We start from the raw sequence: 56,088 nt of genomic DNA on the forward strand, positions 1-56,088 counted from the left end.
CGCCGCCCCGATGTGCAGCGCGCCCGCGCCGGCGTTGACAGCGCTTTGGCGCAGTGGCGTGGCGCTGAGGCCGCGCGTTATCCCCGCCTGAGCCTGAATCTGGGCGTGGGCACCGGCGGCATGCAATGGACCGACTGGCTGGAACGCCCCTTGGGCACGCTGTCGGCCAATCTGATCGTGCCGCTGGTGGACTGGCGCCGCCTGGACCTGCAAGGCGCCCAGGCCCGCAACGAGGTGGAAAACGCCGCCTTGTCCTTGCGCGACACCTTGCACAAGGCCTTGGTCGAGATCGAGCAATTGGCCGCCGAGCGCCGCGAACTGCGCGCCCAGGCCCTCGCCAACCAGGCCCGCTTGAATGAGGCGCAGCAAACCGAAAAGCTGGCCGCGCTGCGCTACGAGGTGGGCGCCATCGCCCGCGCCGACTGGCTGCAAGCCCGCAACGCCCGCCTGGCCGCTGAGCAAGAGGCGATACAGCTGCGCCTGCGCCAGTGGCTCAATCAAGCGGCGCTGCACAAGGCGCTGGCCAGCGCTTGATCATTCAGGTCGGCATCAAAGCGCCCGATCCCAGGGCGCTTGGTCGCCAGCAAAGCGCGCCGCCAGAAAATCCACCAAGAGCCGCAGCGCCAGCGGCTGGTGCTGGCGCGAAAGGTAGATGGCGTGAATGCCGAAGAGCTCGGGTTCATGGTCGGGCAGCAGGCGCAGCAGGCGACCGGTGCGCAAGTCGTCGCCCAGGTAATAGGTCGGCAGCATGCCGATGCCCGCGCCGGCCAGCACGGCCTGGCGCAGCACCGCCGTCTCATTGGTGTGAAAGCGCCATTCCACCGGCACGGTGAAGCTCTGCGCGCCCTGCGTCAACCGGTACTGCCGGCCGATGCCAAAGGCGTGAGCGATGCATTGATGCTGGCGCAAGTCTTCCGCGGTGCGCGGCGCCGGGTGCCGCTCCAGATAGGCCGGTGAGGCGCACAAAACCGAGCGGCAGCGGGCCAGCGGCCGGGCAATCATGGCCGGGTCCAGGGTGTTGGTGATGCGCACCGCCAGATCGACCCGCTCGGCCACCAGATCGGTGGCTTTGTCGCCCACCGACAGCGCAATTTCCACCTGCGGGTATTGGCGCTGAAAGTCCACCAGCGCGGCGGTCAGCTGCGACTCGGCGAATGAAGCGGCGGTGGTGACGCGCAGCAAGCCAGCCGGCTCGCGATTGCGCTCGGCCGCGATGTGGCGGGCGTCTTCGGCCAAGTCCAGCAATTGCCGACAGGCCGGCAGCGCCTGCAGGCCCGCATCGGTGAGGCTGACTTTGCGGGTGGTGCGATGCAGCAGCCGCGCCTCAAACCAGTCTTCCACCGCCGCCAGATAGCGGCTGACCATGGCGGTAGACATGTCCAGATGCTCGGCAGCCTGCGTCAGGCTGCCGCGATCGGCCACCTCCACAAACACACGCACGGCGGTGAGTCGGTCCAATCTAGCCTCCTATTCCGTCGCCTTATTCCATCGATTAACGCAACAAAACGTTAACCAAAGCGGACTTTATCAATGTTTACGCAAAACCTACAGTTCATCCCATCGACAGGCCAGCACAAGCAGCCGTCGCTCAAATCAACCCACCGGAGCCTCTCACCATGTTCAAGTTCAACACTTCTCTTCGCTTTGTTTTCTCTGCCCTGACGCTGGGCGTCGTCGCTGCCGGCCCGGCGGCCGCCAACCCCACGACCACCGCCGCCCCATTGACCGTCAAGGTCTACAACGCCGAGGCGCAGAGCTTCCACGTCAATGCGGTGGTGGTCAGCGGCAAGACCGAAGCCATCGTCATCGACAGCGGCTTCACCCGCGCCGACGCGCTGCGCGTGGCCGCCCATGTGCTGGACAGCGGCAAGACGCTGAAAGCCATCTTCATCAGCAACGCCGACCCGGACTTCTACTTCGGCGCCGAAGTGCTGAAGGCCCAGTTCCCGCAAGCCCAGGTGCTCGCCACCCCCGCGGTGCGCGACAAGATCCAGGCCAAGCTGGCCGGCAAAGTGGCCTTCTGGAGCCCCAAGATGGGCGCCAACGCACCGCAAAAGCCGCTGCTGCCGGACGCCCTGCAAGGCAATAGCCTGAGCGTCGATGGTGAGGCCATCGAGGTGCGCGGCACCAGCGGTGAACTGGCGCACCGCCCCTATGTGTGGATTCCGTCCGTCAAGACCATCGCCGGCAATATCGCCATCTTCGGCAATCTGCATGTGTGGACCGCCGACACGCAAAAAGCCAGCGAGCGCAAGGCCTGGTTCGCCCAGCTGGATGAGATCGAAGCGCTGAAGCCCAGCACCGTCATCCCCGGCCATATGGCGGCCGGCACCGCGCTCGACGTCAGCGCCATCCGCTACACCCGCGAGTACCTGCAGCGCTTCGACCTCGAAGCCGCCAAGGCCAAGAACGGCGCCGAGCTGATCGAAGCGATGAAGAAAGCCTACCCGCAAGCAGGCTTGGGCATCGCACTGGACATCGGCGCCAAGGTCAACAAGGGTGAGATGCAGTGGTAAGTCGCGTTGGCCGCTGACCATCTGAGGATGGGGAGAACTGCAAGCTCTCCCCATCCTCGGGCACAGAGAGCCGGTCGGCCAAACCCGCAGCCTCAGCGGCTAGGCGCAGCTCGGCCCGCGTGACTGGGCAGTGGCTCAAGGCCTCCAGATGGTTGGCCACCACTGCGCCTCTCGCCAGGCGACAAAAAGCCAGCACCTCGGCCACATCCATGATCAGCTCCTGGCCCCAATCGAAGCGAGCACCGCCGGCCGGGATCACCGAGACATCCGGCTGATGCTCACGCACAAAGTCCTGCACCGCAGGCGTCAGCACCGTGTCGCCGGCCAAGTACACCGAGGGCTCGCCCGGCAACTCGATGAAATAGCCCACGCCATGCTCCATCAACAAGCGCACCGCCCCTTTGCCATGGGTGCAGCGCACGGTGCGAATCTGGCCGCCCAGAAAGGGCTGCGGCCGATGATGATCTTGCCTCAGGGGCTGCACATTCAGCCCGCGGCTGCGCAGATGCTCGGCGTCATGCAGCGTGCAGATCACCGGCGTTTGATGCTGCCGCAGCCAGGCCTTGCCGGCGCGGTCCAAGTGGTCGAAGTGACCTTTCTGGCAATGCGTGATCAAAGCGTGGCTAACTTCTTTTAACAGCGCATCCATTAGCCCCGGCAAGTCGCAGGTCGGGTTGCGCTCTCGCACTCCATCCAGCAGGCGCAAAGGCGGCAAGGCATGGCGCGGCGCCAACATCGGATCCACCAAGATGCAATGCTCACCGAGCTGAATCTTCAGCGTGGCGCTGCGCAGTTGGGTAATCTTCATTCGCTTCGTCCTTCATCCGTGGGGCCTGTGCGTCATTGGAGCGACTTCAGCCCTAAACTGCGAGTGTCTGAAAACCCGCCAATCGGGCGTTTTCAGACAAACTCAGTCCTATCCACCGATACCCCACCAATGCCCGACTTCACCCTGCTCGTGCTCCCCGGCAGCTACGCCAGCAGCGTGGCGGCCACGCTGGACATGCTGCGCGCTGCGGCCAGCCTGGCGCCGCGGCTGCGACTGGCGCCGCCCACCTGGCGTGTGCTCTCGCCCGACGGTGGGCCGGTGGACTTGGGCTCGGGGCTTTGGGTGGACAGCACGCCGCTGCCGCAGCGCCTGCGCCGCGATCCCGGCACCTGGGTGCTACCGGGCCTGGGCACCGAAGATGTCGAGACCTTGATGGCCGCGCTGCAGCAACCCCAAGCGCAGCGCTTGATCCAGGCCTTGAGCACCCATGCGGCGCTTGAGGGGCGCATCGCCGCCTCTTGCTCGGCCGTTTTCATGCTGCAGGCGGCCGGGCTTTTGGCGGGTCGGCAAGTCACCACCTCCTGGTGGCTGGCGCCGCAGCTGCAGCAGTTGGAGCCTCGCTGCAGAGTGGATGCCGACCGCATGATCTGCACCGACGGCCCGCTGTGCACCGCCGGTGCGGCTTTTGCGCAGGTGGACTTGATGCTGCACCTCTTTCGCCAGCAGTTCGGCGTGCCGCTGGCAGAGGCCGTTAGCCGCGTCTTGCTGATCAACGGCCGCGAGGCCCAGGCCCCCTTTATGGTGCCGGCCCTGTTGGCCAGCGGCGACGCCTTGGTCGGCCAGCTGCTGCGCCGCATTGAAGCAGGCTTGCCGCAAATACCCAGCGTGGCGGCGCTGGCGCAGCAGCTGGGCCTGTCGACTCGCACCTTGTCGCGCCGGGTGCATCAGGCCACCGGCAAAAGCACCCTGGCCCTGATTCACAGCGTGCGCCTGCAGCGGGCGCGCCTGCTGATCGAATCCAGCACCCTGAGCATCGAAGAAGTGGCCGCCCAAGTGGGCTATGAAGACGCCACCGCGCTGCGCCGGCTGATGCGCAAGCTGCAAGGGCAGGCGCCCAGCCAACTGCGCAAGAGAAGCAGCCTGGTTTAAGGACGAAGGCTGAAGGAGAGCGCCCAGCGCCCGGCAAGGAGGATGATGGGAGAATTCGCGCTCCTCGTGATTAGCGCCATTTCAGCTCCATGTGCGGCGCCGCCGCGACGTCAGCCCCCACTCTTTGCTCAGACCCATGCTGCAACAACTCTCGACATTCACTCAAGAAGCCTCCGCCATCGGCCCCGTGGTGCTGATCGTGATGGACGGCTACGGCATCTCAAAGACCGGCGCCGGCAGCGCCATCGCGGCGGCCAACAAGCCAACGCTGGACCGACTGGTGGCCCAGTACCCCAATATTCAGCTGCGCGCCCATGGCACCGCCGTGGGCATGCCCTCGGACGACGATATGGGCAACTCCGAGGTGGGACATAACGCCTTGGGCGCTGGCCAGGTCTATTCGCAGGGCGCGGCCCTGGTGGCCAACTCCATCGCCTCAAGCGAGCTTTGGCAAGGCCAGGCTTGGCAAGAAATCGTGTCAGCGGCCAAGGCCGGCAATCAGCGTATTCACTTCCTGGGCCTCTTGTCTGATGGCAATGTGCACAGCCATATCGACCACCTGAAGGCCATGGTGCTGCGCGCCAAGCAAGAAGGCATCAAGACCGTGCGGGTGCATGCCTTGATCGACGGTCGCGATGTGCCCGAGACCAGCGCGCTGGACTATGTCGTGCCCTTCGAGGCCTTTTTGGCCGAGCTGAGCACCGACGGATTCGATGCCCGCATCGCCTCCGGCGGCGGCCGCCAATCCATCACCATGGACCGTTATGACGCCAACTGGCCGATGGTGGAACGCGGTTGGAAGACCCATGTGCTGGGCCAAGGCGCGCAGTTCGCCAACGGCACCGCCGCCATCCAGGGCCTGCGCGAAAAGCACCCCGGCGTGATCGACCAAGACCTGCCCGAGTTCGTCATCGCCGAGAACGGCCAGGCCATTGGCACCATTGAAGACGGCGACGCCGTGGTGCTCTTTAACTTCCGCGGCGACCGCGCGATTGAAGCCACCCGTGCCTTTGAAGAAGGCAGTGCTTTTGACAAGTTCGATCGCCAGCGCGTGCCCAAGGTCACCTTCGCCGGCATGCTGCAATACGACGGCGACCTGAAGCTGCCCGCGCGCTTCCTGGTGGCGCCGCCGGCCATCAAGAACACCTCGGGCGAGTGGTTCAGCAAGATGGGCATCCAGCAGTTCGCCTGCTCAGAGACTCAGAAGTTCGGCCATGTCACCTACTTCTGGAACGGCAACCGCTCCAGCAAGTTTGAGGGTGAGACTTACCTCGAAGTGCCCAGCGATGTGGTGCCTTTTGAGCAGCGCCCCTGGATGAAGGCGGCCGAGATCACCGACGCCATGGTCGCCGCGCTGGAAAGCGGCAAGTACAAGGTGCTGCGCTGCAATTTCGCCAACGGCGATATGGTCGGCCACACCGGCAATCTGCGCGCCGCCACCATAGCGATCGAAGCAGTCGACCTAGCCCTGGGTCGCTTGATGAAGGCAGTGGACGCCGCCGGCGGCGTGGCCCTGATCACCGCCGACCACGGCAATGCCGACGAGATGGTCGAGCTGGACAAGAAAACCGGCCAGCCCTCGCTGAACAAAGACGGCAGCTTCAAAGCCAAGACCGCCCACACGCTCAACCCCGTGCCGCTGATCCTGTACCAAAACATCCCAGGCCTGAAGCTGGGCCTGAAGCAAACGCCAACGGCCGGCTTGTCCAATATCGCGGCGACCACGGCGAACCTGTTGGGCTTCGACAAGCATGCGGATTGGGATGAGAGTTTGTTGACCGTCGCCCAATAAGACGGCCGCACGGGCCATCCTGCAGCGCCAGCAGCAGGATGCGCCTAAGCCTAGGCTTGGTTCGCGCTCTCCAGTCGCGCTTGCAAGAGGTCGCCAAACAGGCGCACCCGGGCCGGGACAAATCGAGACACGGTCAGCAGATAGATTTCAGCGTCGGGCACGGCCCATTCAGGCAAGACCCGCACCAGCTGCCCGCGCCTCAAGGCCTCACGGCTCATCAAGTGATCCAGCACGCCAATGCCTGCGCCACGCAGAACCAGGGCCTGGACCATGGTCACGCTGCCGGCCGCAAAGCGGCTGCGTACCTCCACCTCCACGCTGGACCCAGGCCTTGGTGCGGACGCGCTCACCGGCCGGAGCCGCCAGCGCTTGTTCGCCTCGCCGGCTTTCAAAGCCACGCCCATATGCTGCGCCAGTTCCTCCGGTGAGCGCGGCTGCCCGGCCATGGCCAGGTAGTCCGGCGAAGCGTAAAGCCCGCGCCCCAAAGCCCCCAAACGCCGCGCCACCAGCGAGGAGTCCGACAAGCGACCAATGCGCACGGCGGCATCGAGGGCCTCGCTGTACAGATCCACCACCCGCGGGGTGAGGTCGAGTTCCACGGACAAGCCTTCATGTTGGCGGGTGTACGCCTCCAACACCTCCGGCAGATAGAAGGCAGCAAAGTCCGGCGAACAACTCAGGCGCAAGGTCCCCGTCGCCCACTCGCTGCCCTGTCGAATCTGCTCATGGGCCACTTGCGCTGCTTCCACCAAGGGCACACAGCGGGCGTAGTAGGCCGCGCCGCTTTCCGTCATTTCCACCCGACGGGTCGTGCGACTCAGCAGTGACAAGCCCAACGAGCGCTCCAGCGTCGAGATGCGCCGAGACAGGGTGGAGGCGGGCATGTCCAAAGCCGCAGCAGCGGCCGTGAAACTGCGCTTGCGCACCACTTCGACAAACAGCGCCATATCGCGCAAGAGATCCAAAGCCCGCCCCTTTATTGCATGGATGGAATAGTGTTCGCCATTTTCACTATTTTTCTTTGATTCATGCATCAATAAGCTGAGATCCATGTTCAACAGCCCCTTCGGAGTCAGCCCATGACCAGCGCCCATCGACGTCAATTCATCACCACCGCCGCCTTGAGCAGCGGGCTCGGCCTGGCTGCCGCCAGCGCCAGCGCCAGCACTACCGCCTCCACCAGCCCTTCACGCAAATCACCCAACGCCGCCCCTATGCCCAAGACCGTAGATCACCGCAGCTTCAAAACCGACAACACCGCTCTCATCCTGGTGGACCATCAAGTGGGCACCATTGGCTGGGCCGGCGAATTGGCTCACGAGGCCGAGCGCGAGCAGCTGAAAATGTGGGTGCGGGTGATGGCGCGCTTTGCCAAGTCAGCCGGCATGCCGGTGGTGTTGACTAGCAGCTTGGAGACCGAGGCCCAAGGCCCCTTGCTGCCCGAGTTCAAAAGCATCTTGCCCAAGGAGTACGAGCAACGCATTCAACGCACGGGCGTGATCAATGCTTGGGAAGACCCAGCCTTTGCAAAGGCTGTGCGCGCCACCGGCAAGAAGAATCTGCTGATGGCCGGCCTGACCACTGATGTCTGCTTGGTGCCGCCGGCCTTGTCGGCTGCCGAAGAGGGCTTCAATGTGGTGGCCTTGCTCGACATCTCTGCCGCTTGCACCAAGATGGCCGGCCAAAACAGCCGCGAAATCTTGCAGCGCCACGGCATCGACATCATGAGCGTCACGCCCATGATCACCAGCATGCTGGGCAACTACAAGAACCCGGCCTCGGCAGGCTTCTTCGAAGCCTTTGGCGCGGAAGGCGTGTACCAAGCCTTTGCCAAGGGCAATCTGCGTTGATCTATCGCGAGGCGGCCAGCCGCTGCGGCCCCGCGCTCCCTTTGACGTTTAAAACGTGGACCCCATGTCAAAACTGAAAACCCTCCTGCACCGCGCCACGGGCCATGCCATGGGGCCCATCCAACGTTTGATTGATCCTGGCGCCTTGGGCGAGAAGCTCAAGCCCTTCATCTTTTTGGATTTCTTCAACGCCGTCATCGAACCCGGCTTCGGCTTTGGCATGCATCCGCATTCCGGCATTGCCACGCTGACCTGGCAACCGGACACAGATGTGGCCTATGAGGACACGACCGGCCAGAAGGGCGTGTTGAAAGCCGGCGGGCTGGAATGGATGAACTCGGGCGGCGGCGCTTGGCATCAGGGCCATCTGATGGGCAGCGGCCCGGCGAAAGGCCTTCAGCTCTGGGTGGCGATGCCGCCGGGCATTGAGGATGGCCCGGCCACCGGCCACTATGTGCCGCCCGAAGCCGTGCCGCGCTTGCCCATTGCAGGCGGCCATGTGCAGGTGCTGTTGGGCGAGTTCTCAGAAGCCGGCGTCAGAGCGGCGAGCCCGATCCCGTCTCATCAGGCGATGAACTACGGGGTGCTGACCCTGGAGACCGGGGCTTCATGGAACTACCACCCGCCCGAGGATCACGACGTGGCCTGGGCTTTTGTGTTCGATGGCCAGGCACGGGTGCAAGGCCAAGACGGGAAGGGCCAGTTGCTGGTTCTGGACGGGCCAGGTGACATCCAGGTGCAGGCCTTGGGGCCGGGTGCGCGGGTGCTGATCGGCACCGCCGTTCGCCACCCTCATCCGCTGGTCATGGGCCCCAGCTCCGTGCACACGAACGCCGCATCGCTTCAGGCTGGGCACAGACGCATCCGCGACATTGCGCAAGCGTTGGGGTTCAAGCGGTAGAGCCTGCTCACTTGGGCACCTACACTTCGGCCCCGGGCCACAGGCGTTCCGCCCATGTTGTGGCGGAGGCATCAAATCCCTCGGCATTGGCCAGCACGACCAGCGCGATGCCGTCTTCAGGGCAGCGCAGCGCCAGCGAAGAGAAGGCGGCGAAGCCGCCGCCGTGAAACAAGAGCTGCCGCTGATCTTTGCGCAGGATCTCGGTGCCGAAGCGGTAGGGCTCACCGGCTGAGGCGAAGCGCAGGTCGTCTGCAATGCACAGAGCGAGCAGCGAATGGCGGCCTTGGCGGCGCCAATCGTCCAACAAGCAAGCCTCGGCGCGCAGCAGATCGTCCAGCGTCGACCACATGCCGCCATCGCCCCAACTGGCCAGGTTCACCGGCAGTTCGCGCCAACCACCGGTCGCGCTGCTGGCACTGGTTTGGTAGCTGCGAGCACGGCGCGGCAAGACGCGATGGGGGTCGTTCTCAAAACCGGTGTCGTGCAGTTGCCAAGGCTCAAAGAGGCGCTGCCGCGCGATCTCGTCCAGCGGCAAGCCGGCATCGCGCTCCAAGCAATCGGCCAAGAGCACGTAGTTGCTATTGCTGTAATCAAAGCGGCTGCCCGGCTCGAAGTCCCCGTCTTCGGTCTTGCGGATCAACTCCAAAGCCTGGGCCTGGGTGACGAGGTCGTTGTCGTCATGCCCGAGTTGCATCTGCCAGAGGTAGAGATAGTCATCGACACCGCTGGTGTGGCGCAGCAAGTGGCCAAGACGCACAGGATGCTCGTAGCTGGCGAGCGCAGGCAGCAGCGCACGCATATCGGCGTCCAGCGCGATCCGGCCAGCCGCAACCGCCTGCATCACCAACGCCCCGACCCAAAACTTGGACTCCGATGCGAGGTAGAAGCGGGTGTCGCCTGCGAGCGGCTGCGGCCACTCCAAATGCGCCAAGCCGTGATGCGCGGTACGGACGGTTTGGCCTTCTATCGAAAGGCCGATACAAAAGCCGGGGCCTAAGGGATCGTGCTGTTCACGCAGCGTGGCGATGGCGGCGTCGAAGCGATCAAGGAGAAGTGGGGCATCAAGACTCATGGCGGCAGCATACGGGCTTGGGCCACTAGCTTGGGCAGGGCGAAGCGGAAGTCGATGCGGCAACAGCATGCATGTCACTCTTGGGTCTCAGCCTCACGCTGTGAGTTGCCAACGGCTACGTCATCCGCTCCCGAGCAGGAGCCTGTCATTCAAACCCGCAGAGCGAGTAGATGCGAAGTGCCCGGAGTGGACTGTTGGCTTTATGCGTGAGGCACGGCCCCGGTGGGCCGACTGCCTTGCGCTGCTCGCAACTTGGGGCCGGCTCCGAACTCGCTTCGCTCTAACAAGTGCCGCCAAGTCAGTAGTCGAAGCGCGCTGCGCGCGCCTGACCCGCTCCGCTACGCCCTCGGCCGGGCACAAATCGCCCGTCGGCGGGCCGGGCCACCTTCGGGTTTGTGTTTCGCCATCGACGAGAACGCCAAGCGCCTTCCATACAAGAGCACTGCCGCCCGGGCACTTGCCGGGCGATTTGTGAGGGGCCGAGCAGCACAGCAGCTTGGGACGCGCGCGCAGCGCACTTCAACTACTGACTTGGCGCAGCATGTTTGAACGAAACGAGCGCAGCGAGTGGAGAGAGTTCTGCGCCGGTCCCAAGCTGCGAGCAGCGCAGTGTAGTCGGCACGCAGCGCCGATCCCCGAGCCATGAGCCTGGCGGCTGTCCGGGCGGCAGTGCCCACCAAGCCAAACCCAAGGGCAACTCTGTGCCGAAGCCGCGATCAGCAACACGCCCGATGGCCAAAAAAACTTTGCTGCCTTGTCAACCAGGCTGAAACCGCCTGCGTTGTCACTGCAAACGGAGCGGGATTGTTGGAATCTCCCCGTCGTAGTAACCGAGGCCAGAAACAGCCATGAAAACGCAGCAGCATTCTTCCGAACCCCAGCCCCGTCGCATGCCTTGCCCCGAGTGGCAGGCCGACAACAAGGGTCGTAAGCACGAAGCTTTTGAAGCCGGCAACTTCGGCAGCGACCGCCGCAGCGTGGCCCGCGCCATCCGCTTCGACCGCAAGCGTTGAGAATTTGCACCGTCATGGTGCAAAAACCTAGGGCCGCTGGCGCGACACACTAGCTCGCCAGCGGTGCCAATAGCAAATCCAGGTCTTGGGCCGTGAATTTGCTGGCATCGGCAGCATCACTGCCCAACACCCCTTCCGCCAGCGCCAGTTTGCGCGCTTGCAACTCCAGCATCCGTTCCTCGATGCTGCCGGCCACCACCAGTTTGTAGACAAACACCGGTTTGTCCTGGCCGATGCGGTGCGCCCGCGCGCTGGCTTGAGCCTCCACGGCCGGGTTCCACCAGGGGTCGACATGGATCACCGTGTCGGCCGCCGTCAGGTTCAGCCCCACCCCGCCTGCCTTCAGGCTGATCAGCATCAAGGGCAGCTCTTGCGCTTGGAAACGCCGCACGATCTCGGCCCGCGTCGCCACCGGCGTGGCGCCGCTGAGTGTCAGCCAGGGCAGACCCAGACGCTGCAACTCATCCTCGATCAGCCCCAGCATCTCGGTGAACTGCGAAAACACCAGCACCCGCCGCCCCTCGGCGAGCAGCTCGGGCAGCATCTCGCGCAACAGTTCCAGCTTGGCGCGCTCCATTTCGGGCGGCAGATCCATGCCTTTCAGCAAGCCGGGGTCGCAGCAGACTTGCCGCAGCTTCAGCAAGGCGTCCAAGACCGAGACCTGCGCCCCGCCAAAGCCACGCCGTTCCAGCACGCGGCGCACCTGCTTGTCGGCCGCCACCCGCACGCTTTCGTACAAATCGCGTTGCTGACCATAGAGCTGAACTCGTCGGGTCACGGTGCTGAGCGCCGGCAACTCGGTCGCCACCTCCTCCTTGCGCCGCCGCAGGATGAAGGGCCGCACCCGCTGCTGCAGCAGTTGCGCCCTCAGCGTTTCACCGTTTTCTTCGATGGGCTTGCGCCAGAGCCGGGCAAAGCTGCGTGCGTCGCCCAAAAAACCGGGCATCAAGAAGTCGAACTGCGCCCACAACTCGCCCAGATGGTTCTCCAGCGGCGTGCCGGTCAGGCAGAGGCGATGGCGGGCATGCAACTTGCGCACCGCGGCGGCGGCGCGGCTGCCGGCGTTCTTGACCGTTTGCGCTTCGTCCAGGATCAAAAGATGCCAAGGCTGCGCCGTCAAGACGGCGGCATCGCGCCAAAGCAAGGGGTAGGTGCTCAGCACCAGGTCGTAGTCGGCCAAGTGCGAAAAATGCTGCGCGCGCTCCTGCCCTTGCAGCAGCAAGACGCGTAGGTCCGGCGCAATGCGCTGGGCCTCGGCCTGCCAGTTGAACAGCAGCGAGGTGGGCAAGACTGCCAGCGCCGGTCGGTCGAGCCGGCCGGCTTGTTTTTCCAGCAGCAGGTGGGCCAAGGCCTGCGCGGTTTTGCCCAGGCCCATATCGTCGGCCAAGATGCCGGCCAGGCCCTGCTCGCGCAGGTATTGCAGCCAAGCCAACCCCCCCAGCTGATAGGGCCGCAGCGTTAGGCCCAGTGCTGCGGGCTGCGCTTGCGCTCGCGGTGAGCCGGCGGCGCGCAGACGCTGGGCCATCAGGCGCAGATCGGCGTCGCCATGGATTTGCCAGCCGGCGCGAGCGTCCAGTCCATCGAGTCGACAGACATCCCAGTCACTCAACGGCAGCGGACCCTCGCGGCGCTTGGGGTCGCTCAGCAGATCGACCATGGCCGCCACGATGGGCTTGAGCGTGGCCGCCGGGGCTTCGATGCGGCGCCCGCCGGGTGCGTGCAGCAGGATGATGGCCGCGTCGTCGATGGCGGCGATGGCCTCTGCGTCCAGCCAGCGGCCATCGCGGCGCAGCAGATCGGCAATCATGGGCGCCAAGTCCAGCGACTCACCCTCGATCTCCACGCCCAGCGTCAAAAGCCAAGAGCCTTCGCGCGCCGGCAGGCTCAGGCGCTGAATCTGGATGCGCCAGGCTTCGGCTGCCACCGGGCGGTGGGCAAAGCCCGCTTGCGCCACCACCGCCCAGCCCTGAGCTTCCAGCTCCGGCACGCGCTGCAGCCAGAACTCGGCAAAGAAGTCTTCTTGCAAGAGCGTCCAGGGCGGCTCCAGCCCGGCGGCCAGATGAGGCGCTCGCCATTGCAGTAAATCCGGGTCCAGCGGCAACAGGCCCGAACTCCAAAGCTGATCGCGCGCTTCGGCCTCGGCGGGCAGGTTGCGGGCCAGCAGGCGAGAACCCAGCGCTTGCGTCAAGGGCGGGCGACTGTTCAAAAGCGTGCGTGGCGCCGGCGTGCTCCAGCAAATGCCGCTGCCATCGGCATAGGTCCAGTCGACCAGGGCGATGGTGACGGCATCGCCGCGCGGACCCAGCTTGCCGCCGGGGACCAAACCCAGCAGGCCGTCGCCTCGGCTCAGGGTGCGCAGTGTCAAGCGCGGGCGAAAACGCAAGGCTTCGCCCTGCGGCGCTGGGGCTGGTGCGGGTTTGGGTAGAGCTGCGGGCGGTGGCGCGGCGTCATCCAGCAAGAGGTCCATCAGCTTGGCGGCATCGGCCTCGGGCAGGCGCGGCAGCGCCTTCAACTCCTCGCGTCCGGCTTTGCGGCGCAAGGCCTCGACCCAGCGCTGCAGGGTATGGGCGCGCAGCGGTGCATCGGCCTCGGTCTGCAGCTTGAGCATGACGGCGGCGGCATGCTCGCAAAAGCGCCGGGTGGGGCAGCTGCACAGCGCGCTGTAGTGCGGCTGGCCGTCGCTGCCGGTCATGCCTTGCAAAGCCAATTCAAAAAGCTGTTCGCTATTGCCCTGCACCCGAGCGCTGGCGCCATGGGTGTCTGCCTGCAGGTCTTGGATGCGGGCTTGCAGCAGGCGGCCGCGCTGCAGGCGGTGCTTGTCGAACAGGCGGGCCAAGGTCTCCTCGGTGGGAGGCCAGATCCTTGGCGCAGCGGGCGGTGCAGGGGCGGCAGACATGGCCGGCATTGTCTGTCCTGGGCACTGCCTCGCCAGCGCTTCGGCGCTTTGCTGGCAGACTGCGAGGCATGAGACTTGTGGCGATCGGGCGTTGGGCCTTGTTTTTTCTTTTGGGTGTGATGCTGGCACTGGGGCTGTGCGTCGCCTTGAGCTTGCAGCGCACGCCTTTGCTCGCGATGGCGGCCGACTTGCTTCCGGCCGATGTGCAACAGGCCAAGGACTTTGTACGCCGCAATGATCCGCGCAAGCGGGACGAGGGTGTGCAACGGGTTTTGAGCGTCGGTCAAAAGGATCTGAATCTCTTGATTGGCCAGGCCGCGCGCGTCTATGGGCGGGGTGCGGCACGCATGCAGCTGCAGCCTGGCCAAGCCCTCTTGCTGGCCAGTTGGTCCCTGCCGCGCCTGGGCCTGTGGCTCAATGTGGAGGCGGAGTTGCTCGAAGCGCCGGGCCTGCCCGTTTTCAAACGCCTGCGGGTTGGCCATTTGCCTGTGCCGGCCTGGCTGGCGAATCGGGTCTTGAGGTATGGGCTGGAGCGGATGCCGGCCAGCCCCGAACTGCAACTGCCGCTCGAACTGGTGGAGCACATCGGTTTTGGTGCTGAGCTGATGCATGTCCGTTATCGCTGGCAAGAAGACAGCATGGCGCGGGTGTTGTCATCGCTTTGGCCGGCCGCTGAGCAGCAGCGGGCTCAGGCCTATCAAGATCATTTGGCGCGTTGGGTGCAAACCTTGCCGCCGGGGCAGCCGGTGTCCTTGGCGACGGTGATGCCGGCGATGTTCATGCTGGCACAACAGCGCAGCGCCGGTCTGGGCACCCAGGCGGCGGCCGAGAACCGGGCGGCCGTGCTGACCTTGGCGCTTTATGGTGTCGGCGAAAGCTGGGCTCGCTTGATGCCTGTGGCTCAGACCTGGGTCCGCCCGGCGCCGCTGCAGCTGACTTTGAACGGGCGAGAAGACTTCGCCTTGCATTTCTTGATCTCCGCAGCCTTGGCCATGGAAGGCGGCGGGCCCTTCGCAGATGCGATTGGCGTTTACAAGGAGCTGTCGGATTCGCGCGGCGGCAGCGGCTTCAGCTTCAACGATATTGCGGCCGACCGAGCGGGCACCCGCTTTGGCTTGTTCGCCGAACAGGCGCCAGAGCGCTTGCAAGCCCTGATGAGTCAAGGCCAGCCGGAATCGGCTTTCATGCCGAACGTGGCCGATCTGCCGGAGTTCTTGAGCGAGCGCGAATTCCTGAAGCGCTATGGCGGTCTTGAGGGGTCAGCGTATCGGCAAATGATGTTGAACATTGAAGCCCGGCTGGATGCCTTGGCATTGGGCAACTGAAGCCACCTACCCCCTGAATGCGTGTGGTTTTGACGGCTTGAGCCCCCCGACACCGGGGCCCCTGCGTGATTCATTCGGCTCATGCCTCGCAGAAAATCGGGTGCATACTCCCTCTCGACAGGACGTCGCCCTCTCATGATCAGCACTCGACGCGCTTGGGCCCTGTGTTCCGGCATCTTGCTTTACTTGGTCGCTTGGTCTTTAGCTTGGCTATTGGCCGAACTGCGCTTGCCCACTGAGCTGTTTCCGCATGCGCTGGTCAGCCGCGGCAGCACCCAGGCGATCCTTATCGAAGCAGGGCTGATCGCCTTGTTGCTGCTGGCGCTGGCCTTGTGTTGGAGCTATCTCACGGTGCGTTCGCCCAAGCGGGGGCGTCGCCCGACGGTGGCTTGGTTTCTGAGCGGGCTTGCTGCCGCTTGGTTTGTCGGTTTGATCTGGGGTGTGTTCAATTTGTCGGGGCGCGAGAGTTCGGTCGAGCTGCCCTTGCCGGTGCTGCTGTTCTCGGCCAATGAGCCGCCGCTGTGGGGTTTGTTCAATATGCTGGCCGTGTTGCTGGGTGTGCGGCTGGCCGCCGTCTGGGCGGCAGCTCACTACCGCAAGCTGGGTGGCGGGACGGCTGGTGGTGCGAGTCGCCGTGCCATGATGCGGTCCCATGAGCCCCGTCTTGAACAGTCCCCAGATAGCGAAGACAGCGACTGGGCCGACACGCGCCCGGTGCCTGAGCTGCGAACGCCCGCTCAGGGCCTGCATCTGCCGATGGGTCAGACCGGTCGATAACCGGGTCGAGCTGCTGGTGCTGCAGCATCCGCTGGAGCAGCATCACAGCAAGGGCACGGCGCGGCTTTTGCAACTCTCCATGACGCATTGCCAAGTTTGGGTGGGCGAGCAGTTCGAGCCCGCCTTGCTGGCCCAAGCCTTGGCTGCGCCGGGGATTGGCGGGGCGACCTGTTTGCTTTATCCGCCGGATGCGCAAGCAGAAGAACCGCCAGCTTTGGCGGCGCATCTTGAAGCCGACAGCCCGCGCTGCAGCCGTTTGGTCGTGCTGGACGCCACCTGGCGCAAGAGCCGCAAGATGCTGCATCTGAACCCGGCCTTGCTTCAGCTGCCACGGCTCTCGCTCAACCCGACCGGGCCTTCCCGCTATGCCATCCGAAAGGCACATCAGCCGGATCAGCTGTCGACGCTGGAGGCCGCCGTGATGGCCTTGCAACAGTTGGAGGGGCACTCCCCGCAACTGGATGCACTGCTCACCGGCTTCGAGGGCTTTGTGGCTCAGCAAGCGCTGAAATCTGGGGCCTGCTGAGCGCTTCAGCCTCAGCCTTGGGTGGCCAAGGCTCGCGCAATGCGGTGGCGCGCCACCGTGGTCTTGGGCACCTTGAAGGGGAACCAAGTGCGCACATCTTCTTCCAGGCCGATGCCATGCATGTAGTTGTAGATGGCTTTCTTCAAGGCCAGGCCGAGTCGGTCATGGTCGACCCCTGTCGGGTCGATAAAGCCCACATCGTTCTTGGCAAAGCTGACCGGCGGCAGCGGCCGCAGCGTCACGCCATAGGCCTCGGGCTCACGCCCCACCGGTGAATGCACGGTGCAGGCGAAGCGGTGGAAAAAGCCGCTCTGGATGCAGCCCTGCTCGAACAGCTGGCGCACGTACTCGAGCGCGTCGACGGTGTCTTGCACCGTCTGGGTCGGGAAGCCGTACATCAGGTAGGCATGCACCAAAATGCCCGAGTCGGTGAAGGCCTTGGTGACGCGCGCCACCTGCTCGACCGACACGCCCTTCTTCATCAGATTCAGCAAACGATCGGAGGCGACTTCCAAGCCGCCGGAGATGGCGATGCAGCCGCTGTCGGCCAGCTGCTGGCAGAGATCGGGGCTGAAGGACTTCTCAAAGCGGATATTGCCCCACCAGCTGATGCTGGTCTGGCGCGCCTGCAACTCGGCGGCCAGCGCCTTCAAGGCCTTGGGCGGCGCGGCTTCGTCGACGAAGTGAAAGCCGGTCTGGCCGGTTTCGGCCACGATGGCTTCGATGCGGTCCACCAGTGTGGCCGCGGAGGCTCCCTCATACCGGGAGATGTAGTCCAGCGAGACATCGCAGAAGCTGCACTTCTTCCAGTAACAGCCATGCGCCACGGTCAGCTTGTTCCAGCGCCCGTCCGACCAAAGCCGGTTCATCGGGTTCAGCATGTCCAGCAGCGACAGATAGCGATCCAGGGGCAGACCGTCCCAGGTCGGGGTGCCCACCTCGGCAAAGGCAATGTCAGGCTCGACGAAGTTGATGTAGCGCACCTGGCCTTCTTCGCGCACAAAAGTGCGCACCAGGCGCTGGCGGGAGCGCTTGCCCTGCAGGTGTTCCAGCAGCGCCAAGAGCGGGCGCTCGCCGGCATCCAAGGTCAGATAGTCAAAGTAGTCGAACACACGCGGCTCGCTCAGCTCGCGCAACTCGGTGTTGACGAAGCCGCCGCCCAGGGCGATGACGATGTCGGGGTGCGCCGCCTTGACCGCTTGAGCGATGCGGAAGGCTGCATAGACGGCACCGGGGAATGGCACCGACACCAGCAAGAGCCGCGGTTGATGCTTGGCCACCGCTGCCAAGGTCAGCTCACGCAGGGTTTCATCGACCAGATTCAGCGGCGCCGCCAGCGCCTCGGCCAGCGGTTCAAAAGTCGGCTGGCTGGTGGACAAAGACTCGGCGTAGCGCACGAACTCGAAACGAGGGTCGACGGCGTCGCGCAGCACATCGGCCAAATCGTTCAGGTACAACGTGGCGAGGTGACGAGCCCGGTCTTGCAGACCCAAAGCGCCAAAAGCCCAAGCCAGCGGGTCGCCGCCGTCCTCGTCGATATAGACATCGAGCGACTCAAAGCGCTTGCCCTCGGGCAGGAAGTTGCGGCCGCAGATGCGCTGCGCCAGCGTGGAGTCGCCCCCCTGCAAAAACGTGATGACCGGCTTGATGGTGGCCAAGTAGCGCTCGTACAAGGCCTCGAAGTTCTGCACCTGGGCCGAGCGCTTTTGGGGTGCTTGGGCTTCGATGCGAGCATGCAGGGCTTGCAGGCCTTCGCGGCTGAACAGGCGCAGCATCAAGGCCAGGGCCAGGTCTTCTTGGACCGCGTCCACCCCGCGTGAGCGCAAAAAGCCGGTGATATAGGCCGTGGACGGATAGGGCGTGTTGAGCTGCGTCATCGGAGGGATGACAGACAGCACGCGGAAAGCGGGAGTTTGGGGAGACATGTGCGGCGCCTGGATGGGCTTGCATTTTGCCAGCGCGCGCCGCTTTCAGTCCTGCGTCGGCGTCAAGGGCTTTCGCTGAGCGTGCACTGCAGGCTGTTGTTGTTTGGGCAGGGGCCGCGCCAGCGCAGCTGGGTGGCGGTGGCCGGTGGCAAGGGCGCGTTCAGAGTTTGTGCCCCGGCCGAGGGAATCGTGAAGTTGGCCAAGCTGGTCCAGCTGCCCGTTGGGCCGGTGCGGAATTCCAAGGAGTAATTGCTATTGGGGCGCAGGGACCGAGTCTTGATCAGGTATTGGCTGCCTTCCAGCGTGAAGCTCGCGCTGTCTTTGAAGGGCTGGGCCAAGGGCTCCCCGACAAAGAGGCCCTGGCCCGGCCATTGCACCGACTTCCAATAGGCCTCGATGACGCTGTCGCCGCGGTAGTAATGCTCGATCAAGACACTGGCTCTTGAGAACTTCTGCTGATAGTTACAGGGCTCCTCGACGGTGCCGTAACTCGCGGTCGCACCGGCGTCCAGCCAGTCGGTAATCGGCATCTGCCCCCCGCCCGTGGGCAGCATGCCACCGAAGGAGGTCAGGTGATCCGCGACGGCGCCGGGCACGAAGCTATTGCTGCTCAAGCTCGGCACCACGGCCTTGCCGGTGAAATAAAACAGCACATCGGTCTTGCCGACGATGGCGTCGCTGGCAGCACCGGCCGAATTGTCGATGGCGTTCAGTTGCAGCCGCCCGGCCCAACTGGCGGGCAAGCCGGTGTAATCCACATAGCGGACGCTGCGGGCAGCGTCGCTGGTGCGCAGCAAATAGCCGCTGCCACTGGGTTGACTGCCGTCGGCGCGCACGCCGCGGTCAATCAGGCTGCGTGCCGCTTCCAGGCTGCGTGCGCCCAACATCATGGACGGGCGGAATTTGTGGTCCACCCAAGGCTTGTTCGATTCGGTGTCGTAATAGGGCGAAGAACTGGTGCTCGCACAACCACCGCAGTACTTGGCGTCATAGCCAAAGGCCAGAGCGCTGGTGATGCTCATGGTGCAGGTGCCGACCACGCGGGCCGGTGAATTCCAGGTCAGCAAGGTGGCCTGCACGCCGGCCGGCAGTTTGGCGTCCACCTCGGCCTTCAGGGCGATGAAGTCGCTGGCGGCGATGGTTTCGGCGCTGGTGTTGAGCTTGACGCGAATGATGTTGGCGGCCGGCACGCCACGCGCGGCTTGGTAGTAGGCGGCCGTCGCTTCCGACAGGGCGTCTCCATCGGCCACGATGATGCCCAGGTCTTGCGCGCTCAGACCTGCGCGCGGCAGGCTCAAGCCGAAGGTGCTGCTGGCGCTGCCCACCGGGGTTGGCGTGGGTGCTGGTGCACTCGCGTTGCCACCACCTCCGCCGCCACAGCCGCCCAAAACGGCAAGCAGACTCAGGCTTCCCAGGACTTGCCAGACCGGGCGGTTCAACTGTTGGCTCAGCCAGCGCATCGATGTCTTCATGACCAGGATTGTTCCCTGCGCGCCGTTCCGGCAAAGCGCAAGATAGCCGACGAGGTCTGCTCTTTTCACATTCACGTCACAGTGGCCGCAGGACTTGCTGAGCCGCAAACGCGCCTTGCTCTTCATGATTTCGTTGAGGAAGTTGGCGAAAACCCAACATTTCTCACGCGGCCTCAGCGGAGAAAAAGACCCGAAATGATGCATTTTTCCGCTCTTGCGGAGTTGCAGACCAATCGAAGCCGGATTCATCATTTCAAAGGCAATTCAAGATGTGAGCGCAAGCAAACATCCCCTGCCCGGTGCATTGACGCAGTGATAACCCCAAGTGTGTGCACTCGGCCCAAGGTCTACATTCGCCAGCACTCGATGTATCTGTTGCGCGCTTTGCGAGCACAGATACTTGGGCGGCGTGAGGAGACAAACTCAGCCAAGCAGCGCGAAGAAGAAAGTGACACTGTCACAATGAACGGGCACTCAAGTGATTTGAGTGCCCGTTTTTTTTGCAGCCTCGATTGGGGCTGAGCCAGAAGCGCTGGCTGAGAAGCTGCCTTTTCGTTCTCTTTGTGATGGCCTCGCCGCATGCTTGAAATCCTGACCGTCGCCCTGGCCTCCCTCATGGCGGGCTTTATTGATGCCGTGGTCGGCGGCGGCGGTCTGATCTTGGTCCCGGCTTTGTTCGGCGTTTTTCCGCAAGCCGCTCCGGCGACTTTGTTTGGCACCAACAAGGGGGCTTCGATCTGGGGCACGGCTTGGGCGAGTGGTCAATACGCCCGACGCGTCTCTCTCAACTGGTGGGCACTGTTGCCGGCTGCGGGGGTTGCCTTGCTGGGCAGCTTTGCTGGAGCCTGGACGGTGACTTTGGTCAGTGCTGAATTCCTGCGCAAAGCCTTGCCCTTGATCTTGCTGCTGGTCTTGGTCTACACCTTGTTGCGCAAAGATATGGGCCGCCATCATGCGCCGCGATTCAGCGGGAGGGCCGAAACCTTGGTAGCCGCAGCGATTGGTTTGGTGATTGGCTTTTACGACGGCTTCTTTGGACCCGGGACGGGGAGCTTTTTTGTTTTTCTGTTCGTGCGCTTGCTGGGCTACGATTTTCTGCATGCCTCGGCGACCTCCAAGCTGATGAATACCGCCACCAATGCCGCAGCGCTCACTTTGTTTGCCTTCAAGGGGCATGTGTGGTGGCATCTGGCCGCGGTGATGGCCGTCACCAATGTGCTGGGGAGCTTGGTCGGAACGCGGGTGGCTTTGGCCCGAGGCGCGGGTTTCGTGCGCGGGATGTTCATCGTGGTGGTCAGTGCCTTGATCCTCAAGACAGCCTGGGATGCCTTTCTGCGTTGAAGTCTTCAGCTTGGGGGGGGCGCCAGCGCTGTTTGTGAGGCAAGCTTGCCCTAAGATCAGCTTTGTTCTTGGAGGCCGACCACCATGCCCGTTGATCCGACGCTGCGCTCACTCGATATTGAAATCCCGACCCAGCCTGAAGTGCTGGTCAAGCTTTCGCTGCTGATGGCGGAAGAAGATATTGATCTCTTGGCCATGTCGTCCCTGGTGGAGACTGATATGGCGCTGGCCGCAGCGGTCATGAAGGCGGTCAACTCTTCTCTTTATGGTTTGCGGGGCCGTGTTCAAACCGTGCATCAGGCGCTGACCTATTTGGGCATGCGTGAGGTGGCGGCCATCACGTTCGAGATGGGCTTGCGCGCTGCGTTCCCGGCTGCGACCGAACTGGAGCCGGTGTGGAAGCGTGCCTCTGAGCGTGGCTTGCTGATGGGCCGCATGGGGCAGATGCTGGGTGTCGATCCCTGGGCCGCACACTCGGCAGGCTTGTTTGAAGAATGCGGCAAAGCGGTCTTGTATCGTCATGCGCCGGCGCATTACCCCGCCATGTTGCGTGCCGCGGCCAGCGATGTGGAGTTGGTTCAGTTGGAGCACACAGCCTTTGGTGTGAGTCATGATGCGCTGGGTTCCGCCTTGTGCGAGAGCTGGGGTTTGGCACCGGCGGCCGTGGCCAGCGTGCGTCATCACGTTGAAGTCCAAGCGGGCTTGCAGATGCCCGAGAGTCTGCAGCGTCGAGGGGTGAGTGCGATTTCGACCATTGCCTGGGCCCTGTTGACTTGCCCAGAGCAACTGGATGAGGTGGCGCGTGAAATCGCGCCCCAGGCCTCACTCGATGAGGCTTTGGTCTTGCGCGCCGCGCGGCGCGTCAGCGATCAAATGAAGCAAGCGCAAGAGCACGATCGGGGATGAGCGGGAGCTTGACCTTGTGCCGCCCCGGCATCAGAAGGTCGGCCCTCAAGCCCGCTCGACAACACCACTGGAAGCAGCCAGGCTGAGACGGTCTCGTCCCGTGTGTTTGGCGATGTATAGCGCTTCGTCAGCGGCTTGCATCAAGGCTTGTGGGCTCAGGTAGGGGTGTGTCGGGCTGAAAGCGGCCAAGCCGATACTGACCGTCAAGAACTGAGTGTTCACGCCGCCTTCGTGTTTGATTTGTAGATCACGCAAGTCCTCTCGCAGCTGCTCCAGCAGGTTCTGCGTTGAGCCCAGGCCGAAGCCGGGCAAGAGGGTGACGAATTCCTCCCCTCCCAGGCGTGCGACCAGGTCGGTGTCGCGTTTGAATCGTTCGTTCAAAAGCTGGGCGAATCGCTGCAGGACGGCATCACCTGCAGCGGCACCATAGCGTTCGTTGAAGTTCTTGAAGTGGTCGAGATCCAGGACGGCCAGGGCCAACTGGCCACGCTGGCGCTGGGCGCGTTTGAACTCGCGTCGCAGCGCCTCATCAAATTCGCGGCGGTTGGCCAGCCCGGTCAAGGTATCGATCCGACTGAGTCGGCCCAACTCCTGGCTTTTCTGCGCCAAGGATTGCTCCGCCAACTTCAAGGATTGCTGTTGGCGCTCCAACTCAAGTCGCATCTGCTCGGCGTGGCGCCGTTCTTCTTGCAACTGCTGCCAAAGGCTTTGCTGCGCCCTGGAGATCGAATGGGTGATACGAGCCAATTCGCTGGCATGGCTCAACTCGGGTTCGGGCGGTGGCAAGGTGGGGTCAAAGTCATCGGCGTGCTGGGCCAAGCGGCGCAACGGCCGCAGCAGCATGCGATCCAGTATCAGCATCAAGACCACGCTGAGCAGCAAGACAAGCGTCAGGTCTCGAATCAAGAGCGCAGGGAGCTGGGTTCGCCAATCCAGCTGAGTCGCTTGCAGCACTGGTCTTGAATTCTCTGCGGGTGCTGCAGAGTGCGGCGGCGGCGTTGCCGAGTTCAAAGCAAAACCCACCGGGCTGACTGCAGTGGCAGATGAAGTTCCGGCCGCAGGCGCCAGGCTTTCTTGGTACTGCTGCATTTGATGGCGCAGCAGCAGCACATCCGTCAGGATCACTAAAACCGCGCTGACCAGCATCACGACCAGTGTCGTGCGCAGCCGAACCGAACCCAGTCGTGCACTGGCCGGGGCTATCGCAGGCGCTGTTTTTTCGTGGCGGGGGCTCAAGGGCAATGCTCTGACAAAGGACGCTTGCGAGACCCGCGGTGGCGGGTCTCAGAAAGCGGGGGGGTCGTCAGGTATTGTGCCCGCGCAGGGCAGCGAATGGTGCGCTGCAACACCAGGGTATTCCCAAGGCCAAGGCCGGGAGTGAGCGGAAAAATCGCTGCTGATTGGCGCTTGGGCCGCGCTGGCCCGGCCGCAAGAACGCCAACGAGTGAGGGCTGGACTGACCTCAGGGCTGCCGAGAACTCCTTCGGGATACGGCTTCAGCTATGCACGAACTGCATCTGTGTGCCAGCCAATTCGATCACATCGCCATCTTTGAGTGCGATGGATTCACCGGTGAGTGGCACGCCATTGACCGTCGGGCGCGCCGCACCTTCCACATGGGCAAACACATAACCGCTGGGTCGTTTGGTGATGGAGGCCACTTGCACACCGGGCTTGCCGACAGTGGTGACGACCTTGGTCAGGCTGACTTCGCGACCTGCGGCGGCCCCGGTCAAAACCTTGATGGCGGCCGGCAGCGACGCCGCAGCGGGCGGTAAGGCTCCGAAGTTCGAGGGCAGACCAAATCCGCTATTGGTGGCCGTGGCGCTGCCCGGCTTGAGAATCATGGTCTTTTCGTAGTCGCCGTTGTCTTCGAGCAAGAACTTGATCTTGTACTTGCCGATCTCGACGATGTCGTTGTTCGTCAACAGCTGCTTCTTGATCGCCTTGCCGTTGATATAGGTGCCATTGGTCGAGTTGAGGTCTTCAATGAAGACATCGGCACCGACCATCTGCAGCACGGCATGCTCGCCGCTGACGGCCAAGTTGTCGATCACGATGTCGTTGTACGGCCGGCGCCCGAGCGTGGTCTTGTCCTTGGTGATCTGGACATCTTTGATTACCACGCCATCGAGCGAAACCACCAGTTTGCCCATGCTTTGACCTCGGTCTGTGTTGTCTTATCGCTAGCATCAGGGGCCATACTCCCGCCCCCACATGTTGTTCGTTCCCTGCCGCCCGGCGGGTGCCTGATTTTGGACTATGCCGTTCAGCGTCGTCCAAAAGGCCACCAAGCCCGACCCTCGGGCTTCACGCGTCCCTCAGCCCGCGCGAGCACCAACGCAATATTATCGCGGCCGCCCATCTCATTGGCGCCATCAATCAAGGCCTGGGCGGCTTCTGACAAAGAAGGGTGGTTAATCAACAACTGGCAGATGGCGGCGTCGTCCAGCATATCGGACAGCCCATCCGAGCAGAACAGATAGAGGTCGCCCGGCTGCACCTCATGCAAATGCAATTCCAGCATGACCGCGTCTTCGACACCAACGGCCCGCGTCACTAGATTCTTGTTGCTCGATATCTGCGCTTCTTCGGGCGTCAGCAGACCGGCGTCCAGTTGTTCTTGCAGCAAGGAATGGTCGCGCGTGATCTGGGTTAGTTGCCCGGCCCGCAAACGGTAGGCGCGTGAATCACCCACATGGCCCATCAGCAAGCCTTCTTCGCGGAACACGCCCAGTACCAGGGTCGTCCCCATGCCGGCGTAACGCGGGTTGGTGTTGGCGGCGTTGAAGATGGCGCGGTTGGCGTTGTCGACGCAAATGTCCATCGCTCGGCGAACATCGCTGGCGCTGGCGGATGCCCCCGATTCCTTCAGCCAGCGGCCCAACTCGGCACGGATGAAGCTGGTGAGCATTTGGCTGGCCACTTCACCGGCGTTGTAGCCGCCCATGCCGTCGGCGAGCACGGCCAAGCTCACGCCTTCATCCAAGGCCACCGAGTCTTCGTTGTTGTCGCGTGCACGGCCGACATCGGTGGCGCAGAAAAACTCCAGGGTCATGGCTTTGTCTTCGGTTGCTCGTCGGCAGGATTCTGCCCTGCTTCCGGCAGGTGCAAGCGGACAGTTTGCGCGAAAGAGTCCGCGGAACTGGCGACTGCATGGCGCTGTGGCGCATGCTGGATGCCCGGGGCTTCATTGGTGTTGCTGGATGCAGCGTCCAGGTCCGGCAGTTTCAACACGGCCTCCAAGTCTTGCGCCATCTGCTCTCCATTGGCATAGCGCAATTCGGGGCGCTTCTCCAAGGCCAGTGCCAACACCAGGGCCAGCGCCTCGGGCAAGTCGGCTTGGTAGTGTCGAATATCCGGTGGCGTGGCGTTGGCAATCAAGTACATCAACTTGGCCATGGAATCCGACTGGTGGGGCAATTGCCCTGTCAGCAGTTGATAGATCAGCGCACCGAGCGAGTAGAGGTCGCTGCGTCCGTCGACCTTCAGTCCTGCCAACTGTTCCGGGGACATAAAGGAGGGGGTCCCCAGAACCAAGCCAGTTCTTGTGCGGCTACCGTCAGCAATGCGGGCAATGCCGAAGTCCATCACCTTGACGCTGTTGCTGGCGCGATCGAGCATCACATTGGCGGGCTTGATGTCGCGATGGACCACCCCTTGGCGGTGCGCATAGTCGAGCGCACGGGCCAAGCGAACGCCCAGGCTGACCACTTCCCTTGCGGGCAGCAATTGGCCGACACGAGTGAAGTGGCTGAGGTCCTGACCCTGCACATACTCCATCGCGATCCAGGCATCTTCACCCGCTTCGCCAGCATCCAGAATCTGCAAAATGTCGGGATGCTGCAGATGCCCGGCGGCCCGTGCCTCGCGCATGAAGCGCTGGCGCACGTCGATCAAATCTTCGGCGGCAAACTCGCGTTGCAAGGCCAAGCGTTTGATGGCGACCATTCGGCCACTGCTGCGTTCGCGCGCCAGATGGACCACGGCCATCGCACCGCGCCCCAGTTCTTGAAGCAGTTCGTAACCCTGTAGACCCAGGGCAGCGGGCGCCGCCTGCACCGATTCTGAGGGCGTCTCACTGGGACTGGCTTTACCGAAAACGCGCCGCCAAAATCCGCTCATGTCTGCGCCTTAGCTCTGGTTCGCCTGGCGCGAGGCCAGCACTTTGCCGAGCGCCAAGACCAAGAGGGCCCCCGCTACGCCGCAGCCGTAATGGAGCATGGGGATGACGGTGTTCACACCGGGTTTGTCGCCCGCTTGTGTGGGCACCCAATCGGCCAATGCCGGGTCGCCGACCATCATGGTGCCAGCGATCCAGCCCAACAGCATGGCGCCCAGGGTGATCACGGCAGGAAAGCGATCCATCAGCTTGATGACCAATTGGCTGCCCCAGACGATGATGGGAATGGAGACCAGCAGGCCGAAAATGACCAAGGGCATTTGATGGTCACCGCCTGCGCCTTGGGCTGCGCCGGCGATGGCAATGACATTGTCCAGACTCATGACGAAATCGGCCACGATGACGGTCTTCACGGCCGCCCAGAGTTTGTCGCTGGCTTGAATACTGCTGTGCTCATCTTCAGATTCGGGTACCAGCAGCTTGATGCCGACCCAGACCAGCAGCAAGCCGCCGACGATCTTCAGGTAAGGAATTTGCAGCAGTGTCAGGGCGAAGAAGATCAACACCACGCGCAGCACGATGGCGCCTGCGGTACCCCAAATGATGCCTTTGGTGCGTTGGGCCGGAGGGAGCTTGCGGCAGGCCAAGGCGATGACAACGGCGTTGTCGCCCCCCAGCAGGATGTCGATCATGATGATCTGACCGACGGCCAACCAAAATTCGGGACTGAGCAAGGTGTCCATGGTGTTTCTTTTCTTGTTTTGCCGGCGCTCGTGCGACTGTCGGCAGGACTGACGCCCGACTATAGCGAAGCACTCGCAGGGGCAGAGGGTGCATGAAAAAAGGGGCTCGCGCCCCTTTGTTCTTGCAAAACGAATGGTGTTCCAGTCTCGCTGCAGACCTGTTCAGATCCGATGCGTGAAATTACGCATTCGCGTGGCCACCGAGACGAGCTCAAGCGGCCGATTCGAAATTACAGCAAGCCCTTGAGCAACTTGGCCATTTCCGAAGGATTGCGGGTGATGGTGAAACCGCACTCTTCCATGATGGCGAGCTTGGCATCGGCCGTGTCGGCGCCACCGGCGATCAGCGCACCAGCGTGGCCCATGCGCTTGCCGGGAGGGGCAGTCACGCCGGCGATGAAGCCAACCACTGGCTTCTTCATGTTCAGCTTGCACCAGCGAGCGGCTTCGGCTTCGTCCGGTCCACCGATTTCACCGATCATGATGACGGCGTCGGTGTCCGGGTCGTCGTTGAAGGCTTGCATCACGTCGATGTGCTTCAGACCGTTGATCGGGTCGCCACCGATACCGACGGCGCTGGACTGGCCCAGACCGATTTCGGTCAGCTGAGCCACCGCTTCATAAGTCAGCGTGCCGGAGCGCGAAACCACGCCGATGCGGCCCTTGCGGTGGATGTGGCCGGGCATGATGCCGATCTTGATTTCTTCGGGCGTGATCAGGCCGGGACAGTTGGGGCCCAGCAGCAGCGTCTTCTTGCCGCCAGCCGCTTCCTTGGCCTTCATCTTGTTGCGGATTTCCAGCATGTCACGGACGGGGATGCCTTCCGTGATGCAGATGGCCAGGTCCAGATCGGCTTCGACAGCTTCCCAGATGGCAGCAGCGGCGCCAGCGGGCGGCACATAGATCACCGACACGGTCGCGCCGGTCTGGTGAGCGGCTTCCTTGACGGTGGCGTAGATTGGGATGTCCGAGAACTTCTCGCCCGCCTTCTTGGGGTTCACGCCTGCGACGAAGGCGTTCTTGCCGTTCGCGTAAGCCTGGCAGCCCAGGGTGTGGAACTGACCGGTCTTGCCGGTGATGCCCTGGGTGATGACCTTGGTGTCTTTGTTGATGTAGATCGACATGATTTCTTTCCTTGCGGGGCTTTAGGCAGACTCAGGCAACAGCGGCAACGATCTTCGTCGCGGCTTCGGCCATGGTGTCGGCGGCGATGATGGGCAGGCCAGAGTCGGCCAGCATCTTCTTGCCCAGCTCTTCGTTGGTGCCCTTCATGCGCACGACCAGCGGCACGGACAGATTCACGGCCTTGCAAGCGGTGATCACGCCTTCGGCGATGGTGTCGCACTTCATGATGCCGCCGAAGATGTTGACCAGAATGCCCTTCACTTCAGGGTTCTTCAACATGATCTTGAAGGCTTCGGTGACCTTCTCGGCAGTGGCGCCACCGCCCACGTCCAGGAAGTTGGCCGGCTCGCCGCCGAACAGCTTGATGGTGTCCATGGTCGACATGGCCAAGCCAGCGCCGTTCACCAGGCAGCCGATATTGCCGTCCAGGCTGATGTAGGCCAGATCGAACTTGGAGGCTTCCACTTCGGCCGGATCTTCTTCGTCCAGATCGCGGTAGGCCACGATTTCAGGATGACGGAACAGCGCGTTGGAGTCGAAGTTGAACTTGGCGTCCAGAGCAATCAGATTGCCCTTGGAGTCGCAGTTCAGCGGGTTGATTTCCACCAGCGAAGCGTCGGTGTCCATGTAGCACTTGTAGAGCTTCTGGAACAGGTCAACCGCTTGGTCCACCGAGTGGCCGGACAGGCCGATGCCGCTGGCGATCTTCTTGGCTTGCTCGACAGTCAGGCCGACCAGCGGGTCGATCATCTCGGTCAGGATCTTCTCGGGGGTGGAGTGAGCCACTTCCTCGATGTCCATGCCGCCTTCGCTGGAAGCGATGAAGGCCACCTTCTGCGTGCCACGGTCAGTCACCAGCGACACATACAGTTCGTTCTTGATGTCGGCGCCTTCTTCGATGTAGAGGCGACGCACCTTCTGGCCGACCGGGCCGGTTTGGTGCGTGACGAGTTGCATGCCCAGGATCTGCTCGGACAGGCTCTTCACCTCGTCCAGGCTCTTGCCGAGCTTGACGCCGCCGCCCTTGCCACGGCCACCGGCGTGGATCTGTGCCTTCACGACCCAGACCGGGCCGCCCAGCTTCTGTGCAGCTTCAACAGCTTCTTGCACGGTAAAGGCCGGGATGCCGCGGGGCACCGGCACTCCGAATTGGCGCAGGATTTCCTTGCCCTGGTACTCGTGAATCTTCATAAGGGTCTCGCTTTTGGAAAGGTCAGGAAGAGGAGGCAGGCATTGCAGGCACAGCGGCCGCCGAAGCGGTCCCGGGCTTGCGATACCAGCGAGGGTAATGGGTTTGAACGGTGGCGCCGTCGCTGCGCAGAGCGTGGCAGCGATCAATTTGGAAAGGCGCGTGACCTTCTGCGCTGCCTTCTTGCGTATCAATCACGGTGCCAGCAAAAGCCTGGATCACGGCGGAAGGCAAGACTTGGCACAGCTCGGTCAGGTGGGTGCAGCCCTGGGTGCCGGCGAGGCGATCTTTGACGCCCAGGCGAAAGCCCTTCATCAAATTCAGGCCCACCAAACGTGAGTAGACATCGCCATGTTGCTCGCAAGACCCTGGGTAGGGCATCCATTCGGTGACGGACGTGGCGGCTTGGATTGTCAGTTGCTGATCAATTGCAAGGTGCAGTCGCATCGCGTGGATGGGTTCACCGGCCAAGCGGGTTCCACCGGCCACCGACATATCGGTGGTTTTGGTATCCGTCAGTTCTGCCTCGACCTCGTACAGGCCGTCATCACGTGCAAAAACCTGCACGTCAATGGCGCGGCGATGCATCAAACGGCGCTCGGCTGAGGGGATGGATAGGGGCATGTCAAGAAAACGGCGTTCACACAAAACGATGCCTGCGGCCGGAAAAAGCCTGCAGGCAGTCGTTTGCGCAGGGCGCCAATGTAGCATGTCGCGCTGTTTACAGGCTTTCACGAAACTGTCGGGCCGCTCTAGGCAAGGATCGGCTTGGCAGCAACGCCGCCTATTCTTCGCGGGCGTTCAACAGCTTCCTTATAGTTTCGGAACTGAAGCCTCGGGCGAGCAAGAACCGCATCTGCTTGGCCTTCAAGGCCAAGTCCTGGGCGACTTGGCCGCCGAACTTTCTTTGCCAAATGGCTTTGGCGCGCTCAAACTCGCCGTCCTTCAGTTCAGCTTGTTTCTCTGCACTCAGACTGAGTCCGTGTTGCGCCAGCTCTTGTTTGATGCGCAGATTCCCGTAGCGAGCGGCGCGGGCATGAACCCGCGACTCTACGAAACGGGCTTCACTCAGATAGTCTTGAGCTTGTAGCCAATCGAGCAAGGCTTCCACTTCAAGTGCCGGGTCATGCTCTTGTGTGGTTTCAGATACGGCTTCACCGGATGAGGCTGCAACTGAGTCCTTGCGCAAGCTGCGTAGCAGCTTTTGGCGCATTTCGGAGCGGCTGTGCTCTCGTTGCGAGAGCAGCGAGATGGCGCGCATCTTCAACGACGGGGTTTTCATGGCGGCTGGATTCGACCAAACTCGGTGGGCCTAAGGTGGTCAAGGTGGGCTAAACAGGCTTCGGTCTGAATTCGCTGCAGTCGATTCGGCTCGCGATTTTGAACCGCGATCTCGGGCCGAGATATCGATCTGCTATTGGATCGAGGGCCGTTCAGCGAGATCGAGAAGGTGCAGGCTCAAGCCCTCTCGGTGGTCTGGCTTCATGGCCGTCAGGCCCGGCAAAGCCTCGGGCCTGCGCCATGCCGGTGGCGCCTGGGTGTCAGCCCAGTACTCCTCGATGGCGTGAATCTTCCCTGCCTTGACCGTGAAGAAGCTGTTTGCATAGAAGGAACGGCCGTCTTGGTCCACCCGAACCAGACTATGTACCCGCTGAACAGGGGCGAGCGAAGCACTGCTGGCGGGGTCGTCGGTGCCGATCAATCGGTTCAACTCCAGCAAATGAATCGTCCATCCCTCGGGGTAGACCGCATTCACATGCACGATGGCCGCGGCCCCTTCGAACCGCTCGGCCGTGGCCCACCAAAGGCAAGATGCCTCCGGGCTCAGCAGCGCCATCGCTTCGTTCCAGCGGCGCGCCTGGTAGAGCGCCCAGAAGCGCCGCACGAGTTCAAGGCTTGAAGTCTTGTTGTCCATGCGGTGCTGGTCGGACGACGTGCTCACGAGGTGCGCTGGTCCGTGAATACAGGAACTCAGGTCGAGGCAGTCGGCTCGCTGCCCGCGAGCAAGGGAACGCCCAGGGACTCACGCACCTTGTTCTCGATTTCACGGGCCACGTCCGGGTTCTCACGCAGGAACTCTCGGGCGTTGTCCTTGCCTTGGCCTATTTTCTCGCCTTGGTAGGCGTACCAAGAGCCCGACTTCTCGACCACCTTGGCGATCACGCCCATATCGATGATCTCGCCTTCGCGGCTGATGCCTTCGCCATAAAGAATGTCGAACTCGGCGGTTTTGAAGGGCGGAGCGACCTTGTTCTTGACCACCTTGACCTTGGTTTCGCTGCCGATCACATCGTCGCCCTTCTTGATGGAGCCGATGCGGCGGATGTCCAGGCGCACCGAGGCGTAGAACTTCAGCGCATTGCCGCCGGTGGTGGTTTCGGGGCTGCCGAACATAACACCGATCTTCATGCGGATCTGGTTGATGAAGATGACCATGCAATTGGTCTTCTTGATGGTGGCCGTCAGCTTACGCAGGGCCTGGCTCATCAAGCGGGCTTGCAGGCCGGGCAGGGAGTCGCCCATTTCGCCTTCCAATTCGGCCTTGGGCGTCAGTGCTGCCACCGAGTCGACAACAATCATGTCCACCGAGCCGGAGCGTACCAGCGCGTCGACGATTTCCAGCGCTTGTTCGCCGGTGTCGGGCTGGCTGATCAGCAGGTCTTGCAGATTGACGCCGAGTTTTTGCGCGTACTGGATGTCCAGGGCGTGCTCGGCATCGATGAAGGCGCAAACGCCGCTGAGCTTTTGCATTTCGGCGATGACTTGCAGGGTCAGCGTCGTCTTGCCCGAGGATTCCGGGCCGTAGATCTCGACCACACGGCCGCGCGGCAGGCCGCCGACACCGAGCGCAATGTCCAGCCCCAACGATCCGGTGGACACCACCTGGATGTCTTCGATCACCTCGCCTTCACCCAGGCGCATGATGGAGCCCTTGCCAAATTGCTTCTCGATTTGGCTGAGTGCGGCTTGCAGGGCCTTGGCCTTTTCGGCGTTGACGGTCTTGGCTGGGGCGTCCATGAAGTTCTCCTGAATTGACTGGCGCGATTATGGCGCAATCTGTATGTTTGTACAGTAGGTTATTGAAGCAATCTTGGCAAGTTCGAGGCACCGGGCTGCCGTTTTTTGAGGGCTGACCAGTGTGCGAACGGGGCTGGCCTTGATAGAAGCAACTCATTGCGGCGCGCAGTTTTCGGGCCTGCGTGGCAAAGAGTTGGCTTCATTCAGTTCCATGCGCTCATCGTAGAGAATGGGTGGCTCACTGGGTGAGCCATGTCAAAAAGCTCTTTCTTTCGCCGCATGGGGGCCATTCAAGGCCTATCGAGGGCTGAATCTATCGACGGCGGGGTTTAGGTCGAGCGGACTCCCTAGAATGGGGATACAAGAACAAATCAAGGACGGAGACTGCATGCGCATCCTGATTGCTGAAGACGACCAAGTATTGGCCGACGCTTTGTTGCGTTCCCTGCGGGCCTCGGGTTATGCGGTGGACCAAGTGAGCAATGGCAGTGAGGCCGATGCTGCGCTCGCCTCGCATGAGTTTGACTTGGTGATTTTGGACCTGGGCTTACCCAAGCTGCATGGGCTCGAAGTGCTGCGCAAATTGCGCGCGCGGGGTTCTTCGATGCCGGTTTTGATTTTGACTGCGGCCGATAGCGTCGAGCAGCGGGTCAAGGGTCTGGACTTTGGTGCCGACGACTACATGGCCAAGCCGTTCTCTTTGCAGGAGTTGGAGGCGCGTGTGCGGGCTTTGACTCGACGCGGACTGGGCACGGCTTCCAACATCATCAAGCATGGGCCTTTGAGTTTTGACGCGACCGGGCGGGTGGCTTACATCAACGAGCAGATGATCGAGCTGTCTGCTCGCGAGCTGAGCTTGCTGGAGGTGCTCTTGCAGCGTGCCGGCCGATTGGTCAGCAAGGATCAGTTGGTGGAACGCTTGTGTGAATGGGGCGAAGAGGTCAGCAACAACGCCATCGAGGTTTACATCCACCGCTTGCGCAAGAAGATTGAGCAAGGCCCGATTCGCATCGCCACGGTGCGCGGTCTGGGCTATTGCCTAGAAAAGATCCCGGGTTGATGGATTGAGCCGGATGCGCTTGCGCCTGGGTCACCGGAGCTTGAAGGCCGTTCATGGCGGTTGAAACCGGTCAACGCTCCTTGTTTGGCGAGATCCTTGATTGGATGCTTGCGCCCTTGCTGCTGATCTGGCCGATCAGCGTGGCTTTGACCTGGTTGGTGGCGCAGGGCATCGCCAGTCGCCCCTATGACCGCGAGTTGGGGGAAATGGCCCGTATTCTGGGTCTGCAAGTGGCTGCGGCCCAGCCCAATCTGCGAAGCGGCCGCTCGCAATACGCGCTGGCGCCGGAGGCGGCTGCGCTTCTACGTGCAGACGAAGCCGATACGGTTTTCTACCAAGTGCTCGGCTTGCGTGGCGAACTGCTCAGCGGCGACGCGAATCTGCCGGTGCCCTTGGATGAAGAGCTGATCGTGCCTTGGGAGCTGCATTTCCGGGACGATGAAGTCGGCAACGAGCGTGTGCGTGTGGCTTATCTGTGGGTTTCTCCAGAGGGCATGGCCGGGTCGACGCGAACCATGTTGGTGCAGGTGGCCGAGACCCTGGGCAAGCGCGGGCGTTTGACGAATGAAATCATCAAAGGGGTGATCCTGCCGCAGTTTGTGATCCTGCCTTTGGCCGTGCTTTTGGTTTGGTTGGCCTTGGCGCGCGGTATCGCGCCCTTGAACGAACTGCAGCGCCGAATTCGTTCGCGCGACAGCTCAGACCTGAGTCCTATCGATGAGCGCCGGATTCCCGAGGAGGTGGCGCCATTGGTGCGAGCGATCAATGATTTGCTGACCCGCTTGGATCAGTCGATCAGCAGCCAGAAGCACTTTCTTGCCGATGCGGCCCACCAGCTGAAAACACCGCTGGCGGGCTTGCGCATGCAGGCCGAGTTTGCCCAGCGGGAGATTGATGAAGGACGCAGTGATCCCGCTGAGTTGAAGCGTTCGCTGCAGCAGATCTCCTTGTCCAGTCAAAGGGCGGCGCATATGGTCAATCAGCTCTTGGCGATGGCGCGTGCCGAAGATCAAGAACATGCCGCGCAACGCAGCGAGGTGAATATGGCGGAGTTGGCGATGGAGACGGTGCGCGACTTCGTGCCGCGCGCCATGGACAAGCGTATCGACCTTGGCTACGAAGGGCCTGACCCCGAGCAGTGCGGCCTGCGCGTGCTCGGGCATCCGATTCTGATCCGCGAGTTGATCCGCAATCTGGTCGACAACGCCTTGCTTTACACGCCGACCCAGGGCACGGTGACCGTGCGCGTGGTGGAAGACCCGTTTGGCCAAGTCAGTGTCTTGCAGGTGGAGGATTCGGGGCCGGGCATTGCAGAGAGCGATCGCGAGAAAGTGTTCCAGCCCTTCTTCCGCGCCTTGGGTACCAATGTGGATGGCTCCGGCCTCGGCTTGGCCATCGTGCGCGAGATTGCGCAGCAACATGAGGCCGAGCTCAGCCTTGGTGACACCCGGCAACGCCGCCCCGGCCGGGATGAGGCCGATGGCCAAGGCCCTGGCGCGCGCTTCACGGTGAGATTCCATGCCCATGCTCAGGTGCCAATAGCGGGCACAGAGCCCTTGGGTGGCGATTGAAAGCCGGCGAGCCTAGGACTGGTTGAAGCGGCGGGACTTGGCGATTGACATCAGCAGCCCCAGGCTCAATCCCAGCGTCACCATCGCGGTGCCGCCATAGCTGATAAAGGGCAGCGGCACCCCCACCACGGGCAGGATGCCGCTGACCATGCCGATGTTGACGAACACATAGGTGAAGAAGCTCATCGTCACCGCGCCGGCCATCAGTCGCGCAAATATCGTTGCCGCATCGGAGGCGATGGCCAGACCTCGCAGAATCAGGGCCGTGAACCCCGCCAACAAAGCCAAGGCGCCGACCAGGCCGAACTCCTCGCCGTAGGCGGCAAAAATGAAGTCGGTGGTGCGCTCTGGAATGAACTCCAAGTGGGTTTGCGTGCCTTGCATAAAGCCTTTGCCCGTGAGCCCCCCGGAGCCGATGGCGATGCCGCCTTGGATGATGTGAAAGCCCTTGCCTAGCGGGTCTTTGTTGGGGTCGAGCAGGGTGCAGACGCGGTGCTTTTGGTACTCCCGCAAGACCTTCCATTTCACATCGGGTTGGCAGATGGTTTCTTCACTCATCACCAGGGCTGAAATGCCGAGGGCGCCGATGACAAAGGCGGGCACGATCAAGCGCCACGACAGGCCGGCGAAGAAAATCACGAACAAACCGGCGCCTGCCACCAAGAGCGAGGTGCCGAGGTCGGGCTGCTTCGCTACCAAGATCACCGGCAGCATGAGCAGAACAAAGGCGGCCAGAAAGTCAGGCAAGCGCAAAGCGCCCTCCCGCTTTTGAAACCACCAGGCCAGCATCAAGGGTGTGGCGATCTTCGCCAACTCGGAGGGCTGGATCACGATGCCCACATTGAGCCAGCGTGTCGCGCCTTTTTTGGTGATGCCAAACAAAGCAGTCGCCAACAAGAGGGCGATGCAGACGGTGTAGAGCGGGATGGCTAGCGACATGATGCGTTGTGGCGGCACCTGCGACACCACAAAAATCAGGCCAATCGCCAGCAGCATATTGCGGCCATGGTCGACAAAGCGGGTGCCATGGTCGAAGCCGGCCGAGTACATCGACACCATGCCGACCCCCATCATCCAGGCGATGGCCAGCACCAGCGGGATGTCGAAGCCGGAGAACCAGGGCTTGATGCGGTGCCACCAAGCCTGCTTGTTGAAGGCAGCTGTCATCGTGAAGCTCCTGAGGCGGGTGGGCGAGGTGGCGGGATCGTCGCGGAGGCTGCGCTGGCCGCTGCAGGGCGTTCAAGCCTTGTGTTTGGCTTTGGGGCACTGGCCGCCAGGGTCGCAGGAGAAGGCGCCGCCGAGGCCGCCGAAGCAGCAGATGCCGCAGACGCAGCCTCAGCCGGGCTGCCCGGCAAAGGTATTTCAGCGGCCAGACGGGGTTTGCCGACCGGTGCCGTACTCTTGCCTTGTTGGGTCAGTGCGATGTCTTCTTCGCTGGGGTACTGGCCCATGAGCAGGTAGTCGAACACCCGGCGTGCGATCGGTGCGGCGGAAGTGGAGCCGAAGCCCGCGTTTTCGACGATCACAGCGAGTGCGATGGTAGGGGCGTCAATCGGGGCGAAGGCAATGTAGAGCGAGTGATCGCGTTTGCGTTCGTCGGCCTTGATGTCCTTGTACCTCTCGCCGGCTTTCAGGCCAACGGCTTGGGCGGTGCCGGTTTTGCCACCGCTTTGGTAGCCCGCGCCTGCGAACACGAGACGCGAGGTGCCTTCGACGGTCACCCCATGCATGGCATTGCGAATCACGGCCGAGTGTTCGGGCTTTAAGGGGAGCGGCGGCAGGGCATCGCTGGCAATGCGGCGTTGCTCATGTTTGACCACGTCTTCGATCTCGCGCACCAGGCGAGGCTTGTAGCGCGCCCCACTGCTGACCATCGTGGACATCGCCGAAGCCAACTGCAGCATGGTGAAGTTGTTATAGCCTTGCCCGATACCCAAAGAAATGGTCTCACCGGCGTACCACTTTTGTTGCTCTGGTTTCTTGAAGCGCTTGCGTTTCCAGTCGGTCGAAGGCAGGTCACCGGTGACTTCGCCGAGCAAATCGATCTCGGTCTTGCGGCCAAAGCCGAAGGGCTTCAATTCATCGTGGATCAAGTCCACGCCCATCTCATTGGCCAGGCTGTAGAAGTAGACATTGGACGAGCTGACGATGGCGGCACGCATGTCCTTGGGACCGGGGCGGTCGCTTTCTGGGCTGCCAAAGGTTCGGCCGCCGAAGTTGAAAGTTAGGTTGTCCATCACGACGAAACTGGCCGAACGCTTGCCCGAGTCCAGTGCGGCCATCGCCATAAAGGGCTTGTACGTGGAGCCTGGTGGGTAGGTTCCGCGCAGCGCTCGGTTCAACAAGGGCTTGTCGAGGTTCTCGTTCAGTTCGCGCCAGTTCTCGACGTCAATGCCGTCCACAAACAGATTGGGGTCAAAAGTCGGCTTCGAGACAAAGGCCAGCACCTCGCCATTTCGCGGGTCAATCGCCACCAGGGCGCCGCGCCGGTCTTTGTAGAGTTCCTCCACCAAGGCTTGCAGGCGGATGTCGATCGACAGCACCAAGGTATTGCCCGGCGTGGGCGGCCGGTGCGCGAGGCGCCGCACGGCGCGCCCGCCGGCGCTGGTCTCCATTTGTTCAAAGCCAGTGATACCGTGCAACTCGCGTTCGTAGGCCTGCTCCAGGCCGAGTTTGCCGATGTATTCGGTGCCGCGGTAATTGGCCTGGTCTTCTTCCTCCCAGTCCTCCATGGCCTTTTTCTCGGCCTGGTTGATACGGCCGATATAGCCGAGCAAGTGCGCGCCCACCTCCCCAAGCGGATAGCTGCGGAACAGCCGGGCCTTGATCTCCACGCCGGGGAAGCGAAAGCGTTGTGCGGTGAAACGGGCGACTTCCGCATCGCTGAGCTTGGTGCGTATGGGCAGGGACTCGAAGCTCTTGCTTTCGGCCATCAGCCGCTTCAGGCGCTTGCGGTCGCGCGGCTGGATCTCGACCACCTGGGCCAGCGCGTCGATGGTGGCTTCCAGGTCACCGACCTTGGACGGTGTGATTTCCAGCGTGTAGGCCGAATAGTTGCTGGCCAGCACGACGCCGTTTCTGTCCTTGATCAGGCCGCGATTCGGCACGATCGGCACCACGGTGATCCGGTTCGACTCGGCCCGGTCCATCATGCGGTCATGCTGGATCACCTGTAGAAAAATCAGCCGGGCCAGCAACAGGCCAAAGCAGAACAGCACGAAAAGGCCGGCCACGACCAGACGCAGCCGAAAGCGCGCCAGCTCCTGTTGGACATTCTTCAGGACGGTCATGCGGCAGCGAAAGACTTAAAGCGGGCGGTTGGCATCGCGGTCCGGCGCCCGGCGCTGCGGCGCCAGCAAGAGCACGGTCACCAGCGGCCACAGCAGCGCCTCAAAGGCTGGTGCCAAGACCACGCTCCAGCCCGGCCACATGCCGCCCACGCTCATGCGCACCAGCAACTCCAGGGCATGCGCGGCCACAAACAACGGCAAGACGTGCAAGGCTTGCACGCTCAGACCAAAGCTCAAGAGCCGGCGGTGCAAGCTGACCGCACCGTAGCTCAAGACGCTGTAGGACAGCGCATGCTGCCCCAGCAATGCGCCGTGGTGTACATCGATCAACAGGCCGAAGGCAAAAGCCCAGCCCACACTGACCCGGCGCGGCTGATGGACGCCCCAGAACACCAGCACCACCGCCATCAAATTCGGCATGGCCGGCAGACGGCCCATGGGGATCATGTCAATGATCAGCGCCAAGATCAGGCTCAGCGCAATGAACAAAGGGTTGGCCGGCAGCAGCAACTGCCCGGCGCCGCGCGGCATGATCATGGCTTGTGCCCTCCCTTGGCGCTTGCAGCGGCGGCCGCAGCGGCCGCCTTGCGCTGGGTTTTGGCGCTGGCTGCAGAAGCGGCTTCGGCGGCGGCGACTGCGGCGGCTTCCGCCATGGCGGCCTCATGCAGATCCAGCGGTTCCAGCACCAGCACATGACGCGCGCTATCGGCTTTTGCGATCGGCTGCAGACTGACGTGGGCAAAACTGGTCTCACCGCGCCGCTCCACCAGCGTAACCTTGGCGACCGGAAGTCCGGGCGGGTAAACGCCGTCCAGACCCGAGGTGGCGAGCAGATCGCCCTCCTTCACGTCGGCATTGGCAGCCAAGAAGCGCAACTCCATGCCGCTGCCGTCGGTGTTGCCAAAGGCGGCATTGCGCTGCTGAGTGCGGGTGTTCAAGACCGGAATGGCCGCGTCCTTGTCGCTCAGCAGTGTGACCTCGGCCGACAAGGTGTAGACCCGGGTGACCTGACCCAAGACACCTTTGTCATTGATCACCGGCGCGCCGGGCTTGATGCCATGGCTGCGGCCGCGGTCAATCACCACGCGGCGCGAATAGGGGTCGGTGGCCTCATACAGCACCTCGGCGGCGACCGACTTGACCTGCAGCGCGGGGCGCAGATCCAGCAACTCGCGCAGGCGCTGGTTCTCGGCCTGCAACTGCTCGGCCCGGCTCAGCCGTTCAGCCTGCATCACCAATTGATGGCTGGCTTTTTTCTCGGCCTCAATGGCCCGCTCGGTGCCGCGCAGATAGTCCTGCAGGCTTTCCATCGCGTCCACCGGCGTCAGCAGCAAGCGCTGCAGCGGATGCAAAGCCAGTGCCAAAGCGGCCCGCGCCGGCGCCACCAGCTTGAAACGCGCATCCGCCACCATCAAAAACACCGCCAGCGCCGCGCACAGCAGCAACTTCGTCAGCGCTGAAGGGCCTTGACGGAAGAACGGAGGTGGATTGCGATCAAGGGTGCCGAGAGGCATGGCTCAGTGGGCGAGTCGAGGTGTGTGACGGTCTCTCTGGCCGTAGCGAGTGGGGGCTGGGCTAGGCTGAGGCTGGACTCAATCAGTCCTGAGGACTGATTGTGCCTGCCGAAGGCCAAGGGCTCTGACCTTGGCGGCCGGAGCGCAGCAACCGGAGCGTGCTTGTGGCACGTGAGGATTGCGAGCACCGCCCAACGACGGCTGGTGCCCGCGCAGTAGACACAACCATCACTCGTAGGTGAAGATGGAGCCGAGTCGCTCCATGCGCTCCAACGCCATCCCGCAACCGCGCACCACGCAAGTCAGCGGATCCTCAGCCACCAGCACCGGCAGACCGGTTTCTTCGGCCAGCAAGCGGTCCAGATCGCGCAGCAGCGCGCCGCCGCCGGTCAGCATCATGCCGCGCTCGGCGATGTCGGCGCCCAGTTCGGGCGGGGTCTGCTCCAGCGCGTTCTTCACGGCGGAAACGATTTGGTTCAGCGGGTCGGTCAGCGCTTCCAGGATCTCGTTGGACGAGATGGTGAAGCTGCGTGGCACGCCTTCGGCCAGATTGCGGCCCTTGACTTCGATTTCCTTGACTTCGGAGCCCGGGAAGGCGCTGCCGATGTTCTTCTTGATCGCTTCAGCGGTGGGCTCACCGATCAACATGCCGTAGTTGCGGCGGATGTAGTTGATGATGGCTTCGTCGAACTTGTCGCCGCCAACGCGCACCGAGCCTTTGTAGACCATGCCGCCCAGCGAGATCACGCCGACTTCCGTCGTGCCGCCGCCGATGTCCACCACCATGGAGCCCGAGGCTTCCGACACCGGCAGACCGGCGCCAATCGCGGCGGCCATCGGTTCTTCAATCAGGTAGACCTCGGAGGCGCCGGCGCCGAGGGCCGACTCGCGAATCGCGCGGCGTTCCACCTGGGTCGAACCGCAGGGCACGCAGATGATGATGCGCGGGCTGGGGCGCAGCATCTTGGAGTCGTGCACCATCTTGATGAACTGCTTGAGCATCTGCTCGGTCACCGTGAAGTCGGCGATCACGCCGTCTTTCATCGGGCGGATCGCTTCGATATTGCCCGGCACCTTGCCCAGCATGGCCTTGGCTTCATGCCCAACGGCTTGAATGGTTTTCTTGCCATTCGGGCCACCTTCGTGGCGGATCGAAACGACCGAAGGCTCATCCAGCACGATGCCCTTGCCGCGGACGTAAATCAGCGTGTTGGCGGTGCCCAAGTCGATGGCGAGGTCGGTAGAGAAGTAGCGGCGCAGGGAAGCGAACATGTTTTTTGTGGGCTCGTGGGCCAGGCATCTGAGCCGGTGGGCTGGAGATCGCCGGCATTACGTGCAATAAAGCGTTGATCGGGACGGGTGTGGAACGACGGTTGAGCCGACGGTTGAACCATATGCAACGAGGCTGCACGACCCTAGAGAGACAAGCCCTGTAGGACACGCAGCCCCGATGCAGTGGAGATAAGCATAGATAATAACTGATAGCCCCCTATTTCTTGATCCGACAAGCCCTCAGTTCTGCTAATTGAGGCCCTTGTTTTTGCCACCTCCGGACACCTTGCCCCATGGCTCTGACCCCACAAGACGTTAGTCGAATCGCCCATCTGGCCCGGCTGGAATTGCAAGAAGCGGAAAGCGCCGCCTTGCTCGGCCAGCTGAATGGTTTTTTTTCCATCGTTGAGCAAATGAGCGCCGTCGACACCTCCGGCGTGGAGCCGCTTTACACGCCGCTGTCGGCGGTGCAAGAAGTGGCCCTGCGTCTGCGTGAGGACGCCGTCACGGAGAGCAATCAGCGCGAGCTGAACCAACGCAGCGCGCCGGCCGTGGAAGACGGCCTGTTCCTGGTGCCCAAGGTGATTGAATAATGACAACAACGACAAGTACCCACAACGCCGCCCTGCATGATCTGGGCATGGCCGATTTGGGCCGCGCGCTGGCGGCCAAGCAGGTGTCCAGCACCGAGCTGACGCAACATCTGCTTGCACGTGTTACCGAGCATGAAGCCTTGGGTGGCTTTTTGCACACCGATCCAGCCGCCTCGCTGGCTGCCGCCGCTGCGGCCGATGCGCGCCGCGCCGCCGGTGACAGCAGCCCCCTGCTGGGCGTGCCGCTGGCGCACAAGGACATCTTTGTCACCAAGGACATGCCCACCACCGCGGGCTCCAAGATCTTGGCCGGCTACCGCAGCCCCTTTGATGCCACGGTGATTGCGCGTTTGACCGAGGCTGGTACGGTGTCGCTCGGCAAGCTCAACTGCGACGAATTCGCCATGGGCTCGGCGAATGAGAACTCGGCCTACAAGCCGGTGGCCAATCCCTGGGACACGGCCCGTGTGCCTGGTGGCTCCTCGGGCGGCTCGGCCGCCGTGGTGGCTGCCCGCTTGGTGCCAGGTTCGACCGGCACCGACACCGGCGGCTCGATCCGCCAGCCCGCCAGCTTCACCGGCATCACCGGTATCAAGCCCACGTACGGTGTATGCAGCCGCTACGGCATGATTGCCTTCGCTTCCAGCCTGGATCAAGCCGGCCCGATGGCCCGCTCGGCGGAAGACTGTGCCCTGCTGCTCTCGGCCATGAGCGGCTTTGACGAGCGCGACGCCACCAGCGTGCGGCAGCCGCCGCAAGACTTCCATGCCCAGATGCTGGCCGCCCGCGAAGGCGCTACCGCAGCCCAACCGCTGAAGGGCCTGCGAATCGGCCTGCCGCGCGAGTTCTTCCCGGCGGCCTTGGCGGCCGATGTGAATAGCGCGGTGCGCGCAGGTTTGGCGGAGTTGGAAAAGCTCGGTGCCACCTTGGTGGATGTGAGCCTGCCCCGCACCGAGCTTGCCATCCCGGTGTACTACATCATTGCTCCGGCCGAGGCCAGCTCGAACCTGAGCCGCTTTGATGGCGTCAAGTTTGGTCATCGCGCTGCCAAGTTTGATGACTTGCTGGACATGTACAAAAAGACCCGCGCAGAAGGCTTTGGGCCCGAGGTCAAGCGCCGCATCATGATCGGCAGCTACGTCTTGTCTCACGGTTATTACGACGCCTACTATCTGCAAGCGCAAAAGCTGCGCCGCATGATTGCCGACGACTTCCAGCAAGCCTTCCAGCACTGCGATTTGATCGCCGGCCCGGTGGCGCCCACCGTGGCTTGGAAGCATGGCGAGGGCAAGGACGACCCGGTCAAAGCCTATCTGGCCGACATCTTCACCCTGCCCGGCTCGCTGGCCGGCCTGCCCGGCATGAGCGTGCCGGTGGGCTTTGGCGAGGGCGGCATGCCGGTGGGCTTGCAGCTCTTGGGCAATTACTTCAAGGAGGGGCAGCTCTTGCACGCCGCACATGCCTTGCAACAAGCAACCGACTGGCACCGCGCAGCCCCGGCAGGATTCTGAAATGAAGAGCAGCAGCACGAATAAATTGATCCGTGGCTACGAGGTCGTGATCGGCCTGGAAAACCACGTCCAACTCTCCACCGTCTCCAAGATCTTCAGCGGCTCGTCCACCGCCTTTGGCGCCGAGCCCAACACGCAGGCTTCGGCCGTGGACCTGGCGCTGCCGGGCACGCTGCCGGTCTTGAACCGTGGCGCGGTGGAGCGGGCGATTCGCTTTGGTCTGGCGGTGGGCGCCAAGGTGGCGCCGCTGTCCATCTTTGCGCGCAAAAACTACTTCTACCCGGACCTGCCCAAGGGCTACCAGATCAGCCAGTTCGAGATCCCGGTGGTGCAAGGCGGCAAGGTCGAGTTCTTCGTCGGTGATGAGAAGAAGGTCGTGCAGCTGACCCGCGCTCACCTCGAGGAAGACGCGGGCAAGAGCTTGCACGAGGACTATCACGGCCAAAGCGGTATCGACTTGAACCGCGCCGGTACACCGCTGTTGGAAATCGTCAGCGAGCCCGATATGCGCTCCGGCGCCGAGGCCTGCGAGTACGCCAAGACCCTGCATGCGCTGGTGATGTGGCTGGGCATTTGCGACGGCAATATGCAAGAAGGCTCCTTCCGTTGCGACGTCAACGTGTCGGTGCGTAAGCCCGGCGAGCCTTACGGTACACGCCGTGAGATCAAGAACCTGAACAGCTTCCGCAATCTGCTGCAGGCGGTGGACTTTGAGGTGAACTGGCAGATCGACGAGATCGAAGACGGCCGCAAGATTCAACAAGCCACCGTGCTCTTCAACCCCGACACCGGCGAAACCCGCGCGATGCGCAGCAAGGAAGACTCGGCGGATTACCGCTACTTCCCTGATCCGGACCTGCCGCCGTTGGTGATTGCTAAGGACTGGATCGAGCGGGTGCGCGGCGAGATGCCGGAGCTGCCATCGGTGATGGCCTCGCGCTTTGAGCAACAAGACGGACTGACTGCTTACGACGCGGCCATCATGACCCAAAGCCTGGCGACGGCGCGCTTCTATGAGGCGGCCAAGGCCGTTTGCGGCGCGCCCAAGCTGGTGGCGAACTGGCTGATGGGCGAGGTGTCACGCCGACTGAACAGCGAAGAACGCAGCATCGAGGCCAGCCCGGTCAACCCCGAGCTGCTGGGCCGCCTGATCCAGCGCATTCAGGACGGCACCATCTCCAACAACGCCGCCAAGCAGGTCTTTGAGGCCTTGTGGAGCGGTGAGGGTTCGGACGTCGATGCCGTCATCGAAGCCAAGGGCTTGAAGCAAGTCAGCGACACCGGCGCCATCGAGGCCATCCTGGACGAAATCTTGGCGGCGAACCAGAAGTCCGTCGAGGAATTCCGTTCGGGCAAGGAGAAGGCCTTCAATGCTCTGGTCGGCCAGGCGATGAAGGCCACCAAGGGCAAGGCCAACCCAAGCCTGGTGAACGAGCTGCTGAAGAAAAAGCTCGGCGCCTGATCGAAGGCTCAGTCGGGAGCGCCATGCCGGCGCTTCCTTCTATGGCTCAACGCGAGGCGGATGCAGCCGCGTCCGCCGGCGCTGCCCCTAAGCTGCCTGGTGCGGCGCCGGCCCACAGGCGCTTCAGGCGAGCTAACTCCAAGTCGTAGCGGCCGTTGATGCGCACCAGCTCGGCTTTCTGGTTTTCGATCAGCTCGCGCTGCGCGCCCACGGCGGCGTCGTTGGCGTCAAGTTGCTGTTTCAGTTTGGCCGGTAGCGGCTTGCCCTTGTAGAACTCGGCCTCGTCCATCAGCGGCTTGCGCTCTTGTGCCAACTCTTTGATCCGGCGCTCAGAAATCAGGCGCGCCTTGTTGGCGTCATCCAGCGATTCGGCCCTGGCTTGCTGATGCTTCGCCTCGGTCGGGTAGCGCATCATCAGATTGCGGTCGCGGCGGATGGCGTCATTGCGGGCGGCGATCTCGGCGGCCTGCTTGCGGTCACGCGCTTCTTGCGCGGCCCGTTCCTCGGGTGACAGGAAGGGCGGCAGGATCGCGCGCAGCGAACCGTCGGCGTTCAAGATGCGCTGCTCACGCGCGCTGCACTCGACGATGGGCCGGTCCGAGGTCAGACGGCGGCCTTCTAGCGTGGTGCAGGTGTAAATGCCCGCACCTGATTTGGCCGTGCCCGGCGCTTGCGCCTGGGCTTCGCCGCCGACGAGCAGGCCCGCCGACAAGAGCAGCAGGCATGAGCGAGGAGTCAAAGGGCGCATGTCCTGAGCAAAGATGTGTTGAGGAATCAAACCCCGTAGCGATCTCGGTAGGCTTGCACCGCGCCGGCGTAGGCGGTCACCGCGGGGTTGCTGGTGCTGTGCAGATAGGCCAAGAGATCGGCCAGGCCGGCAATCGCGACCACGGGCATTTGCAATTGTTCGGTCACATATTGCACCGCCGACTTGGCGCTCTCGACGCCGTTCTCCACCGCCTTTTCTTGCCGGTCCAGCGCAATGCTGACACCGCAAGGCGTGGCACCGGCGGCCTTGATCAAGGCGATTGATTCGCGCACCGAAGTGCCGGCAGAGATCACGTCATCGATGATCAGCACCCGGCCCTGCACCGGCGCGCCGACCAGGGTGCCGCCTTCGCCGTGGTCCTTGGCTTCCTTGCGGTTGTAGGCAAAGGGCTTGTTGTGGCCCAGGCGCGCCAGCTCGATGGAGAGCGCGGCGGCCAGGGTGATGCCCTTGTAGGCCGGGCCAAAAATCATGTCGAACTGCAAGCCGGAGGCGACCAAGCGCTGCGCGTAGAACTGCGCCAGCCGGCCCAGCTTGGCACCGTCGTCAAACAGGCCGGCATTGAAGAAATAGGGGCTCAGGCGTCCGGCCTTGGTCTTGAACTCGCCGAAGCGCAAGACGCCGGCTTCCACCGCGAAGGCAACGAATTCCTGGGCCAAAAGATCGGGGGCTTGAGTCGTGGTCATGGGGCTTGGGGCAGCAATTTATCGGCCCATTGTAGGGGCCAAAAAAAGCCCGATCTTCCATGAAAGACCGGGCTTGCAGGGCAATTCGAGGGGATTCAAGCGGGCTTGAATCCGTCTCTTTGGACCTGGGTGCTGCTTAGAAGATGGCCTTGAACTGCACGCCGTAGGTGCGTGGGTCGTTGATGAAGCCGGTCAGGTTGTTGAAGTCAATGGCACCCGTCACGCGAATCTGGTTGGTGATGTTGCGGCCATAGGCGGCGACTTCGTACTTGCCGTTGTCCCAGATGTAGCCCAGGCGCAGGCCGCCTTCGGTCAGCGGCTTGCCGGTGAACTCGACCGAGTCATACAAGAAGAAGCTCACGCTGCTGCGGTAGGCCCAGTCGGTGTAGACGTAGAACTCATTACCGGCGGCCGTGGGGATGGCGTAGCGGGCGGTGAAGTTGCCGATCCACTTGGGGGCTTGCGCCAGCGAGTTGCCATCGATCAAAACCGTATCAGAGAACTTGAAGGCGCCTGGGTTCTTGGGCACGGTGATTGGATCACGCAAGGTGCAAGAGGCGCCGCAAGCTTCGACTTGCAAGCCGCTGTGCTTGATCTTGGTGTTGTTGTAGCTGCCGCCCACGGTCAGCAAGAGGTCTTCCACCGGCAGCAGTTCCAGATTGAACTCCACGCCCTGGCCGCCCACCTTCTTGGCATTGATCAGGCGGTTGGCATTGTTGCCGCCGCCCACGGCGGTGAATTGCTGGTTTTTCACCTCGTAGTTGAACAAGGCGGCCGACAGGCGCGCCCGGCGGTCCCACAGGTCCGACTTCAGGCCCAACTCATACGAGATCACGTCTTCTGGCCCTGCAAAGGACTGCGGATTGAACTCGGCCGCGGGCTGGATCGACGAAGCCCGGAAGCCGGTGGCCACGCGAGCGTAGACATTGCTGTCTTTGTTCAGCGCGTAGGTGGCCGAGGCGTCCCAGTTCCACTTGGCGTCATCGGTGTTCAGGCTCAGGCCATTGCCCGCTTGAATGCGCTTGGGGTCGGTGGTGCTGGTGGACAGCTCTTTCTTGTCCTTGGTGTAACGCAGGCCGCCGCGCAGCTTGAGGTCTTTGCTCAGCTCGTAACTGATCGAGCCAAAGGTCGCCCAGGCCTTGTTGGTTTGGCGGGTGCTGGTGGTCAGCGGGCCAATGTAGTCCTGGGCCACAGCGGTGTAGCGCTCATCGAAGAGGTAGACACCGGCTTGCCAGTTCAGCGGGCCGCTGGCGTTGGACTCCAGGCGCACTTCTTGCGAGAGCTGACGGTGGCCGTCCAAGGCGTCCGAGGTCTCCACCGGGAAGCCGGCTTCGCCCGGGCCTTGCGGGAACTTGTAAACCGAGCCGCCGTCAATATCGCCACGGCTGAAGGGCTTGACCGTCTCATAGCCGGTGATGGAGTGGACGGTGAATTCGGGCAGCGCCCACTTCAGTTTCATCGAGCCGCCGGTCTGGGTCAGCGTCTGCTTGTTCATGCCGTCCAGCGAGACCTTGGCGGGGTCAAAACCATCGACCAAGTCATTGCTGCCGGGCTTGATGATGCTGGCGCGGAACAGGCGTGGGCTGCCGTCCAGATCGCGGTGGTGCAGATTGAACAAGGCGCTGAAGGTCTTGCTCGGCTCGTACAGGGCTTGCAGGCGCACGGCGCTGTCGCGATAGCCTTCGGTCTCTTGGGTCGGGCCCTTGGGGTTGGTGTTCTTGACCCAGTCATCGCGATGCTGGGTTTGCGCCGAGATGCGAGCCGACCAGTCGCCGGCCAAGGGCAGGTTGGCCGCCCCTTCCAGGCTGTAGCTGCCGTAGCTGCCATAGCTGGCGCTGACGTAGGCGGCTTGCTTCTTGCTTGGGCGCACCGATTCAAACTTGACCACACCGGCCGGGGTGTTGCGGCCGAACAAGGTGCCCTGCGGGCCGGCCAGCACTTCCACATTGCGCTGGTCGAACACCGGGAAGCCCTTCAGGATCGGGTTCTCCTGCACCACATCGTCAAACAACACCGAGACGGGCTGCGAGGCATTCAGGCGGAAGTCGGTATTGCCATAGCCGCGGATGTAGAAACGTGGGTAGGCGCGGCCGAAGGAGGACTCGATGTTCAGGCTGGGCACGCGGCCCGACAGAAAGCGCACGTCTTGCCCGCCCGAGGCCAGCACATCCAGCTTCTCGCCCTTGAGGGTGGAGACGGCAATCGGCACGTCCTTGATGTTCTCGGCGCGGCGCTCGGCGGTGATGACCACGGTTTCGAGTTGGCTCTTTTCGGCTTTTTCTGCCGGCTTGTCTTGCGCATGCGCTAGCGGCCACAGCGTCAGGGCCAGTGCGATGCCGGCGGCCAGTTGGGTGGGGCGCACAGAGGCGTGTGGATGAGCAAAGGGGGACTTCTTGGACATGGGGTGGAACTCCGAAAATGGGGCCGCAGCACTTGTGCTGGGGCGGGTCGCCAAGTGGTATGTGACCAGTGTGTGAATCGTCCGTGAATCTAGCAATTCCCGTGCCCGCCAACTACCTTGGGTGCCAAGTCTGGGGTTATCTGTTGTCAAAACACCGCAAGCAGCGTCTGAAGGGATCACTTTCTCTCCTGCGATACTTCGCGCCCTACCGGTCTATGCGAGTGTTTTTGCCATGCGTTTCATAACAGCCAATTTGAACGGCATCCGTTCTGCCGCCACCAAGGGCTTTTTTGACTGGCTGCCGCAGCAGCAAGCCGACGCCTTGGGCGTGCAAGAGGTCAAGGCGCAAGACGAGCATGTGGCCGGCACGTTTTGCAGCTCGGGCGACCTGAAGGGGCACTTCCACTACGCGCAGAAAAGAGGTTATTCCGGCGTGGGCCTCTACACCCGCGAGACCCCCAGCGACATCATCACCGGCATCGGCGTGCAAGAGTTCGACGATGAAGGCCGCTACATCGAAAAGCGCTTCGACAAGCCCGGCCGCAAGCTCAGCCTGATCAGCTGCTACTTCCCCAGCGGCTCCAGCGGCCCCGAGCGCCAAGAAGCCAAGTACCGCTTTCTGGATGCCATGCGCCCGCATCTGGCGGCGCTGAAGGCCGAGCGTGAATTCATCTTGGTGGCCGACGTCAACATCGCCCACAAGGAAGCGGACCTGAAGAACTGGAAGGGCAATCTGAAGAACTCTGGCTTCCTGCCGGAAGAGCGCGCCTGGCTGGACCAGCTTTTCGGCGCGGGCCCAGGGCAAGGCGGCTTGGTGGACGTCTATCGCCAACTGCACCCCGACACCACCGACGCTTGCTACACCTGGTGGAGCAACCGCGGCCAAGCCTATGCCAAGAACGTGGGCTGGCGTTTGGACTACCACTTCGCTACGCCGAAGCTGGCGGCCTTGGCCAAGAGCGCCTCAATCTACAAGGACCAGAAGTTCAGCGACCATGCGCCGCTGACGGTGGATTACGATTTCCAGCTCTGATTGATCAACGCGAGGACAGCTTGTGGGCCAGAGCCATCGCTGTCCCGTGTTTTTTATGCGGCTGCAACGTGCCCGGCGTGGACAGTTAGTTTTATGCGTAAGGCATGGCATCCCAGGCCGTCGCTGGGCTCATGGCTCGGGGGTCGGCCCCGGTAGGCCGACTGCCTTGCGCTGCTCGCAACTTGGGGCCGGTTCCGAACTTGTATGGTTGAGGTGCAGGGGTGGAGAGCCTCGACGAACTATCGGCCATAGTGTTGGACCGACGAAGTGAGCAGCGAGGGAAGCCGCGTCGCCTGTTTGCAACGAGCAGCGGCGAAGGACCGCGCTTCGTGGCTATGCTTGGCAGCATGAGTATTCCGACCGACGCTCACCAGCGCCACGCAAACACCACCCTGGTGGCCTGCTTGTGTGCAGCTTGGTGCCGCACTTGTGACGCCTACCACGAGGTGATGGCGGACCTGCGGGCGCAGTTTCCTGATTACCGCTTCATCTGGGTCGATATCGAAGACGACGAAGAACTGGTCGGCGAGCTGGAAGTGGAGACTTTTCCGACCCTGCTGATCGGCGTGGGCGAGCAGCTGCGCTTCATCGGGCCGGTAACGCCACAGCTGAGTACCGCGCAGCGCATGATCAGCTCGGCGGTTGAGGCGCCGATGAGCCCCGCCAACCCATCGGCCCAGGCCTTGTTGGTGAGGCTGCAAAGCAGCTGCTGAAGCTTTGGCGCGCCAGCGTGGACAATTGCGGCTTCACAAAAGCCGCCAGCGAGACCAACGCGCCATGACAGTTCAACTCAAGAACGCCGCTTCCAAAGACAGCATCGCCATCACCGTGGTGGACCGGAACAGCTTTGCGGCCCTCGCGGCCAACTTGCCCACACCGACCCGCCATTGGCTGGCCGCCCTGGGCTTCACGGGCGCACCGGACAGCCATGCGCTGGTCCCCGGCCCGGATGGCAAGCTCGGCCAGGTGTTCGCGGGCGTGGCCCATGCGGCCGATCCCTTTGCCTTGTCGGCCCTGCCACAAGCCCTGCCTGAGGGGCGCTATCACCTCAGCGACGACGGTCTGCCGCTTCAGCATGAGCAAGCGGCGCTGTCCTGGGAACTGGGTGCCTATCAGTTCGATTTGTACAAAGCCCGTCGCCGCGCGCCGGCTGAGTTGGTGCTGCCCGTGAGCGGCGATGCACAACGCGGGCTGGCCTTCGCCACCGCCATGTGTGCGACTCGCGACCTGGTCAACACCCCCGCCGAACACATGGGCCCGGAAGAACTGGCCCAAGCCGCTCAGCTGATTGCCAAACAGCATGGCGCACGCTTCAAACAAATCGTCGGCGACGATCTGCTGAAGCAGAACTTCCCGGCCATCCACGCCGTGGGCCGCGCCTCGACACGCGCGCCGCGCCTGATCGAGCTGAATTGGGGCAAGGCCGATGCGCCGTTGCTGAGCATCGTCGGCAAGGGGGTCTGCTTCGACACCGGTGGCCTCGACATCAAGGGCGCCGAAGGCATGCGCCAGATGAAGAAGGACATGGGCGGCGCCGCCAATGCACTGGGGCTGGCCGCGCTGGTCATGGCCTTCAAGCTGCCGGTGCGCTTGCAAGTGCTGATCCCGGCGGTTGAAAACTCGATCTCGGGCAACGCCTACCGCCCCGGCGACGTGATCAAGACCCGCAAGGGCCTGCATATCGAAATCGGCAATACCGATGCCGAAGGCCGCGTGGTGCTCAGCGATGCCTTGGCCTATGCCTCCGAAGGCAAGCCGGCGCTGATCATTGACCTGGCCACGCTGACCGGCGCCGCTCGGGTGGCGCTGGGCGCGCATCTGCCAGCCCTGTTCAGCAAGCACTTTGACACCGCCCGCGACCTGATGGACCTGGGTCTGAAGCTGGACGACCCGATGTGGCATATGCCGCTGTGGGCGCCGTACAAAGAAAACATTGCCAGCTCGATTGGCGACATCGTCAACACCGGCCGCACGGCCCTGGGCGGCGCCGTCACGGCGGCTTTGTTCCTTGAGTACTTTGTGCCCGAGCACCAGGACTGGCTGCACATCGACCTGTTCGCCTGGAACGACAGCGCCCGCCCTGGCCGCCCGGTGGGTGGCGAGGCTCAAACCATCCGCACCCTGCTGGCCTATTTGGAGCAGCGCTTCAGCCCGGCCTAAGGCGCGTCGGACGCTGGCGTTATTGCTACGCCAGCGTCTGCATCGGCACGAATCCAAGCCGCAGCTTTCTCCGCAATCATCAGCGTCGGTGCATTGGTATTGCCGCTGGTGATGGTCGGCATGACGCTCGCATCCACCACCCGCAAGCCCACCACGCCTCGCACCCGCAAGCGGCTGTCGACCACAGCCATCGGATCCTCGGCCGTGCCCATCTTGCAGGTCCCCACCGGATGGAAGATGGTGGTGGCGATGTCGCCGGCCAGTCGGCGCAAGTCGGCTTCGCTTTCGTACTGCGCGCCGGGCTTGTATTCCTGCGGCTGAAAAGCCGCCAAGGCTGGCTGCGCGACGATATGGCGCGTCAGGCGCAGGCTGGCGGCGGCCACCTGCAGGTCCGCCTCGGTGCTGAGATAGTTGGGCGCGATCAGCGGCGCTTGCGCGGGGTCGGCGCAGCGAATCTGCACGCTACCGCGACTGCTGGGGTTCAGATTGCAAACACTGGCCGTGAAGGCATTGAAGGCATGCAAGGGCTCGCCAAAAGCATCCAGCGACAGGGGCTGCACGTGGTACTCCAGATCGGGCCAGGTCTTGTCCGGGCTGCTGCGGGTGAAGGCGCCCAACTGCGAAGGCGCCATGCTCATCGGGCCGCTGCGTTTGAGCGCGTATTCCAGCCCGATCATCGCCTTGCCCCAGAGACTCGCCGCGCGGGTGTTCAAGGTCGGCGTGCCTTGCACCTTGAAGACGCTACGGATTTGCAGATGATCTTGAAGGTTAGCGCCGACGCCCGGCAGCGCCTGCTGAACTTCGATGCCATGCGCTTGCAACAGCGGAGCCGGGCCTAGACCGGAGAGCTGCAGAATCTGCGGCGAGCCGATGGCGCCTGCGGCCAAGAGCAACTCGCCACCCGGATTGAGCTGAACCTTTTCAATGCCTCCCGGCGTCTGAACCTCTGCACCGGTGCAGCACAACTGGCCGTCCTCACGGGAAAGCAAAAGGCGCTGCACAGTCGCGCCGGTCCAGAGCTCAAAGTTAGGCCGACCATAGCAAAGGGGGCGCAAGAAAGCCTTGGCCGTGTTCCAGCGCAAGCCGCGGCGCTGATTGACCTCGAAGTAGCCCACGCCCTCGTTGCTGCCGGCGTTGAAATCTTCAGTGGCCGGAATGCCGGCCTGCTCCGCGGCGCGGGCAAAGGCGTCCAGAACATCCCAGCGCAGGCGCTGGCGCTCCACCCGCCACTCGCCACCATGGCCATGCGTGGCACGAAATTCCTCAGACACAGGGCCGGCCGAATCCAAACGCCAGTGGTTTTCATGCTGCTTGAAGAAGGGCAGACACTCGTCCCAGCGCCAGGCGGGGTCAGATGTTGCCTCGGCCCACTGATCGTAGTCGCGCGACTGGCCGCGCATATAGATCATGCCGTTGATGCTGGAGCAGCCGCCCAAGACCTTGCCACGCGGGTAGCGCAGTTGGCGCCCGTTCAAGCCGGCTTCGGCCTCGGTTTGGTACATCCAATCGGTGCGCGGGTTGCCGATGCAATGCAGATAGCCCACCGGCACATGGATCCACACATAGTCGTCGCGCCCACCGGCTTCCAACAGGAGCACCCGCTTGCTCGGGTCGGCCGACAAGCGGTTCGCCAACAGGCAGCCCGCCGCGCCGGCACCGACGATGATGAAATCGAACACGGGGCTCAGTTGGCGATGTGGGAGGCCAGCACCGGGAACAGCTTGATCAAGCCATCGGCCAGCAACTCGACCGCCAGCGCCGCCAAGATCAAGCCCATCAAGCGGGTCATGATGTTGATGCCGGTTTGACCCAGCGCGCGGGCGATGCGCCCGGCCATGGAAAACACCGCAAAGGTCACCAAACCCACCACCACGCCATAGCCCACCAGCACCGCCAGCTCCCACCAGTAACGGGTCTTGTCGGCGTAAATCACCATGGTCGAGATGGTGGCCGGGCCGGTCAGCAGTGGAATGGTCAGCGGCACCACCGCAATGCTGGCGCCGGCGCTGGCCTTGTCGACGCCCTCGGACAGGTCTTCCTTGCGCGACTCGGCCGGCTGGGCATTCAGCATCTGGATGGAGCTGATCAGCAAGAGCGTGCCGCCGCCAACCTGGAAGGAGGCCAGCGAGATGCCGAAGAACTCGATCACCTTCAAGCCCAGAATCGAGCTGACCGCGATGACGACAAAGGCGGTGAAAGCACTGACCCGAATCGTGTGCTTGCGTTCAGCGCGCGACAGCCCGCTGGTGAAATGGATGAAGAAGGGCACCACCCCCACCGGGTTGACGATGGCGAGCAGGGCGACCAGAGGCTTGTAAATTTCCATATCTGCCATTGTGCGGCGGCGGCGTCACGCCCGGACTCGGGTTGCTACTAGCAACGCGCTAGCAGCCAGCCAGCCGACGCAAATAGTCCAGGCCCTGTGCGGCGCGCGGACCGTACCAACTCAGCAACTCACCATCCACGAGCTCGACCTTGGCCTGCGGGCACAAAGCCTGCGCGAGCGGCAGGTGCTGCTGCTCGAAGCGGTAGGGCTCGGAACTGAGCAGCACACGATCCACTTGCGCCAGCCAGGCCTCGTCCCCTTGCAACTGCGGATAGCGCGCCGCACCGGACTCGCCGCCCCAAAGCTCTGGCCAGCTCTGCCAACCGACCTGGGCCAGCATGCGAGCGATATAGGTGTCACGCGCAACCGTCATCCAAGGCTCACGCCAAATCAGGTAAAGCACCCGCTGCGGCACCCAGACTTGACTGCGGCAAGCCAGCAAGGCGGCATCCAGTTCCGCGCCCAACTGAGCACAACGAGCCGCCACGCCGGGGACCGAATCGAAGGCGATGGTCATCTGGGTCAGCAAGGCCCGGTTGTCCTCAGCCGACTGCGGATGGGTGATCAGCACCTCGGGCACAAACTCGCGCAGCGCCTCGAAGGTTTCGCGCCGGTTCTCGTCCACGTTGACGATCACATGGCTGGGCGCCAGTCGCCGCAGTTTGTCAAGATTCACGTCCTTGGTGCCGCCGACCTTGGGAATCGAGGCGACGCCCTGCGCCGGGTGAATGCAAAAACCGGTGCGCGCCACCACATAAGGGCCTAATCCCAAGGCGAACAACAACTCGGTGATGCTGGGCACCAGACTGGCGATACGCAGGCCGCCGGCACTGGCATTCACAGCGCCGCGTCCTCGGAAACAGCGTCCTGCAAGGACAAATGCACCGCACAGCAAGCGCGCAGATAAACCAAGGTCGGCAAGACCAGGGCCAAGGCGAACACCACCCCGCCGCCGACCAGGGCGGCCATGCCCAAAGGGGTGGCCGCCACCGGCGCTCCGGCAGCACCCAAGCTGCGCAGGCCGTAACCGAACAAGCCCGCCATCAATTGCTGGGCGGGCACATCGATACCGACCGCCCAAACCATCAAGAAGGCCATCACCCGTCCACCGCTGAGCACCACAAAACTCACCACCGCGCTGACCAAGCCGGTGACCACCAAGGCGACGGCCATCAGCGCAGCCGCTTCGAGCGGGCCGTGCCGCAATTGCCGCCAAAGCAGACGCAGCGTGCTCTTGATGCCATGCCCGGCCCACATGGAAGGGCCGGTCAACGGTCCCACCAAGACCGCCAGCCCAAAGGCCACGCCGCCCAGCAACATCACACCCACAGGCACCAAGAGCGCGAACAATGGCGCGCCGACCCAGGGCAGCTTGACCGCCCACAGCAAGCCCAGCACAGCAGCCAAAAGCAAAGCTGCCCCGGACAGCACCAGGACCAGACACAGCAACAGCCTTGGCGCCAAACGCGCGGCAAGATAAAAAGCATCGGCCAAGTCGCGCACTGGTCGGCCGCGAGCCTGATCCATCAACAACACGCCGGTGGTGTTGACGCCCAGAAACGCCACCACCACCCCCAGTCCAGCCCAGAGCCCGCCCGCCAGGCTGTCAGACTTGGCCAAGGCCGACTCGGCCGACGCCAGCATCAAACCCGCCAAGCAAAAGGCGCTCAACAAGGCATACAAGGCTTGGCCATTGCGCGGCGCATCCAGACTGGCGAGTACGCGATTCAGCGCATGAAGGGAGAGTTTGTGGGCCATGAGGGCCATCATAGCCAGCGCCCGTGAAGGGCAAATCCGGGGTCCAGAAGCCGGAAATGCCGCAGATCGCACGTTTGGCGCGCTAGGGTTTTTTCTATCTGCTAAAAAACAACATTTATCCCCCTTGCAGTGGGCGAGGCTAGACCCATCGCCCATAATCGTTTACCTGTGTATGGACGCCGCACCTTCGCTTGAATGGTTCAGGATGGGTTGAAGCTCCACATGGTTTTTTTGGTATTTGAAAGGGCTTCCCCATG

At 62.9% G+C, this 56,088-nt stretch carries 51 protein-coding genes (1 of these 51 only partly in view); 21 read left to right on the forward strand and 30 right to left on the reverse strand.

What is annotated here, in order from left to right:
• The coding region (locus ACOVRJ_RS19840; protein WP_422045555.1) for a TolC family protein at positions 1 to 534 on the forward strand (534 nt) is incomplete at its 5' end.
• Positions 535 to 549: 15 nt separating this feature from the next.
• Here ACOVRJ_RS19840 and ACOVRJ_RS19845 read toward each other — a convergent pair.
• On the reverse strand, positions 550 to 1,458 hold the full coding sequence (locus ACOVRJ_RS19845; RefSeq protein ID WP_422045556.1) for a LysR family transcriptional regulator: 909 nt from the start codon (positions 1,456 to 1,458) through the stop codon (positions 550 to 552).
• Between the two features lie 158 nt (positions 1,459 to 1,616).
• Here ACOVRJ_RS19845 and ACOVRJ_RS19850 point away from each other — a divergent pair, with 158 nt between their 5' ends.
• The gene (locus ACOVRJ_RS19850) at positions 1,617 to 2,516 is read left to right on the forward strand and encodes an MBL fold metallo-hydrolase (protein ID WP_422045557.1); all 900 of its coding nucleotides are present in this window, start codon (positions 1,617 to 1,619) and stop codon (positions 2,514 to 2,516) included.
• Here ACOVRJ_RS19850 and ACOVRJ_RS19855 read toward each other — a convergent pair.
• Positions 2,491 to 3,324 (reverse strand): MBL fold metallo-hydrolase, encoded by an 834-nt coding sequence (locus ACOVRJ_RS19855; protein WP_422045558.1) that lies wholly within the window; start codon positions 3,322 to 3,324, stop codon positions 2,491 to 2,493. The two genes, ACOVRJ_RS19850 and ACOVRJ_RS19855, sit on opposite strands and share 26 nt — an antisense overlap.
• Positions 3,325 to 3,453: 129 nt before the next feature.
• On the opposite strand from ACOVRJ_RS19855, the gene ACOVRJ_RS19860 reads away from it, so the two are divergent.
• A complete protein-coding gene (locus tag ACOVRJ_RS19860; protein WP_422045559.1) occupies positions 3,454 to 4,434 on the forward strand; it encodes a GlxA family transcriptional regulator in 981 nt (326 codons plus the stop codon).
• A 136-nt stretch (positions 4,435 to 4,570) separates the two neighbouring features.
• Positions 4,571 to 6,226: a 2,3-bisphosphoglycerate-independent phosphoglycerate mutase gene (gpmI, locus tag ACOVRJ_RS19865; protein WP_422045560.1), complete on the forward strand. Its 1,656-nt coding sequence runs from the start codon at positions 4,571 to 4,573 to the stop codon at positions 6,224 to 6,226.
• 50 nt (positions 6,227 to 6,276) lie between these two features.
• Here the strand turns inward: gpmI and ACOVRJ_RS19870 are convergent, their stop codons facing one another.
• Entirely contained in the window at positions 6,277 to 7,278 is a 1,002-nt protein-coding gene (locus ACOVRJ_RS19870; protein WP_422045561.1) for a LysR family transcriptional regulator, read from the reverse strand.
• A 27-nt stretch (positions 7,279 to 7,305) separates the two neighbouring features.
• On the opposite strand from ACOVRJ_RS19870, the gene ACOVRJ_RS19875 reads away from it, so the two are divergent.
• On the forward strand, positions 7,306 to 8,076 hold the full coding sequence (locus tag ACOVRJ_RS19875) for an isochorismatase family protein (RefSeq protein ID WP_422045562.1): 771 nt from the start codon (positions 7,306 to 7,308) through the stop codon (positions 8,074 to 8,076).
• A 64-nt stretch (positions 8,077 to 8,140) separates the two neighbouring features.
• Positions 8,141 to 8,977: a pirin family protein gene (locus ACOVRJ_RS19880; protein ID WP_422045563.1), complete on the forward strand. Its 837-nt coding sequence runs from the start codon at positions 8,141 to 8,143 to the stop codon at positions 8,975 to 8,977.
• A gap of 19 nt (positions 8,978 to 8,996) precedes the next feature.
• Here the strand turns inward: ACOVRJ_RS19880 and ACOVRJ_RS19885 are convergent, their stop codons facing one another.
• Positions 8,997 to 10,049, reverse strand: coding sequence for a serine hydrolase domain-containing protein (locus ACOVRJ_RS19885; RefSeq protein WP_422045564.1), 1,053 nt, complete (start codon positions 10,047 to 10,049; stop codon positions 8,997 to 8,999).
• Between the two features lie 848 nt (positions 10,050 to 10,897).
• Here ACOVRJ_RS19885 and ACOVRJ_RS19890 point away from each other — a divergent pair.
• Positions 10,898 to 11,062 carry a hypothetical protein gene (locus tag ACOVRJ_RS19890; protein ID WP_339595693.1) on the forward strand — a complete coding sequence of 55 codons (165 nt, stop codon included), beginning with the start codon at positions 10,898 to 10,900 and terminating at the stop codon, positions 11,060 to 11,062.
• A 49-nt stretch (positions 11,063 to 11,111) separates the two neighbouring features.
• Here ACOVRJ_RS19890 and ACOVRJ_RS19895 read toward each other — a convergent pair whose 3' ends face one another.
• Complete coding sequence (locus tag ACOVRJ_RS19895) at positions 11,112 to 13,958, reverse strand: DEAD/DEAH box helicase (protein ID WP_422045565.1); 2,847 nt, start codon at positions 13,956 to 13,958, stop codon at positions 11,112 to 11,114.
• A 68-nt stretch (positions 13,959 to 14,026) separates the two neighbouring features.
• Here ACOVRJ_RS19895 and ACOVRJ_RS19900 point away from each other — a divergent pair, with 68 nt between their 5' ends.
• The 3 genes from ACOVRJ_RS19900 to ACOVRJ_RS19910 all read left to right on the forward strand — a co-directional run bounded on the left by ACOVRJ_RS19900 (position 14,027) and on the right by ACOVRJ_RS19910 (position 16,586).
• A complete protein-coding gene (locus tag ACOVRJ_RS19900) occupies positions 14,027 to 15,283 on the forward strand; it encodes a hypothetical protein (protein WP_422045566.1) in 1,257 nt (418 codons plus the stop codon).
• 135 nt (positions 15,284 to 15,418) lie between these two features.
• Entirely contained in the window at positions 15,419 to 16,060 is a 642-nt protein-coding gene (locus tag ACOVRJ_RS19905; protein WP_422045567.1) for a hypothetical protein, read from the forward strand.
• Positions 15,948 to 16,586, forward strand: a complete 639-nt coding sequence (locus ACOVRJ_RS19910; protein WP_422045607.1) for a tRNA-uridine aminocarboxypropyltransferase — start codon at positions 15,948 to 15,950, stop codon at positions 16,584 to 16,586. Before ACOVRJ_RS19905 ends, ACOVRJ_RS19910 begins: the two co-directional genes overlap by 113 nt.
• A gap of 11 nt (positions 16,587 to 16,597) precedes the next feature.
• Here the strand turns inward: ACOVRJ_RS19910 and ACOVRJ_RS19915 are convergent, their stop codons facing one another.
• Complete coding sequence (locus ACOVRJ_RS19915) at positions 16,598 to 18,511, reverse strand: B12-binding domain-containing radical SAM protein (RefSeq protein ID WP_422045568.1); 1,914 nt, start codon at positions 18,509 to 18,511, stop codon at positions 16,598 to 16,600.
• A 62-nt stretch (positions 18,512 to 18,573) separates the two neighbouring features.
• Positions 18,574 to 19,983, reverse strand: a complete 1,410-nt coding sequence (locus tag ACOVRJ_RS19920) for a TIGR03790 family protein (protein WP_422045569.1) — start codon at positions 19,981 to 19,983, stop codon at positions 18,574 to 18,576.
• Positions 19,984 to 20,562: 579 nt separating this feature from the next.
• Here ACOVRJ_RS19920 and ACOVRJ_RS19925 point away from each other — a divergent pair.
• Both ACOVRJ_RS19925 and ACOVRJ_RS19930 read left to right on the forward strand, forming a co-directional pair.
• Complete coding sequence (locus ACOVRJ_RS19925; RefSeq protein ID WP_422045570.1) at positions 20,563 to 21,324, forward strand: sulfite exporter TauE/SafE family protein; 762 nt, start codon at positions 20,563 to 20,565, stop codon at positions 21,322 to 21,324.
• Positions 21,325 to 21,408: 84 nt separating this feature from the next.
• Positions 21,409 to 22,230: an HDOD domain-containing protein gene (locus ACOVRJ_RS19930; RefSeq protein ID WP_422045571.1), complete on the forward strand. Its 822-nt coding sequence runs from the start codon at positions 21,409 to 21,411 to the stop codon at positions 22,228 to 22,230.
• A gap of 45 nt (positions 22,231 to 22,275) precedes the next feature.
• Here ACOVRJ_RS19930 and ACOVRJ_RS19935 read toward each other — a convergent pair whose 3' ends face one another.
• The 11 genes from ACOVRJ_RS19935 to recA form a co-directional block, all read right to left on the reverse strand.
• Complete coding sequence (locus ACOVRJ_RS19935; protein ID WP_422045572.1) at positions 22,276 to 23,466, reverse strand: diguanylate cyclase domain-containing protein; 1,191 nt, start codon at positions 23,464 to 23,466, stop codon at positions 22,276 to 22,278.
• 260 nt (positions 23,467 to 23,726) lie between these two features.
• Complete coding sequence (locus ACOVRJ_RS19940; RefSeq protein WP_422045573.1) at positions 23,727 to 24,386, reverse strand: FHA domain-containing protein; 660 nt, start codon at positions 24,384 to 24,386, stop codon at positions 23,727 to 23,729.
• A 113-nt stretch (positions 24,387 to 24,499) separates the two neighbouring features.
• Positions 24,500 to 25,288, reverse strand: coding sequence for a Stp1/IreP family PP2C-type Ser/Thr phosphatase (locus ACOVRJ_RS19945; protein WP_422045574.1), 789 nt, complete (start codon positions 25,286 to 25,288; stop codon positions 24,500 to 24,502).
• Complete coding sequence (locus tag ACOVRJ_RS19950) at positions 25,285 to 26,355, reverse strand: serine/threonine-protein kinase (RefSeq protein ID WP_422045575.1); 1,071 nt, start codon at positions 26,353 to 26,355, stop codon at positions 25,285 to 25,287. Before ACOVRJ_RS19950 ends, ACOVRJ_RS19945 begins: the two co-directional genes overlap by 4 nt.
• Before the next feature lie 9 nt (positions 26,356 to 26,364).
• On the reverse strand, positions 26,365 to 27,096 hold the full coding sequence (locus tag ACOVRJ_RS19955; RefSeq protein ID WP_422045576.1) for a TerC family protein: 732 nt from the start codon (positions 27,094 to 27,096) through the stop codon (positions 26,365 to 26,367).
• 230 nt (positions 27,097 to 27,326) lie between these two features.
• On the reverse strand, positions 27,327 to 28,220 hold the full coding sequence (gene sucD / locus ACOVRJ_RS19960; protein ID WP_263539639.1) for a succinate--CoA ligase subunit alpha: 894 nt from the start codon (positions 28,218 to 28,220) through the stop codon (positions 27,327 to 27,329).
• 31 nt (positions 28,221 to 28,251) lie between these two features.
• Positions 28,252 to 29,412, reverse strand: coding sequence for an ADP-forming succinate--CoA ligase subunit beta (gene sucC, locus ACOVRJ_RS19965; protein ID WP_422045577.1), 1,161 nt, complete (start codon positions 29,410 to 29,412; stop codon positions 28,252 to 28,254).
• Between the two features lie 22 nt (positions 29,413 to 29,434).
• A complete protein-coding gene (locus ACOVRJ_RS19970; protein WP_422045578.1) occupies positions 29,435 to 30,034 on the reverse strand; it encodes a DUF2889 domain-containing protein in 600 nt (199 codons plus the stop codon).
• Positions 30,035 to 30,194: 160 nt separating this feature from the next.
• Positions 30,195 to 30,692 (reverse strand): regulatory protein RecX, encoded by a 498-nt coding sequence (locus tag ACOVRJ_RS19975; RefSeq protein ID WP_422045579.1) that lies wholly within the window; start codon positions 30,690 to 30,692, stop codon positions 30,195 to 30,197.
• 132 nt (positions 30,693 to 30,824) lie between these two features.
• Positions 30,825 to 31,352 (reverse strand): nuclear transport factor 2 family protein, encoded by a 528-nt coding sequence (locus tag ACOVRJ_RS19980; protein WP_422045580.1) that lies wholly within the window; start codon positions 31,350 to 31,352, stop codon positions 30,825 to 30,827.
• 29 nt (positions 31,353 to 31,381) lie between these two features.
• Complete coding sequence (recA, locus tag ACOVRJ_RS19985) at positions 31,382 to 32,428, reverse strand: recombinase RecA (protein WP_422045581.1); 1,047 nt, start codon at positions 32,426 to 32,428, stop codon at positions 31,382 to 31,384.
• A gap of 388 nt (positions 32,429 to 32,816) precedes the next feature.
• Here recA and ACOVRJ_RS19990 point away from each other — a divergent pair, with 388 nt between their 5' ends.
• Positions 32,817 to 33,488 carry a response regulator gene (locus ACOVRJ_RS19990; protein ID WP_422045582.1) on the forward strand — a complete coding sequence of 224 codons (672 nt, stop codon included), beginning with the start codon at positions 32,817 to 32,819 and terminating at the stop codon, positions 33,486 to 33,488.
• A 53-nt stretch (positions 33,489 to 33,541) separates the two neighbouring features.
• The gene (locus tag ACOVRJ_RS19995; RefSeq protein WP_422045583.1) at positions 33,542 to 35,059 is read left to right on the forward strand and encodes a sensor histidine kinase; all 1,518 of its coding nucleotides are present in this window, start codon (positions 33,542 to 33,544) and stop codon (positions 35,057 to 35,059) included.
• A gap of 12 nt (positions 35,060 to 35,071) precedes the next feature.
• Here the strand turns inward: ACOVRJ_RS19995 and rodA are convergent, their stop codons facing one another.
• The 5 genes from rodA to ACOVRJ_RS20020 all read right to left on the reverse strand — a co-directional run bounded on the left by rodA (position 35,072) and on the right by ACOVRJ_RS20020 (position 41,135).
• Complete coding sequence (gene rodA, locus ACOVRJ_RS20000; RefSeq protein ID WP_422045584.1) at positions 35,072 to 36,226, reverse strand: rod shape-determining protein RodA; 1,155 nt, start codon at positions 36,224 to 36,226, stop codon at positions 35,072 to 35,074.
• On the reverse strand, positions 36,223 to 38,349 hold the full coding sequence (gene mrdA, locus ACOVRJ_RS20005) for a penicillin-binding protein 2 (protein WP_422045585.1): 2,127 nt from the start codon (positions 38,347 to 38,349) through the stop codon (positions 36,223 to 36,225). The genes rodA and mrdA overlap by 4 nt, the downstream gene beginning before the upstream one ends.
• Positions 38,350 to 38,364: 15 nt before the next feature.
• Positions 38,365 to 38,886: a rod shape-determining protein MreD gene (mreD, locus tag ACOVRJ_RS20010; protein ID WP_422045586.1), complete on the reverse strand. Its 522-nt coding sequence runs from the start codon at positions 38,884 to 38,886 to the stop codon at positions 38,365 to 38,367.
• A complete protein-coding gene (gene mreC / locus ACOVRJ_RS20015) occupies positions 38,883 to 39,863 on the reverse strand; it encodes a rod shape-determining protein MreC (protein ID WP_422045587.1) in 981 nt (326 codons plus the stop codon). Before mreC ends, mreD begins: the two co-directional genes overlap by 4 nt.
• Before the next feature lie 228 nt (positions 39,864 to 40,091).
• Entirely contained in the window at positions 40,092 to 41,135 is a 1,044-nt protein-coding gene (locus ACOVRJ_RS20020; protein WP_058722426.1) for a rod shape-determining protein, read from the reverse strand.
• 293 nt (positions 41,136 to 41,428) lie between these two features.
• Between ACOVRJ_RS20020 and gatC the strand changes: the two genes are divergently transcribed.
• Genes gatC through gatB form a run of 3 tightly spaced genes read left to right on the forward strand, consistent with a single transcriptional unit; the run spans position 41,429 to position 44,701 of the window.
• Positions 41,429 to 41,728 carry an Asp-tRNA(Asn)/Glu-tRNA(Gln) amidotransferase subunit GatC gene (gene gatC, locus ACOVRJ_RS20025; RefSeq protein WP_263539627.1) on the forward strand — a complete coding sequence of 100 codons (300 nt, stop codon included), beginning with the start codon at positions 41,429 to 41,431 and terminating at the stop codon, positions 41,726 to 41,728.
• On the forward strand, positions 41,728 to 43,239 hold the full coding sequence (gene gatA / locus ACOVRJ_RS20030; protein ID WP_422045588.1) for an Asp-tRNA(Asn)/Glu-tRNA(Gln) amidotransferase subunit GatA: 1,512 nt from the start codon (positions 41,728 to 41,730) through the stop codon (positions 43,237 to 43,239). Before gatC ends, gatA begins: the two co-directional genes overlap by 1 nt.
• Before the next feature lies 1 nt (position 43,240).
• Positions 43,241 to 44,701 (forward strand): Asp-tRNA(Asn)/Glu-tRNA(Gln) amidotransferase subunit GatB, encoded by a 1,461-nt coding sequence (gene gatB / locus ACOVRJ_RS20035; RefSeq protein WP_422045589.1) that lies wholly within the window; start codon positions 43,241 to 43,243, stop codon positions 44,699 to 44,701.
• Positions 44,702 to 44,747: 46 nt separating this feature from the next.
• Here gatB and ACOVRJ_RS20040 read toward each other — a convergent pair whose 3' ends face one another.
• From ACOVRJ_RS20040 to ACOVRJ_RS20050, 3 genes are all read right to left on the reverse strand, one after another.
• Positions 44,748 to 45,440 carry a hypothetical protein gene (locus ACOVRJ_RS20040; RefSeq protein WP_422045590.1) on the reverse strand — a complete coding sequence of 231 codons (693 nt, stop codon included), beginning with the start codon at positions 45,438 to 45,440 and terminating at the stop codon, positions 44,748 to 44,750.
• Between the two features lie 35 nt (positions 45,441 to 45,475).
• Positions 45,476 to 46,153, reverse strand: a complete 678-nt coding sequence (gene pyrE / locus ACOVRJ_RS20045; protein WP_263539624.1) for an orotate phosphoribosyltransferase — start codon at positions 46,151 to 46,153, stop codon at positions 45,476 to 45,478.
• Positions 46,154 to 46,289: 136 nt separating this feature from the next.
• Positions 46,290 to 48,554, reverse strand: a complete 2,265-nt coding sequence (locus ACOVRJ_RS20050) for a TonB-dependent receptor (protein WP_422045591.1) — start codon at positions 48,552 to 48,554, stop codon at positions 46,290 to 46,292.
• A gap of 232 nt (positions 48,555 to 48,786) precedes the next feature.
• On the opposite strand from ACOVRJ_RS20050, the gene ACOVRJ_RS20055 reads away from it, so the two are divergent.
• The 3 genes from ACOVRJ_RS20055 to ACOVRJ_RS20065 all read left to right on the forward strand — a co-directional run bounded on the left by ACOVRJ_RS20055 (position 48,787) and on the right by ACOVRJ_RS20065 (position 51,747).
• A complete protein-coding gene (locus ACOVRJ_RS20055; RefSeq protein ID WP_422045592.1) occupies positions 48,787 to 49,587 on the forward strand; it encodes an exodeoxyribonuclease III in 801 nt (266 codons plus the stop codon).
• A 347-nt stretch (positions 49,588 to 49,934) separates the two neighbouring features.
• A complete protein-coding gene (locus tag ACOVRJ_RS20060; RefSeq protein ID WP_422045593.1) occupies positions 49,935 to 50,300 on the forward strand; it encodes a thioredoxin domain-containing protein in 366 nt (121 codons plus the stop codon).
• A 64-nt stretch (positions 50,301 to 50,364) separates the two neighbouring features.
• Complete coding sequence (locus ACOVRJ_RS20065; RefSeq protein ID WP_422045594.1) at positions 50,365 to 51,747, forward strand: leucyl aminopeptidase family protein; 1,383 nt, start codon at positions 50,365 to 50,367, stop codon at positions 51,745 to 51,747.
• Here the strand turns inward: ACOVRJ_RS20065 and ACOVRJ_RS20070 are convergent.
• The 4 genes from ACOVRJ_RS20070 to ACOVRJ_RS20085 are packed head-to-tail and all read right to left on the reverse strand — an operon-like array spanning position 51,744 to position 55,831.
• A complete protein-coding gene (locus tag ACOVRJ_RS20070) occupies positions 51,744 to 53,435 on the reverse strand; it encodes a GMC family oxidoreductase (protein ID WP_422045608.1) in 1,692 nt (563 codons plus the stop codon). The genes ACOVRJ_RS20065 and ACOVRJ_RS20070 overlap by 4 nt on opposite strands.
• Complete coding sequence (locus tag ACOVRJ_RS20075; RefSeq protein ID WP_422045595.1) at positions 53,432 to 54,073, reverse strand: MarC family protein; 642 nt, start codon at positions 54,071 to 54,073, stop codon at positions 53,432 to 53,434. Before ACOVRJ_RS20075 ends, ACOVRJ_RS20070 begins: the two co-directional genes overlap by 4 nt.
• 58 nt (positions 54,074 to 54,131) lie before the next feature.
• Positions 54,132 to 54,914, reverse strand: a complete 783-nt coding sequence (locus ACOVRJ_RS20080) for a helical backbone metal receptor (protein ID WP_422045596.1) — start codon at positions 54,912 to 54,914, stop codon at positions 54,132 to 54,134.
• The gene (locus tag ACOVRJ_RS20085) at positions 54,911 to 55,831 is read right to left on the reverse strand and encodes a hypothetical protein (protein ID WP_422045597.1); all 921 of its coding nucleotides are present in this window, start codon (positions 55,829 to 55,831) and stop codon (positions 54,911 to 54,913) included. Before ACOVRJ_RS20085 ends, ACOVRJ_RS20080 begins: the two co-directional genes overlap by 4 nt.
• A 254-nt stretch (positions 55,832 to 56,085) precedes the next feature.
• Here ACOVRJ_RS20085 and ACOVRJ_RS20090 point away from each other — a divergent pair, with 254 nt between their 5' ends.
• Positions 56,086 to 56,088, forward strand: partial view of an RNA recognition motif domain-containing protein gene (locus ACOVRJ_RS20090; RefSeq protein ID WP_422045598.1) — the 5' end (the start) only. The gene runs 507 nt beyond the window's last position; only the first 3 of its 510 coding nucleotides appear in the window; it begins with the start codon at positions 56,086 to 56,088; its stop codon lies beyond the right edge, outside the window.

Source organism: Roseateles sp. (genome assembly GCF_049240545.1).
Lineage (GTDB): Bacteria > Pseudomonadota > Gammaproteobacteria > Burkholderiales > Burkholderiaceae_C > Paucibacter_A.

Bases quoted from the DNA above. Each gene is read 5' to 3' on its own strand.
- ACOVRJ_RS19850 (WP_422045557.1), top strand. From the start codon at position 1,617: ATGTTCAAGTTCAACACTTCTCTTCGCTTTGTTTTCTCTGCCCTGACG.
- ACOVRJ_RS19855 (WP_422045558.1), bottom strand. From the start codon at position 3,324: ATGAAGATTACCCAACTGCGCAGCGCCACGCTGAAGATTCAGCTCGGT.
- ACOVRJ_RS19860 (WP_422045559.1), top strand. From the start codon at position 3,454: ATGCCCGACTTCACCCTGCTCGTGCTCCCCGGCAGCTACGCCAGCAGC.
- gpmI (WP_422045560.1), top strand. From the start codon at position 4,571: ATGCTGCAACAACTCTCGACATTCACTCAAGAAGCCTCCGCCATCGGC.
- ACOVRJ_RS19870 (WP_422045561.1), bottom strand. From the start codon at position 7,278: ATGGATCTCAGCTTATTGATGCATGAATCAAAGAAAAATAGTGAAAAT.
- ACOVRJ_RS19875 (WP_422045562.1), top strand. From the start codon at position 7,306: ATGACCAGCGCCCATCGACGTCAATTCATCACCACCGCCGCCTTGAGC.
- ACOVRJ_RS19880 (WP_422045563.1), top strand. From the start codon at position 8,141: ATGTCAAAACTGAAAACCCTCCTGCACCGCGCCACGGGCCATGCCATG.
- ACOVRJ_RS19885 (WP_422045564.1), bottom strand. From the start codon at position 10,049: ATGAGTCTTGATGCCCCACTTCTCCTTGATCGCTTCGACGCCGCCATC.
- ACOVRJ_RS19890 (WP_339595693.1), top strand. From the start codon at position 10,898: ATGAAAACGCAGCAGCATTCTTCCGAACCCCAGCCCCGTCGCATGCCT.
- ACOVRJ_RS19895 (WP_422045565.1), bottom strand. From the start codon at position 13,958: ATGTCTGCCGCCCCTGCACCGCCCGCTGCGCCAAGGATCTGGCCTCCC.
- ACOVRJ_RS19900 (WP_422045566.1), top strand. From the start codon at position 14,027: ATGAGACTTGTGGCGATCGGGCGTTGGGCCTTGTTTTTTCTTTTGGGT.
- ACOVRJ_RS19905 (WP_422045567.1), top strand. From the start codon at position 15,419: ATGATCAGCACTCGACGCGCTTGGGCCCTGTGTTCCGGCATCTTGCTT.
- ACOVRJ_RS19915 (WP_422045568.1), bottom strand. From the start codon at position 18,511: ATGTCTCCCCAAACTCCCGCTTTCCGCGTGCTGTCTGTCATCCCTCCG.
- ACOVRJ_RS19920 (WP_422045569.1), bottom strand. From the start codon at position 19,983: ATGAAGACATCGATGCGCTGGCTGAGCCAACAGTTGAACCGCCCGGTC.
- ACOVRJ_RS19925 (WP_422045570.1), top strand. From the start codon at position 20,563: ATGCTTGAAATCCTGACCGTCGCCCTGGCCTCCCTCATGGCGGGCTTT.
- ACOVRJ_RS19930 (WP_422045571.1), top strand. From the start codon at position 21,409: ATGCCCGTTGATCCGACGCTGCGCTCACTCGATATTGAAATCCCGACC.
- ACOVRJ_RS19940 (WP_422045573.1), bottom strand. From the start codon at position 24,386: ATGGGCAAACTGGTGGTTTCGCTCGATGGCGTGGTAATCAAAGATGTC.
- ACOVRJ_RS19945 (WP_422045574.1), bottom strand. From the start codon at position 25,288: ATGACCCTGGAGTTTTTCTGCGCCACCGATGTCGGCCGTGCACGCGAC.
- ACOVRJ_RS19950 (WP_422045575.1), bottom strand. From the start codon at position 26,355: ATGAGCGGATTTTGGCGGCGCGTTTTCGGTAAAGCCAGTCCCAGTGAG.
- ACOVRJ_RS19955 (WP_422045576.1), bottom strand. From the start codon at position 27,096: ATGGACACCTTGCTCAGTCCCGAATTTTGGTTGGCCGTCGGTCAGATC.
- sucD (WP_263539639.1), bottom strand. From the start codon at position 28,220: ATGTCGATCTACATCAACAAAGACACCAAGGTCATCACCCAGGGCATC.
- sucC (WP_422045577.1), bottom strand. From the start codon at position 29,412: ATGAAGATTCACGAGTACCAGGGCAAGGAAATCCTGCGCCAATTCGGA.
- ACOVRJ_RS19970 (WP_422045578.1), bottom strand. From the start codon at position 30,034: ATGCCCCTATCCATCCCCTCAGCCGAGCGCCGTTTGATGCATCGCCGC.
- ACOVRJ_RS19975 (WP_422045579.1), bottom strand. From the start codon at position 30,692: ATGAAAACCCCGTCGTTGAAGATGCGCGCCATCTCGCTGCTCTCGCAA.
- recA (WP_422045581.1), bottom strand. From the start codon at position 32,428: ATGGACGCCCCAGCCAAGACCGTCAACGCCGAAAAGGCCAAGGCCCTG.
- ACOVRJ_RS19990 (WP_422045582.1), top strand. From the start codon at position 32,817: ATGCGCATCCTGATTGCTGAAGACGACCAAGTATTGGCCGACGCTTTG.
- ACOVRJ_RS19995 (WP_422045583.1), top strand. From the start codon at position 33,542: ATGGCGGTTGAAACCGGTCAACGCTCCTTGTTTGGCGAGATCCTTGAT.
- rodA (WP_422045584.1), bottom strand. From the start codon at position 36,226: ATGACAGCTGCCTTCAACAAGCAGGCTTGGTGGCACCGCATCAAGCCC.
- mrdA (WP_422045585.1), bottom strand. From the start codon at position 38,349: ATGACCGTCCTGAAGAATGTCCAACAGGAGCTGGCGCGCTTTCGGCTG.
- mreD (WP_422045586.1), bottom strand. From the start codon at position 38,886: ATGATCATGCCGCGCGGCGCCGGGCAGTTGCTGCTGCCGGCCAACCCT.
- mreC (WP_422045587.1), bottom strand. From the start codon at position 39,863: ATGCCTCTCGGCACCCTTGATCGCAATCCACCTCCGTTCTTCCGTCAA.
- ACOVRJ_RS20020 (WP_058722426.1), bottom strand. From the start codon at position 41,135: ATGTTCGCTTCCCTGCGCCGCTACTTCTCTACCGACCTCGCCATCGAC.
- gatC (WP_263539627.1), top strand. From the start codon at position 41,429: ATGGCTCTGACCCCACAAGACGTTAGTCGAATCGCCCATCTGGCCCGG.
- gatA (WP_422045588.1), top strand. From the start codon at position 41,728: ATGACAACAACGACAAGTACCCACAACGCCGCCCTGCATGATCTGGGC.
- gatB (WP_422045589.1), top strand. From the start codon at position 43,241: ATGAAGAGCAGCAGCACGAATAAATTGATCCGTGGCTACGAGGTCGTG.
- pyrE (WP_263539624.1), bottom strand. From the start codon at position 46,153: ATGACCACGACTCAAGCCCCCGATCTTTTGGCCCAGGAATTCGTTGCC.
- ACOVRJ_RS20050 (WP_422045591.1), bottom strand. From the start codon at position 48,554: ATGTCCAAGAAGTCCCCCTTTGCTCATCCACACGCCTCTGTGCGCCCC.
- ACOVRJ_RS20055 (WP_422045592.1), top strand. From the start codon at position 48,787: ATGCGTTTCATAACAGCCAATTTGAACGGCATCCGTTCTGCCGCCACC.
- ACOVRJ_RS20060 (WP_422045593.1), top strand. From the start codon at position 49,935: ATGAGTATTCCGACCGACGCTCACCAGCGCCACGCAAACACCACCCTG.
- ACOVRJ_RS20065 (WP_422045594.1), top strand. From the start codon at position 50,365: ATGACAGTTCAACTCAAGAACGCCGCTTCCAAAGACAGCATCGCCATC.
- ACOVRJ_RS20075 (WP_422045595.1), bottom strand. From the start codon at position 54,073: ATGGAAATTTACAAGCCTCTGGTCGCCCTGCTCGCCATCGTCAACCCG.
- ACOVRJ_RS20085 (WP_422045597.1), bottom strand. From the start codon at position 55,831: ATGGCCCACAAACTCTCCCTTCATGCGCTGAATCGCGTACTCGCCAGT.